Origin of the sequence: Bilifractor porci, assembly GCF_009696005.1 — a bacterium.
Classification (GTDB): Bacteria; Bacillota; Clostridia; order Lachnospirales; family Lachnospiraceae; genus Bilifractor; species Bilifractor porci.
Genome location: NZ_VUMV01000001.1, coordinates 1 through 57,671, shown reverse-complemented (window position 1 = coordinate 57,671; position 57,671 = coordinate 1). Strand labels below are relative to the sequence as shown.

General features: G+C 51.0%; 46 protein-coding genes, 2 other RNA genes and 1 other annotated feature (1 of these 49 running past the window's edge). Of the genes, 2 read left to right on the top strand and 46 right to left on the bottom strand.

The annotated features are described in order from the left end of the window. The 9 genes from FYJ60_RS00240 to dxs all read right to left on the bottom strand — a co-directional run. Positions 1-43 carry the beginning of a Maf family protein gene (locus FYJ60_RS00240; RefSeq protein ID WP_154456586.1) on the bottom strand. It extends 539 nt beyond the left edge of the window, so 43 of the gene's 582 nt are visible here — the first part of the coding sequence; it begins with the start codon at positions 41-43; its stop codon lies off the left edge, out of view. An 88-nt stretch (positions 44-131) separates the two neighbouring features. Beyond that, an RNA gene (gene rnpB, locus FYJ60_RS00235) (RNase P RNA component class A) lies at positions 132-481 on the bottom strand. A 23-nt stretch (positions 482-504) separates the two neighbouring features. Then, complete coding sequence (locus FYJ60_RS00230) at positions 505-2,169, bottom strand: nucleoside kinase (protein WP_154456585.1); 1,665 nt, start codon at positions 2,167-2,169, stop codon at positions 505-507. A gap of 49 nt (positions 2,170-2,218) precedes the next feature. Continuing rightward, entirely contained in the window at positions 2,219-3,052 is an 834-nt protein-coding gene (locus FYJ60_RS00225) for a Nif3-like dinuclear metal center hexameric protein (RefSeq protein WP_154456584.1), read from the bottom strand. Further along, on the bottom strand, positions 3,042-3,740 hold the full coding sequence (locus tag FYJ60_RS00220; RefSeq protein WP_330579084.1) for a tRNA (adenine(22)-N(1))-methyltransferase: 699 nt from the start codon (positions 3,738-3,740) through the stop codon (positions 3,042-3,044). The genes FYJ60_RS00225 and FYJ60_RS00220 overlap by 11 nt, the downstream gene beginning before the upstream one ends. Before the next feature lie 2 nt (positions 3,741-3,742). Further along, positions 3,743-4,876 (bottom strand): RNA polymerase sigma factor RpoD, encoded by a 1,134-nt coding sequence (gene rpoD, locus FYJ60_RS00215; protein ID WP_154456582.1) that lies wholly within the window; start codon positions 4,874-4,876, stop codon positions 3,743-3,745. Positions 4,877-4,886: 10 nt separating this feature from the next. After that, a complete protein-coding gene (dnaG, locus tag FYJ60_RS00210) occupies positions 4,887-6,686 on the bottom strand; it encodes a DNA primase (RefSeq protein ID WP_154456581.1) in 1,800 nt (599 codons plus the stop codon). 8 nt (positions 6,687-6,694) lie between these two features. Continuing rightward, positions 6,695-7,702, bottom strand: coding sequence for a deoxyguanosinetriphosphate triphosphohydrolase (locus tag FYJ60_RS00205; RefSeq protein ID WP_154456580.1), 1,008 nt, complete (start codon positions 7,700-7,702; stop codon positions 6,695-6,697). Positions 7,703-7,877: 175 nt separating this feature from the next. Then, complete coding sequence (gene dxs, locus FYJ60_RS00200) at positions 7,878-9,752, bottom strand: 1-deoxy-D-xylulose-5-phosphate synthase (protein WP_154456579.1); 1,875 nt, start codon at positions 9,750-9,752, stop codon at positions 7,878-7,880. 174 nt (positions 9,753-9,926) lie between these two features. Here dxs and FYJ60_RS00195 point away from each other — a divergent pair, with 174 nt between their 5' ends. Both FYJ60_RS00195 and aroA read left to right on the top strand, forming a co-directional pair. Then, complete coding sequence (locus FYJ60_RS00195; RefSeq protein WP_330579058.1) at positions 9,927-11,027, top strand: prephenate dehydrogenase; 1,101 nt, start codon at positions 9,927-9,929, stop codon at positions 11,025-11,027. 159 nt (positions 11,028-11,186) lie between these two features. Then, positions 11,187-12,509, top strand: coding sequence for a 3-phosphoshikimate 1-carboxyvinyltransferase (gene aroA, locus FYJ60_RS00190; protein WP_154456578.1), 1,323 nt, complete (start codon positions 11,187-11,189; stop codon positions 12,507-12,509). Between the two features lie 164 nt (positions 12,510-12,673). On the opposite strand, the gene FYJ60_RS00185 is transcribed toward aroA, so the two are convergent. From FYJ60_RS00185 to FYJ60_RS00005, 37 genes are all read right to left on the bottom strand, one after another. Next, positions 12,674-13,258: a GNAT family N-acetyltransferase gene (locus FYJ60_RS00185; protein ID WP_154456577.1), complete on the bottom strand. Its 585-nt coding sequence runs from the start codon at positions 13,256-13,258 to the stop codon at positions 12,674-12,676. A 125-nt stretch (positions 13,259-13,383) separates the two neighbouring features. Then, positions 13,384-14,427: an asparaginase gene (locus tag FYJ60_RS00180; protein WP_154456576.1), complete on the bottom strand. Its 1,044-nt coding sequence runs from the start codon at positions 14,425-14,427 to the stop codon at positions 13,384-13,386. 240 nt (positions 14,428-14,667) lie between these two features. Next, the gene (locus FYJ60_RS00175; RefSeq protein ID WP_154456575.1) at positions 14,668-15,717 is read right to left on the bottom strand and encodes an electron transfer flavoprotein subunit alpha/FixB family protein; all 1,050 of its coding nucleotides are present in this window, start codon (positions 15,715-15,717) and stop codon (positions 14,668-14,670) included. A gap of 15 nt (positions 15,718-15,732) precedes the next feature. Then, complete coding sequence (locus tag FYJ60_RS00170) at positions 15,733-16,518, bottom strand: electron transfer flavoprotein subunit beta/FixA family protein (RefSeq protein ID WP_330579057.1); 786 nt, start codon at positions 16,516-16,518, stop codon at positions 15,733-15,735. Between the two features lie 16 nt (positions 16,519-16,534). Next, entirely contained in the window at positions 16,535-17,686 is a 1,152-nt protein-coding gene (locus FYJ60_RS00165; RefSeq protein ID WP_154456574.1) for an acyl-CoA dehydrogenase, read from the bottom strand. A 15-nt stretch (positions 17,687-17,701) separates the two neighbouring features. Then, entirely contained in the window at positions 17,702-18,586 is an 885-nt protein-coding gene (locus tag FYJ60_RS00160) for a 3-hydroxyacyl-CoA dehydrogenase family protein (RefSeq protein ID WP_154456573.1), read from the bottom strand. A 55-nt stretch (positions 18,587-18,641) separates the two neighbouring features. Continuing rightward, on the bottom strand, positions 18,642-19,436 hold the full coding sequence (locus FYJ60_RS00155) for an enoyl-CoA hydratase-related protein (protein WP_154456572.1): 795 nt from the start codon (positions 19,434-19,436) through the stop codon (positions 18,642-18,644). A 75-nt stretch (positions 19,437-19,511) separates the two neighbouring features. Further along, a complete protein-coding gene (locus tag FYJ60_RS00150) occupies positions 19,512-20,693 on the bottom strand; it encodes an acetyl-CoA C-acetyltransferase (protein WP_154456571.1) in 1,182 nt (393 codons plus the stop codon). A gap of 361 nt (positions 20,694-21,054) precedes the next feature. Beyond that, the gene (locus FYJ60_RS00145; RefSeq protein WP_154456570.1) at positions 21,055-22,404 is read right to left on the bottom strand and encodes a butyryl-CoA:acetate CoA-transferase; all 1,350 of its coding nucleotides are present in this window, start codon (positions 22,402-22,404) and stop codon (positions 21,055-21,057) included. A 197-nt stretch (positions 22,405-22,601) separates the two neighbouring features. Next, positions 22,602-23,630, bottom strand: coding sequence for a tRNA preQ1(34) S-adenosylmethionine ribosyltransferase-isomerase QueA (gene queA, locus FYJ60_RS00140; RefSeq protein WP_154456569.1), 1,029 nt, complete (start codon positions 23,628-23,630; stop codon positions 22,602-22,604). Continuing rightward, positions 23,617-24,288, bottom strand: a complete 672-nt coding sequence (locus tag FYJ60_RS00135; protein WP_154456568.1) for a histidine phosphatase family protein — start codon at positions 24,286-24,288, stop codon at positions 23,617-23,619. Before FYJ60_RS00135 ends, queA begins: the two co-directional genes overlap by 14 nt. 15 nt (positions 24,289-24,303) lie before the next feature. Then, positions 24,304-26,727: a phenylalanine--tRNA ligase subunit beta gene (pheT, locus tag FYJ60_RS00130; protein ID WP_154456567.1), complete on the bottom strand. Its 2,424-nt coding sequence runs from the start codon at positions 26,725-26,727 to the stop codon at positions 24,304-24,306. A 52-nt stretch (positions 26,728-26,779) separates the two neighbouring features. After that, positions 26,780-27,799, bottom strand: a complete 1,020-nt coding sequence (gene pheS, locus FYJ60_RS00125; protein ID WP_154457047.1) for a phenylalanine--tRNA ligase subunit alpha — start codon at positions 27,797-27,799, stop codon at positions 26,780-26,782. A gap of 209 nt (positions 27,800-28,008) precedes the next feature. Then, positions 28,009-28,240, bottom strand: a binding site (T-box leader). A 62-nt stretch (positions 28,241-28,302) separates the two neighbouring features. Continuing rightward, a non-coding RNA gene (gene ssrS / locus FYJ60_RS00120) (6S RNA) lies at positions 28,303-28,483 on the bottom strand. A gap of 46 nt (positions 28,484-28,529) precedes the next feature. Next, positions 28,530-29,510 (bottom strand): bifunctional 5,10-methylenetetrahydrofolate dehydrogenase/5,10-methenyltetrahydrofolate cyclohydrolase, encoded by a 981-nt coding sequence (locus FYJ60_RS00115; RefSeq protein WP_154456566.1) that lies wholly within the window; start codon positions 29,508-29,510, stop codon positions 28,530-28,532. Between the two features lie 87 nt (positions 29,511-29,597). Continuing rightward, the gene (locus FYJ60_RS00110; protein ID WP_154456565.1) at positions 29,598-30,239 is read right to left on the bottom strand and encodes a cyclodeaminase/cyclohydrolase family protein; all 642 of its coding nucleotides are present in this window, start codon (positions 30,237-30,239) and stop codon (positions 29,598-29,600) included. Positions 30,240-30,551: 312 nt separating this feature from the next. Beyond that, positions 30,552-32,228: a formate--tetrahydrofolate ligase gene (locus FYJ60_RS00105; RefSeq protein ID WP_154456564.1), complete on the bottom strand. Its 1,677-nt coding sequence runs from the start codon at positions 32,226-32,228 to the stop codon at positions 30,552-30,554. Positions 32,229-32,537: 309 nt separating this feature from the next. Then, the gene (gene acsV, locus FYJ60_RS00100; protein WP_154456563.1) at positions 32,538-34,472 is read right to left on the bottom strand and encodes a corrinoid activation/regeneration protein AcsV; all 1,935 of its coding nucleotides are present in this window, start codon (positions 34,470-34,472) and stop codon (positions 32,538-32,540) included. Between the two features lie 215 nt (positions 34,473-34,687). Then, the gene (gene acsE / locus FYJ60_RS00095) at positions 34,688-35,473 is read right to left on the bottom strand and encodes a carbon monoxide dehydrogenase/acetyl-CoA synthase methytransferase subunit (protein WP_154456562.1); all 786 of its coding nucleotides are present in this window, start codon (positions 35,471-35,473) and stop codon (positions 34,688-34,690) included. Between the two features lie 42 nt (positions 35,474-35,515). Further along, a complete protein-coding gene (gene acsC / locus FYJ60_RS00090; protein ID WP_154456561.1) occupies positions 35,516-36,868 on the bottom strand; it encodes an acetyl-CoA decarbonylase/synthase complex subunit gamma in 1,353 nt (450 codons plus the stop codon). A gap of 24 nt (positions 36,869-36,892) precedes the next feature. Further along, positions 36,893-37,837 (bottom strand): acetyl-CoA decarbonylase/synthase complex subunit delta, encoded by a 945-nt coding sequence (gene acsD / locus FYJ60_RS00085; RefSeq protein ID WP_154456560.1) that lies wholly within the window; start codon positions 37,835-37,837, stop codon positions 36,893-36,895. A gap of 164 nt (positions 37,838-38,001) precedes the next feature. Next, on the bottom strand, positions 38,002-40,125 hold the full coding sequence (gene acsB, locus FYJ60_RS00080) for an acetyl-CoA decarbonylase/synthase complex subunit alpha/beta (protein WP_154456559.1): 2,124 nt from the start codon (positions 40,123-40,125) through the stop codon (positions 38,002-38,004). 4 nt (positions 40,126-40,129) lie between these two features. Next, positions 40,130-40,924, bottom strand: coding sequence for an ATP-binding protein (locus FYJ60_RS00075; RefSeq protein WP_154456558.1), 795 nt, complete (start codon positions 40,922-40,924; stop codon positions 40,130-40,132). 23 nt (positions 40,925-40,947) lie between these two features. Next, on the bottom strand, positions 40,948-42,840 hold the full coding sequence (gene cooS / locus FYJ60_RS00070; RefSeq protein WP_154456557.1) for an anaerobic carbon-monoxide dehydrogenase catalytic subunit: 1,893 nt from the start codon (positions 42,838-42,840) through the stop codon (positions 40,948-40,950). 199 nt (positions 42,841-43,039) lie between these two features. Further along, positions 43,040-43,807, bottom strand: coding sequence for an ATP-binding protein (locus FYJ60_RS00065; protein WP_154456556.1), 768 nt, complete (start codon positions 43,805-43,807; stop codon positions 43,040-43,042). 21 nt (positions 43,808-43,828) lie between these two features. Then, entirely contained in the window at positions 43,829-44,011 is a 183-nt protein-coding gene (locus tag FYJ60_RS00060) for a CooT family nickel-binding protein (protein ID WP_154456555.1), read from the bottom strand. Positions 44,012-44,015: 4 nt separating this feature from the next. Next, on the bottom strand, positions 44,016-44,342 hold the full coding sequence (locus tag FYJ60_RS00055; RefSeq protein WP_154456554.1) for a cobalt transporter: 327 nt from the start codon (positions 44,340-44,342) through the stop codon (positions 44,016-44,018). A gap of 295 nt (positions 44,343-44,637) precedes the next feature. Then, positions 44,638-45,408, bottom strand: coding sequence for a nitroreductase family protein (locus FYJ60_RS00050; protein ID WP_330579055.1), 771 nt, complete (start codon positions 45,406-45,408; stop codon positions 44,638-44,640). A 63-nt stretch (positions 45,409-45,471) separates the two neighbouring features. Further along, positions 45,472-46,914 (bottom strand): DHHW family protein, encoded by a 1,443-nt coding sequence (locus FYJ60_RS00045; protein ID WP_154456552.1) that lies wholly within the window; start codon positions 46,912-46,914, stop codon positions 45,472-45,474. Positions 46,915-46,935: 21 nt separating this feature from the next. After that, a complete protein-coding gene (locus FYJ60_RS00040) occupies positions 46,936-48,369 on the bottom strand; it encodes an MBOAT family O-acyltransferase (protein WP_154456551.1) in 1,434 nt (477 codons plus the stop codon). A 98-nt stretch (positions 48,370-48,467) separates the two neighbouring features. Beyond that, entirely contained in the window at positions 48,468-50,072 is a 1,605-nt protein-coding gene (locus tag FYJ60_RS00035; protein ID WP_154456550.1) for a xylulokinase, read from the bottom strand. 1 nt (position 50,073) lies between these two features. Beyond that, positions 50,074-50,580: a diguanylate cyclase domain-containing protein gene (locus FYJ60_RS00030; RefSeq protein ID WP_154456549.1), complete on the bottom strand. Its 507-nt coding sequence runs from the start codon at positions 50,578-50,580 to the stop codon at positions 50,074-50,076. A 425-nt stretch (positions 50,581-51,005) separates the two neighbouring features. Next, complete coding sequence (locus tag FYJ60_RS00025; protein ID WP_154456548.1) at positions 51,006-52,625, bottom strand: DHHW family protein; 1,620 nt, start codon at positions 52,623-52,625, stop codon at positions 51,006-51,008. A gap of 14 nt (positions 52,626-52,639) precedes the next feature. Further along, positions 52,640-54,004: an MBOAT family O-acyltransferase gene (locus tag FYJ60_RS00020; RefSeq protein WP_154456547.1), complete on the bottom strand. Its 1,365-nt coding sequence runs from the start codon at positions 54,002-54,004 to the stop codon at positions 52,640-52,642. 15 nt (positions 54,005-54,019) lie between these two features. Continuing rightward, positions 54,020-54,511, bottom strand: coding sequence for a DUF4358 domain-containing protein (locus FYJ60_RS00015; RefSeq protein WP_154456546.1), 492 nt, complete (start codon positions 54,509-54,511; stop codon positions 54,020-54,022). Positions 54,512-54,546: 35 nt separating this feature from the next. Next, on the bottom strand, positions 54,547-55,482 hold the full coding sequence (locus tag FYJ60_RS00010) for an SGNH/GDSL hydrolase family protein (RefSeq protein WP_154456545.1): 936 nt from the start codon (positions 55,480-55,482) through the stop codon (positions 54,547-54,549). Between the two features lie 405 nt (positions 55,483-55,887). After that, on the bottom strand, positions 55,888-57,210 hold the full coding sequence (locus tag FYJ60_RS00005; protein ID WP_154456544.1) for an MATE family efflux transporter: 1,323 nt from the start codon (positions 57,208-57,210) through the stop codon (positions 55,888-55,890). Positions 57,211-57,671: the final 461 nt, after the last annotated feature.

The following is a 57,671-nucleotide window of genomic DNA, read 5'->3' as shown; positions in this document are numbered from 1 at the left end:
CCTTCCTTCTGGGAGAAGCCGATGCCAGTGTAATTTTCTGCATGATACATACTCCTCTGCCCGCCGTTCCGGAGCCGTCCACGCCCTGATGACGGGCATTGCTTTTACGGACTCCTGTATGCGGGCGCAAAAAAATCAGCAGAGCGATAAGCCGGGTTATGTCTTGTACGATCATCTGTCTGTGTCCTGCCGTTGCCGGCAGGCTCAAGCGACCCACCTGAAGACGTGACGGGCAGCCACATAGTCTTCGTTTCGGTCTTGCTTCGGATGGGGTTTACATGGCGCATCCTGTTACCAGAATGCCGGTAGTCTCTTACACTGCCTTTTCACCCTTACTGTGATGGCACAGCGGTATATTTCTGCTGCACTTTCCCTGGAGTCACCTCCGCCGGACGTTATCCGGCATCCTGCCCTGCGAAGCCCGGACTTTCCTCAGCCGGCCTCTTTCGGTCCTGCCGGCCGCGATCGTATACTCTGCTGATAAGAAAAAGGTTTCTTTATTTCTCAGACATCAAAACAGGAACCGCCGATAAACTCCCTGAGAATGGAGTTTTCCGGAACATCCCCGGAAGGATAGCCGAGGAAATAATCCAGGAATTTCAGAAGGCGGTTTGCCTCCGGATATTCCGGCGCATTCTCCGGAATATGGAACAGCAGCGGTTCTGCGTATAATTTTAATATAGAAAATTCATAAATCAAGGCTGAATTAAAAATTGCGTCCGCATTTTCCTGGTGCGGGAAAATATAGTTATTCTCCCCTCTGCGCACCGAGGGCCACATGCGGATGGATTCCTGCGCGGAGGTTCCCCTGGTCCGGTAATCTCTCACAATCCTCCGCAGCAGCCGCCCGTCCGTGGTGGAGATATGGTTGTGCTCATCCACATTCAGCTGTGTCAGCGCGCTGATATAAATCAGGAATTTTGCCTCATCCGGCAGGAAATCACTCAGCTTTGCGTTCAGCCCGTGAATCCCCTCCAGAACCAGGATATCCCCGTCCTGCAGCTTCAGCTTATCTCCGGGGTATTTTCTCTCGCCGGTGATAAAGTCAAATCTGGGAAGAGGAACCTCCTGTCCCTCGATCAGCCTCTCCAGCGTCTGCCGGATCAGCGGAAGATCCAGGGCTTCCAGACACTCGAAATCATAATTTCCCTCCTCATCCCTGGGGCATTCCGAGCGGTTTCTGTAAAAATTGTCCAGGCTGAGCGGGTGCGGCCTCTTTCCGTGCGCAGTCAGCTGGATGGAAAGCCTTCGGGAGAAGGTAGTCTTTCCGGATGAGGACGGTCCGGCAATCAGGACAAATTTTACCTTGTCCCTGGCACAGATCTGCTCTGCAATCCTGGCAATGGAGCTCTCCTGCAGTGCTTCGGCCACCAGCATTTTATGTCCCATCTCGCCGCGGCAGATCGTTTCGTTCAGATCCGCAACGCCGCGGATTCCCATCTGCCTTCCCCAGTCCTCCGCCTGCTTCTGCACCTGGAACAGCTTGGGAGAAGGCGTAAACGGACAGAGGGCCTGCGGCCGCGAAAACTCCGGCAGGACAAGCACCAGGCCGTTTTCATAGGTCGTGACGTCAAAAACGCTCAGGTATCCGGTGTTCCACACCATATAGCCGTAAAAATAATTCTTGTAATCCTCCAGCAAGTACAGGTTTACATTGGAGGAGCGGCGGTAGCGGAACAGCCGGTCCTTCTCCCGCATGTCTGAATCACGGAAGAATTTTCTGGCTTTGCCCAGGGAAACGGTTTCCTTCCGGATGGGAAGCTTTAAATCCGCAAGCTCCCGCATTCTTTTCTTTACCGCATCCGCAAGCTCCGGCGTCACCTCCGTTCCCGGAAGCCGGTAATAGTAGCCGTTGCCGTTGGAAAACAGCAGGACCGCGTGGCGGTGGATGTCCTTCCCCGTTACATCGTAGACAGCCTTCAGGAAAAGAAGGTTCAGACTCCTCCGGTAGGTGTCCTGCCCGATTCTGTCCGCAACGGTAACCGGCGAAAGCGTACAGTCCTCCTTCAGCCTTTTATGCAGCTCCCGCAGCTGCCCATTTGCCATAACCAGCAGGACCGGCAGCCCGTTTTCCGTCGGAATCTCCCTGACGATCTCTCCATATGGGGTTCCCGCGGGATATTCTTTTGTCACGGTTCCCGCCTGGACCCGGTACATTTTTTCGCTCATATCCAGTCACCATCCGATCTCTTTGAACAATCAGCTCTGCCCGTCCGCCTTAATCCTCGTCCGGATAGACATCTCCCACCAGCCGGAACGGCTGAATGAGTTTGGCGCCTTTTACCTCGCAGTCCGGAAACAGAGCTTTCAGCTTTCTTGTCATAAAATCAATGAAACAGTATTCCGTCCCGTAGTGACCGGCGTCAATGATAAACAGTCCCTGCGCCATGGCGTCAATCCCCGTATGATAATCAATATCTCCGGTAACAAGCACCTGGGCTCCCTCCTGGATCGCTTTTTCCACCACACTTTTGCCGGAACCGCCGCAGACGGCCACCTTCGTCACAAGAATTCTCTCCTCGCTGCCTCTGCCCTCATCCTGTTCCAGCCCGTAGCACCGGACTGCCTCCAGTCCGAACTGCTGACGCACAAAATTTGCTGTCTCGCGCAGCGTCATGGGCTTCGGCAGATCCCCGATCCTGCCGATTCCTTCCAGAACGCCGTCATTTTCACGGGTGACATCCAGCACACGGGTATTCTGCAGCTGCAGAATTTTCCGGTTCAGGCGGGCCATGCCCAGTACATCAAAGTTTGTGTGCAGAGCGTAGCAGCTGATGTCATTTTCGACAAGGGCCAGTATTCTTCTGCCGTTCACCGTATCATCTGTCACCCGGTTGATGCTGCGGAACAGCAGCGGGTGATGGGTGACCAGCATATCCGCTCCCCACTCCACGGCCTGGCGTATGGATGACTCGTCTGCGTCCAGGGAGACAAAAATCTTTTTTACCACGCGGTTTCTCCGTCCCACCTGAAGCCCCGGATTATCCCATTCCTCCGCGCACTCCAGTGGATAATCCTCTTCCAGCCTGTCAACAATTTCTTCACATCTCATAACGGTTCAGCGCGGCCTCCAGCAGCCGCTTCTCCTTTCCCAGTTCCTCCGCCCTGCGGCGGGAGGATTCTGTACTGTGTTTTTTCAGCCCTTCCAGAATCTGTCCGGTCGTCCGCATCCGCCGGAGCAGATACTCCTTCAGCACCGGATTTCTGTCCCGGAGCAGGCAGGGTCCGAAGAATAGCTCTTCTTCTGCGTATGCAGCTTCTTCTTCCCCCGGTATCAGGTGAATCAGCGGGTAATACTTGCCGTCTTCCCTGATAAAATCCTCTCTGTCTATCCGGAAATGCAGGTTCTGTGCCTGTCTGCGCACCTGGTCCGGATCGGACTGGGGGCCCAGGATCAGCTCCTTTGCGGAAGCAGCTCTGTCCGGACACTTCTGCAGAATGGTCCGGATCAGAATTCCGCCCATCCCCGCAATGACAATACTGTCCGCTTCCCCTGCCCGCAGCTGTTCCAGCCCGTCCGAGAGGCGGAGCTGGATCCTGTCCTCCAGACCCGCCAGACGGACACTCGTTTCCGCCCGCAGAAGCGGTCCCTTCCGGACATCCATGGCGATGGCGCTTTTTATTTTTCCTGTTTCACAGAGCCAGACAGGCAGATGCGCGTGGTCGGTGCCGACATCCGCCAGAACCGCGCGGCACGTGACCAGATCCGCAATCGCCTGAAGACGGCCGGATAACTGCACCGTCAATCCAGGTAATCCTTCAGTTTTCTGCTGCGGCTCGGATGGCGGAGTTTCCGCAGGGCTTTCGCCTCAATCTGGCGGATACGCTCCCTGGTTACATTGAATTCCTTGCCGACCTCTTCCAGCGTTCTGGCTCTTCCGTCATCCAGACCGAAGCGGAGCCGCAGGACCTTCTGCTCCCTCTCTGTCAGTGTCCCCAGCACCTCCTCCAGCTGCTCCTTCAGCATGGTGTTGGCCGCGGCGTCCGCAGGCGCGGGCACGTTGTCATCCTGGATGAAGTCGCCCAGATGACTGTCTTCTTCCTCGCCGATCGGAGTTTCCAGAGAAACCGGTTCCTGGGAAATCTTCAGGATTTCACGCACCCTGTCTACGGAAATATTCATCTCCTCCGCAATTTCCTCCGGTGTGGGCTCGCGTCCGAGCTCCTGAAGGAGCTGTCTGGATACCCGGATCTCCTTGTTGATGGTTTCCACCATATGGACCGGAATACGGATGGTTCTTGCCTGGTCCGCGATAGCCCTGGTAATCGCCTGGCGGATCCACCAGGTGGCGTAGGTGGAAAACTTATACCCCTTCCGGTAATCAAACTTTTCCACCGCTTTGATCAAGCCGAGATTGCCCTCCTGGATCAGATCCAGAAACAGCATGCCTCTTCCCACATAACGCTTGGCGATGGATACAACCAGACGGAGGTTTGCCTCCGCCAGACGCTTTTTCGCCTCCTCGTCTCCCTGCTCCATCCGCTTGGCAAGCTCAATTTCTTCCTCCGCGGTAAGCAGGGGAACTTTTCCGATTTCCTTCAGGTACATCCGGACCGGATCCTCGATGCTGATTCCTTCGGGGACGGAGAGGTCGATATTTTCCATATCCACCTCTTCCTCGTCGTCTAAATCCGGTTCATCATTCATCAGGAGGGCGTCGTCCTCATCCTCGTCCGCGGCGGACTCGGTAATGCGGAGAACGTCAATGTCATGCTCCTCCAGATACTGAACCACGGCATCCAGCTGTTTCTCTGACAGATTCATGTCACGGAAATAATCCTGGATTTCCTGATATTCCAGGGCGTTCTTCTTCTTCTTCGCCACTTCAATCAGGCTTTTGGTTTTTTCCAGTAGCTTTTTGTTGTCTGCTTCCATTTTGTTCTCCTTATCCATCTTTTTTCGGGGTAATCAGGCTGTCCGGCAGCCCTTCTGTCCGAAGCCGCTCCAGGCTCCGCCGTTCTTCAATAATTTTCTGCAGACCGGAGAGATCCGTCTGGTCCAGTGCTTTTTCTTTTGCCTCCAGGCTGGCCGTCTTCATACGGAAAAACAAATCGGCAAACGCCTGCCGTATGTTTCCGTCCTTGTCCAGCTGCAGATTGGTGTGAAACAGCGAAGCCGCCCTGGACTGGGTGTCCCCGTCCTGAAAATGATTGATCACACTGGCCGGGCTGATCTGCCCGTGTTCTGCCTGCTGCCAGATCATCTCCGCCACCTCCCGGTAGAGCGGATCGGTAAAATCTTCGGGACCGAGATACCCCTTCAGTCCCGGAATCAGCTCCGGCCGGGAAGTCAGCCAGGTAAGCATCAGCTTCTGGGTCTGGTCCTCCGCGCTGTCCCTGGAAACGGTCTTTCTTCCGGGCGGCGCCTTGGGAACCCGGATCATCTGCCTGCCGGTTCCCCGCAGGGACGCTCTTCCTACCTCCCTGCGCAGAAGCTCCGGTTCTGTGCCGTATTTTCCGGCCACCGTCTCCAGATACGACGTCCGTTCCAGCTCATCCTCGATCTCCGCGAGCATGGAGGCTGTATGATGAAGAAAATCCGTTCTTCCCTGCGGATCGTCCATGTCATAATCCCGCTCACTCATGCGCACCGTAAACAAAAAGCTGTTTTCCGCTTCCTCCAGACGCTTCTCGAAGGCCTCTCCGCCCTCCGCCTTGATAAATTCGTCCGGATCCTTATGGGGCCGGAGATTCACCACCTTCGTCCGCAGCCCCGCGTTACGCAGCATGGGAATGGCACGGAGAGCCGCCTTTACGCCGGCCTCGTCCATATCATAGATCACCAGGACATCCCCGGTGTAGCGGTGAAGCAGTGCGCACTGCTGGGAGGTAAGGGCGGTTCCCAGCGAGGCCACCGAATTGGTATACCCCGCCTGATGCATGGAAATGACATCCATATAGCCCTCGCAGATAATCATATTTTTTTTACCGGCTCTCTTTGCCGCATAGAGCCCGTATAAATTCCTGCTCTTGTCAAAAATGACGGTTTCCGGGGAGTTCAGGTACTTGGGTTTTCCCTCTCCCATGACCCTGCCGCCGAAGCCGATCACCCTCCGGTTCACATCCATGATGGGAAACATCACCCGATTCCAGAACTTGTCTCCGAACCCGTGCCGCTCGTCAAAATGAAAAAGCCCGGAATCCTTCAGAAGCTCATCCGCGTAACCCCGTTTTTTCATGAAACGGTACAGATCGTCACTGTAACGGTCGGAGTAGCCCAGCCCGAAGGAACGGATAATCTCGTCGGAAAGACCGCGCTTTTTCAGGTAATCCATGGCATTCTTCCCGGCAGGTGTACGCAGCTTCCGGTAGAAATATTCCGCGGCAAGCTTGTTGATTTCCAGTAGCTTTCCCTTCCGGTCCGACTCCGCCCTTGCCTCCCCGGACAGCTCCGGTTCCGGAAGGCGGATGCCTGCCCGGTCGGCCAGCTTTTTTAAGGCCTCCTGAAAAGTCTCATTCTCGTATTTCATCAGAAAAGTGATGACGTTTCCGCCCTCTCCGCATCCGAAGCAGTAGTACATCTGTTTGGAAGGGCTGACGGAGAAGGAGGGGGATTTTTCATTATGGAAAGGACAGAGACCGAAATAGTTCGCGCCGCGGCGCTGCAGCCTGACATATTGGGATATGACGTCCACAATATCATTTGCGGAACGTATTTCTTCAATCAGATCATCCGAATACCGCATCAGCTACCTCAGAAAACATCCCATGAACGGGGAACAAAAAACTCTTCAAATTTCCGGATGCAGAACTGATCTGTCATGCCGGAAATATAATCGCATACAACTCTCTCCTGCGGCTCACCCTTCTGCAGCATGATCCGGTATTCCTCCGAAAGAGCCTCCGGGTGATCCGTAAGATACCCGTACAGGGCGGAAATAATGCGCTCCACCTTGACCTCCTCGGATTTGGCCACCGGATTCGTGTAGACGTCTGCGTACATCAGCCGCCGGAAGGTCATCATAGCCTGAAAAACCCGGTCGGACATCCGGATGTCGTTCCTGTCCATGCTGTTGTGAATCAGATCCAGCACCAGGGTATTCAGCCGTTCCTTGGAAGTATAGCCCAACGTGGTGCGGAGTGTAATCGGAATGTCATCCTCTGTGAGAATACCGGCGCGCTGCGCGTCATCTGTATCGTGATGAATATAGGCGATCTTGTCGCACAGACGGACAACCTTTCCCTCCAGTGTCGCAGGGCTGGTACTCATCTGATGATTCAGGATACCGTTTCTTGTCTCCCAGGTCAGGTTCATCCCCCGGCCGTCATTTTCCAGGCAGTCCACAACCCGGAGGCTCTGCCGGTTGTGCTGGAATCCGCCGGGCGAGAGCTTGTTCAGCGCACGCTCCCCCGCATGCCCGAACGGGGTATGCCCCAGGTCATGTCCGAGGGCGATCGCCTCCACCAGATCCTCGTTCAGACGCAGGGCCTTGGCCACGGTCCTGGCAATCTGGGAAACCTCAAGCGTGTGCATCATGCGGGTGCGGTAGTGATCTCCCCTGGGAAGAAGAAAGACCTGGGTTTTTTCCTTCAGCCTGCGAAAAGCCTTGGAGTGCAGAATTCTGTCCCTGTCCCGCATGTAATCCGTGCGGACAGCATGAGGCTCCACCGGCTGCAGACGCCCCTTCGTATCCGCGCTGTGAGCGGCGTAAGGACTCAGGTGCTTTCTCTCTTCCAGCTCAATACTCTCCCGAATGGTCAAGCGGCAGCCTCCTTTCCGTCAGGTCGCAAGGTCATAAGACATCTTCTAATTATACTCTTACTGCGCCCAAAGGAGCGTTTCCTTTTTTCAGGGCAAAAAAATTTGCTGCGTCCGACGGCATTTCTGCTTCCCGGACACAGCACCTCCCGAAATATCCTCACTGTTTTTTTCTTTCTCAGCCTTCCGGCACATGATCCGGTTTCATCCACCGCAGAATCCTGTCCGTAAGGGTCTCCACATCCAGTCCTGCCATCCTCCGCTGGCTCTCCACCGTTGCATGCGGAATAAAGCGGTCCGGAACCGCGGCGATCTCCACATGGACGGGAAGCTTCTCTTTTTCCGTGAAATCCAGAATCTGTTCCCCGATGCCGCCCTTTCTGCAGTTCTCCTCCACCGTCAGGAAAAGAGAGTGACCATCTGCCAGCTCACGGATCAGGTCATAGTCCAGCGGGCTGGCAAACCGCAGATTTACTACCGTGGCATCAATCCCGTACCCAATCAGCCTCTCTGAAACATCGGCGGCAAATTCCACCATGGAGCCGATCGCCAGAATGGCGGCTCCCTTTCCTCTGTGGATCAGTTCCGCTTTTCCGTACCGGATGGGTTCCCGCTCTTCCTTCAGCCCGATGTAGGCCTGTCCTCTGGGATAGCGGATCGCAACGGGGCCGTGGAAGCGGACGGCGAAATCGAACATATCCTCCAGCTCCCAGGCATTTTTGGGCGCAAGCACCGTCATGCCCGGAATCATGGTCAGGTAGGAAAGATCATATACGCCGTTATGCGTCCTTCCGTCCGCGCCGACAAAGCCGGCCCGGTCTATGGCAAAAATCACGTGCAGCCTTTGCATGCAGACATCGTCCATAATCTGGTCATAAGCCCTCTGAAGAAAGGCCGAGTAGACGGCAAAGACCGGAATCATGCCTCCCAGCGCCAGACCGGCCGCAAACGTCACCGCGTGTTCCTCCGCAATTCCCACATCAAAGAAGCGCTCCGGAAAAGCCTGTTCAAAGGACTCCAGCCCGGTTCCCTCTCCCATGGCAGCGGTAATTCCCACCAGATTGTGATGAAGGGTGCCAAGCTTTCTGACACTCGCGGCAAAAACGTCGGTATAAGTCGTCCTGCTGTGCTTCAGCGCCATTCCGCTTCCGACATCAAAAGCACCAGTTCCGTGATACTTGTCCGGATGACTGACAGCAGGCTGATATCCCTTTCCCTTCTCGGTAATGACATGGACCAGCACCGTTCCCTTGTAGCGCTTGGCCTCGGAGAGCACCCGTATCAGGTTACGGATATTGTGGCCGTCAACCGGACCAAGGTACATAACCCCCATATCCTCAAAAAACATGCCGGGAATCACCAGATGCTTCAGGCTGCTCTTCGTCCTCCGGATTCTCTCGACCATGTGGTCTCCCAGCTCCGGAATTTTTTCCAGCTGATCCAGAACCGAATCCTTCAGTCCCGTATATTTGGGAGAAGTCCGGATGGTGCTGAGATACTCGGAAATCCCTCCGACATTTTTGGAAATGGACATGGCATTGTCGTTCAGGACAATGGTAAAATTGGATTTCAGATTGGCCGCGTTATTGATCGCCTCATAAGCCATCCCGCCGGTAAGCGCCCCGTCCCCGATCACGGAAACCACGTGGTATTTCCTGCCCAGCAGATCCCTGGCCTTTACATAGCCCAGTCCCGCGGAGAGAGACGTAGAGCTGTGTCCCCCGTCAAAGGTATCGCAGGGACTTTCCGCTCTTCTGGGGAAGCCGCTGATTCCCCCCTCTTCCCGCAGGGTGGCAAAATCATCCTTCCTTCCGGTCAGGATTTTATGGGTATAGCACTGATGCCCTACATCCCAGATAATCTTATCCTCCGGAAGATCGTAGACATAATGCAACGCCATGGTAAGTTCCACTGCGCCCAGGTTCGATGCCAGGTGTCCTCCGGTCTTGCTGATGCTGTCGATCAGGAAACGGCGGATATCCTCCGCCAGCAGGGGAAGCTGGTCAACAGGTATTTTTTTTATATCATTTGGCTGATTAATTCGTTCGAGCATACACATACTCCTCTTTAAGCTGATTCCGATTGTAGCACAAAAGCAAAATCTTGAGAATCTTTGTTTTTCAGACTTGCTTTTCTTCTACTTTTCTGCTGGACAGAGGTTGAAATAACGTCCTTTTTCCTATAAAGTAAGGAATTGAGTTTAGGAAACAAAGCAGGAAAGGATGATATGAGTATGGAGTGCATAGGCTTTATCGGGCTGGGGCTGATCGGCGGATCTCTGGCCAGGGCAATCCGAAAATTCCACCCGGAAATCCGCCTGACGGCATACTCGCACACAAGGGCTACACTGGATGAAGCTCTCTCCGAAGGAGTAATTGACGAGGCATGGGAACAGAATGATCCCCGCTTTTCCGAATGTGACCTGGTTTTTCTTTGTGCCCCGGTGCAGACAAATATCTCGTATCTTCCTTTTTTGAAAAAAACGGTAAAATCTTCCTGCCTGATTTCCGATGTGGGAAGCGTCAAGGGCGAGATGCAGGAAGCCGCGGAAAAAGCGGGACTTTCCAGGCAGTTTATCGGCGGGCATCCCATGGCCGGCTCGGAAAAAACCGGATTTTCCAGCTCACGTGCCTATATTCTGGAAAATGCCTGGTATTTTCTGACTACGACAGAAAAAAATGCTCCGGAAGATATCCAAAAACTCCGGCATCTGGTGACAGACATTCATGCCCTGCCGCTGGTTCTGAAACCGGAAGAGCATGATTTCCTTGTGGCAGGTGTCAGCCATCTTCCCCATCTGGTTGCGTCCGGCCTGGTAAACACCATTAAAAATCTGGACGACCCGGAAGAGCGGATGAAGCTGGTGGCAGCAGGCGGTTTTCGGGATATTACCCGCATTGCCTCCTCCTCTCCCGTCATGTGGGAACAGATCTGTCTGTCTAACCGGAACTGTATCCTGAAAGTGCTGGATTCCTATCTGGACTTTATGAAGCATGCCAGAGAGCTTGTCGCGGCCGGAGACGGAAAGGCTCTGAATGAGATGTTTACCTCCTCACGGGATTACAGGGATTCCATGGACGATACCAGAAAGGGGTCTGTCACCCGTCAGTTCCTGCTGTATGTGGATATTCTGGACGAGCCGGGCGGTATTGCCACCATCACCACGCTCCTTGCCATGAATCAGATCAGCATTAAAAACATCGGCGTGATCCATAACCGGGAATTTGAAGAAGGGGTTCTGCGGATTGAATATTATGACGAGGACTCCAGAAACCGCTCGGCGGAGATACTGCGGAAAAGAAATTATATTATCCGAAAGACTATGTAGATATCTCTTCTTCTGGTACTTTCGTGATAAAACTATCCAGAAGATCACAGGATTGGGCTGTTAAAATATAAGTACGGATTGTTCCGCGCTTTTCGCTCCCACAATCCGTTTTGTACCCATTTTGCAACAATTCATAAAACAGAAAGCTGGAATACTGTCATGATTTTTACGCCTGCATCAAAGCCGCTGCACGGTACCATAAACGTGCCCGGCGATAAATCCATTTCCCACCGTGCGGTTATGATCGGATCCTTGGCGGAAGGCGATACGGAAATCTCCCATTTTCTTCCGGGAGCGGACTGTCTTTCCACAATCGAGTGCTTCCGCAAAATGGGAATCCAAATTGAATTAACAGAAAATAATACCCATGTGCTGGTACACGGCCGGGGACTGCACGGTCTTTCTGCTCCGGATTCCGTTCTCGACTGCGGAAACAGCGGCACCACAACGCGTCTGATTTCCGGAATACTGGCCGGCCAGAAGTTTTCTTCCTCGCTGACCGGAGATGAATCCATCCAAAAGCGGCCTATGAACCGCATTATTCTTCCTCTTTCGGAAATGGGGGCGGAAATCCGCAGTGAAAACGAGAACGGCTGTGTCCCCCTGCAGATATCCCCCTCGCATCTGAAAGGCATCTGCTACCAGTCTCCGGTTGCCTCGGCACAGGTAAAATCCTGCGTTCTTCTGGCAGGCATGTATGCAGAGGGAAAGACCAGTGTGACCGAACCCGCCCTCTCCCGGAACCACACCGAACTGATGCTCCGCGGATTTGGCGCAGAGGTAACTTCGGAAGGCACGACTGCCACAATTACACCGGAGCCGGTTCTTCACGGAAGAAAACTTACGGTACCCGGTGATATTTCCTCCGCCGCCTATTTTCTCTGCGCGGGTCTGATGGTGCCGGATTCCGAGGTCCTTCTGAAGCATGTCGGAACCAATCCAACCAGGGATGGCATCCTGCGTGTCATACAGGACATGGGGGGCAGCGTGACCTACCGCCGACTGCTCTCAGACGCGGGAGAACCCACCGCCGATCTGGAAGTGCGTTACAGCAGGCTGCACGGAACCGTGATCGAAGGGAGTTTGATTCCCATACTGATTGATGAACTTCCGATTATCGCTGTCCTGGCGGCCACGGCTGAAGGAGACACCGTCATACGGGACGCGCAGGAACTTCGTTACAAGGAATCTGACCGGCTTGCCCTGATCGCGGAAAATCTGGAGGCCATGGGAATCAGCGTAGATCCCACGGAGGACGGTATGGTTATCCACGGAAGAAGAAACCTTTACGGCGGCACCCCCGCCGCAGAAGGAAAACCTCTTCACGGCGCCGTGATTGACAGCCACAAGGATCACCGGCTGGCCATGTCTTTCGCCATAGCCGCTCTTGCCGCGGATGGAGAGACTGAAATCCGGGACGCGGAGTGCGTCAACATCTCCTACCCTGATTTCTACAGAGATCTGCAGTCTCTGTCTGAGTAAACAGATATATGAGTACTCCTACTATTATCACTCATATCAACAGTTCCAAAAAATAGAACAGCAGCAAAACGGCACAGCCTTCTTCTCCGAGAGCTGTGCCGTAATTCGTTGTGCCGGTTTTCCCGGCTGCACAAATTAAATTTTTCTGCGCTGATTTCGCTGCTCTAGCAGCCGGAGCCGTCCAGCCTGCATGCGGCGCCCAGAGCCGGTTCCGGTTTCTCCGCCGCCAGCCCGACGTCCTCCGGGTTCAGCGTAATCATGCCATCCTCCAGTACAAAGCAGGGAATCCCCACAAAACTGTTCTTTTTGGCATCATCAAAAACCGGACTCATATCGCGGATTTTCATAAATGCCTTCAGAAAGCGGATATGTTCTCCGATGTTCACGAACTGAAAGGACGGATTTCCTTCAATCTGCCTCTCCACAGAGGAACAGTCCGGACAGGATGGCATGCCGAACACGGTAATGACACTGTTGTCCTCCGCGGAACGGTACTCCGGTTTTTTATCAAACATCCTTCTGGCATAGGAACAGAAGGGCTTGATCTTTTTATTCATGGTAGCAGCCGCCTGCACGACACAGTCCACCAGCCTTCCGGCGATTCCCTGACCGCCGTAGGACGGATCTACCACCGTGTGTGTGATAATCCAAAAGGACGGAAGAACCAGAAATTCACAGGTTCCCGCCATTTTCTCTCCGTCCCATGCAGAAGCCCGCTTTTTTTCCATTTCAAATTTCACTTCAATCATAACCGTACCCCCATACCGCAGTCTGAATCCTGCTTTTTTGTCTGTACCTGCAATATTTACCTGTACCTACACTATAAGGGTGCTGCCGGAAAGATGCAAGACCCGGCACGATAACTGCCTGTTGCTTAATATTTTGAGAATACTCCGGCAATGGTTTCCGGATCCTTTGTCACCGTCAGGCAGAGTTGCAGAAGAATGCGTGCCTTTTGCGGGTTCAGGAATCCGGATGAGATCATCCCGGATCGTGATTTGGTGCGCACATGAGCCGTTACCGGGCCGCTTCCGGTCCTGGTGCTGATGACGACGGGAATCCCGCTTTCTGCCGCACGTACCAGTTCCTTCTCATCTTCCTGATGAACAGAACCGTTGCCGGTTCCGGCATAAACAATTCCCTCTGCCCCTGCCCGGATGGCTGCCCGCACCATAGCCCCGTCCGCGCAGGTATTTCCATACAGAATATACACCGTCGGGAGCCTTTTTATTCCCTCAAGAGAAAACATCCCAGGATCTCTTTTTTGTTTTTTTCCTTCACATTCAGTTCCCATCCGCATCATCTGCCGGTCATCTGGAATCCCTGAAGAGCTCTCTGCAAAGAAAACAGGGATTCCGTCGCGGATCATTCCAAGAGAACCTCTGTTCGGCGAGCAGAACGCACCAAGAGAAGTGGTGTTTTTCTTGGTGGCATCCACGGCTCCCTCGATGCTGCCATTCATCGTGATAAGAACACCCCTTCCTTCCGCATCCGGAGAGGCGGCTGTCCGCACCGCGTTGAGCAGATTCATGGGGCCATCCGCGCTGAGGGCGGTTGCCGGCCGCATTGAGCCGGTAAGAACCACCGGTTTTCCGGCAGGTACGGTAAGATGCAGAAAGAAAGCGGTTTCCTCCATTGTATCCGTTCCGTGAGTAATAACAATTCCGTCCGTATCGTCCTGTCCGACAAGTGTATGCACCCTTTTAGCAAGACGTAAAAGAATATCCTCTGTCATATCCCTGCTGTCGATATTGCAGAATTGCTCGGCGGAAAGCTCCGCACAGGAACAGAGGCCGGGGACAGAGCGGATAATCTCCTTAATTCCAAGACTTCCTGCCTGGTAATCTGATGTTTCCGAGGCAGTATCTGCTGATCCGGCTATGGTTCCGCCTGTGGCGATAATCCGTATTTTCTTCATCCTGAAATACCTCCGTTACCCTTACTATATCATTCTCTGACACAGGAACGAATCAATTTTCTCCGATATCCCGAAAATATTTCTTACTTTCCAGCAAACGAAAAAAGACAGTCCCGGAACAAAACCACGGACTGTCTTTTTCTGTTGTTATATTGATATGATTACACCACGCAGATTCCTCTGTCTGCGACAATATCAGTGCTTCTGTTTCTGCTCCTGCATGCCCCGGAAATTACCGGTTTACAGGGCTTTCTTTCTGGCCTTGACCATCTCTGTGAGCCTGGGAACAATTTTGTTCAGGTCGCCCACAATGCCGTAATCCGCCACGCTGAAGATCGGCGCGGTCTCATCCTTGTTAATGGCAATGATGAGGTCGGATTCCTCCATGCCGGCAACATGCTGAATGGCACCGGAAATTCCGATGGCAAAATATACCTGGGGACGAACGGTTTTTCCGGTCTGTCCTACCTGCATATCCTTCGGCATCCAGCCGTTGTCCACTGCCGCACGGGAGCTGGAAACTTCTCCGCCCAGGGCATCCGCCAGATCCTGAAGAATCTTGAAATTCTCCTTGGAACCGACTCCGCGGCCGCCCGAAACCAGAATTTTAGCTTTCTGAATATCTACGGTCTCGCTTACTACCTTTACGACATCCTCAATTTCTACATATTTATTATTCGGGGTAAAGCCCGGATTGAAATCAATAATTTCCGCCTTTGCCCCCTTGATCGGCTGAATGGCCTGCATAACGCCGGGACGAACCGTGGACATCTGCGGACGGTTATCCGGGCAGGCAATCGTTGCGATCGTATTTCCTCCAAACGCGGGACGTGTCATCAGCAGCTGGTTGTGTTTCTGCTCATCCTCATGTCCCGGCCTTGCCACCAGCGGAAAATCACCGATATCCAGACTGGTGCAGTCCGCGGTAAGTCCGGTTCCCACACGCGCGGAAACCGTCGGACCCAGATCCCGGCCGATGGCGGTTGCGCCGACCAGCATGATTTCCGGTTTGAATTTATTGATTACCTCCGACAGTGCGTGTGCGTAAGGCTCGGTCCTGTAGTCTTTCAGCTCCGGGTCATCAACGACAATGACACGGTCCGCTCCGTATTCCGCCAGCTGATCGGCAAGATTCCGGATTCCGCTTCCTACTAGGACAGCAGTCACCTGCGTGTCGAGTGTCTTTGCGAGATCTCTTGCCTTTCCGAGAAGTTCAAAGGCAATGTTGTTGATCTGGTTATCAACCTGCTGCGCATAAATAAATACGCCCTTATATTCTTCCAAATTCATTTTTCATCGCCTCCGTCAAATAATATGTTTCTCTGACAGGACATCTGCAATAGATGCCGCCGCCGCGTCCGGATCCAGATCCTTAAACATGGTTCCCTCACCCTTGCGGACCTTATCAGAAGCCTTTGCGATCTTTGTCGGCGATCCCTTCAGACCGATGTTCGCGTCATCCAGATCCTTCAGATCATTCCGGCCCCAGACGGTGATCTGCGCGTCCACGGCATCCCAGATTCCGCCCGGTGTCATGTAGCGGGGCTCGTTCAGCTCTGAAAGAGCTGTGATCAGGCAGGGCATTTTTGCCTTCAGTACATGGTAGCGATCCTCAAACTGACGCTGTACCACGACGCTGTCACCTTCAATTTTAATATCCTGCGCATAGGAAATAACCGGAATTCCCAGATGCTCCGCGATCTGCGGGCCTACCTGGGCGGTATCTCCGTCGATCGCCTGACGTCCGGTAATAATCAGGTCGTAGTCCAGATTGCGGATTCCTGCCGCGATCGTCTGAGATGTAGCCCAGGTGTCTGCGCCTCCCAGAACACGGTCTGTTATCAGTATTCCCTTGTCCGCGCCCATTGCCAGCGCTTCCCGGAGGACTGCGTCTGCCTTTGGCAGACCCATAGTAATAACCGTAACCTCCGCGCCATTCTGATCCTTAATTCTTAAAGCGGCTTCCAGTCCGGCCTTGTCGTCCGGATTCATGATAGCCAGCATTGCTCCTCTGTCCAGCGTACCGTCCGGTTTGAACTTAACACCACCGGCAGTATCCGGAACCTGTTTAATACATACAACAATTTTCACGGTCTCGACCTCCTGCTTATCTCAGTAATGCACCGGAGATAACCATACGCTGAACCTCAGAGGTTCCCTCGTAGATCTCGGTAATCTTCGCATCACGCATCATACGCTCTACATCGTACTCCCTGATATAACCGTAACCGCCATGGAGCTGGACAGCCTTAGAAGTTACCCAGGAAGCAGTTTCCGCAGCAAACAACTTCGCCTTTGCCGCTTCCACCGTATAGACCGGACCGTTGTCCTTTGCCCGTGCAGCCTTATAGACCAGAAGCTGGGCAGCCTCTGTGCGAGTTGCCATATCCGCCAGCTGGAACTGTGTATTCTGGAACTGGGAGATGGAACGGCCAAACTGTTTTCTTTCCTTCGTATAGGCAATCGTCAGATCCAGAGCTCCTTCTGCCAGGCCGAGTGCCTGGGCCGCAATTCCGATACGTCCGCCGTCCAGACTGTGCATGGCGATATTAAAGCCCTTGCCCTTCTGTCCGAGCAGATTCTCCTTCGGAATTCTGCAGTCCTCGAAAATCAGCTCATAGGTAGAGGAACCGCGGATTCCCATTTTCTTTTCCTTCGTTCCGAAGGAGAAGCCCGGTGTTCCTTTTTCCACGATAAAAGCGGAAATTTCCTTCATCTTCTTGCCGCGCTTTTCTACAATGCCGGTTACGGCGATGATGATATACACATCTGCCACCTTGCCGTTTGTGATAAAGCACTTGGAACCGTTCAGAACCCACTCATCCCCGTCAAGAACAGCCTTCGTCTGCTGTCCCTGGGCATCTGTGCCTGCGCCCGGCTCGGTAAGGCCGAAAGCGCCGATCTTTCTTCCGGAAGCCAGATCCGGCAGATATTTCTGCTTCTGCTCCTCGGTGCCGAAGGTAAGAATCGGATCCATGCACAGAGAGGTATGGGCGGAAAGAGCAACCGCTGTGGTACCGCAGACCTTTGCGATCTCCTCTACACACATCACGTAGGTCAGGACATCACAGCCCTGTCCGCCGTACTCGCGCGGAATCGGGATTCCCATAAATCCGTATCTGGCCATTTTTTCGATTGTCTCTGCGGGGAATCTCTCTTCTTCATCGATCTCCTGCGCAAGAGGCTTTACTTCATTCTGCGCAAACTCACGGAAGAGGCTGCGCGCCATCTCATGCTTTTTATCCAATGTAAAATCCATGTCATCCTCCCGACATTAAATGACTGCTTCCTCGTCTACCGGAACCTTCTGGCCGTCCGCGTAATCATAGAAACCGACGCCGGACTTAACGCCAAGCTTGTTGCCGCGGACCATCTTGCGAAGGAGAGGAGCCGGACGGTATTTGGAATCTCCGGTATCATGGTAAATGGTTTCCAGAATGGCCAGGACAATATCCAGTCCGATATAATCGCCCAGCTCCAGCGGTCCCATCGGGTGATTGCAGCCAAGCTTCATAGCAATATCAATGTCGCGGATTTTTGCGATACCCTCGGAGTAAACGAAAATAGCTTCGTTGATCATCGGGATTAGAATTCTGTTGACAACAAAGCCGGGAGCCTCGTCAACCTGTACCGGTGTTTTTCCGAGCATCTCGGAAATTTTCTTAATGCGGTCAACGGTTTTCTGATAGGTGTTGATTCCCGCGATAACCTCTACCAGCTTCATGGCCGGAGCCGGATTGAAGAAATGCATGCCGATGCAGGGGCTGGGAAGGCCTGCGCCGATCTCTGTGATGGAAAGAGAGGAAGAGTTCGTCGCGTAAATGCATTTCGGATTGCGGACAATCTGATACTGCAGCTCGCGGAAAACATTCTTCTTGGACTCCATATCCTCTATGGAAGCCTCAACGATCAGGTCCGGGTCGATGCAGATGGTGTTCAGACCTGTCGTAATTTTTCCGAGGATCTGATCTACCTCTTCCTGTGTCATTTTTCCTCTGGCAACTCTCTTGTCCAGAGCTTTTTTAATTTTGCCTTTTCCTCTCTCGGCAAATTCCTCCTTGATGTCGCAGAGATAAACCTTCTCTACGTCCGGGCACTGTGCGAAAGTCTGCGCAATACCGGATCCCATGGTACCGGCACCGATAACTCCTACCTTCATGTGTTTTTCCTCCTGTTTCACATAACTTCTGTTATTTTTTCAAAACGCCTTCTGATTATTTATTCTGAAAAGCGACGTGCTTTACCTTTTTCGGGTCATCCTTTTTGCGAAGGAAATTAGCCATTCCCTCTCTCTGGTCTTCCGTCTCAAAGCAGGAGCCGAACAGCTTCTCCTCTGTTACAACGGCCTGATCCATATCCTGCTGAAGTCCGTCGTTAATCGCCTTTTTGCATGCTCTTACGGCAATCGGCGCATTGCCTGCAATGACAGAGGCAAGCTTTTTCGCTGTGGGAAGCAGTTCTTCCTGCGTTGTTACCTGATTGACCAGGCCAATCCGCAGCGCTTCATCCGCCTTGATGTTTCTTGCCGTATAAACCAGCTGTTTGGCCATTCCCGGGCCTATCAGTCTGGCAAGTCTCTGCGTTCCGCCGAAGCCTGGCGTGATGCCCAGTCCGACCTCCGGCTGTCCGAATACCGCATTATCCGAGCAGATGCGGAAATCACAGCTCATGGCGATCTCGTTTCCGCCGCCCAAGGCAAAACCATTGACAGCAGCGATCACCGGAATCGGGAAGGTCTCGATTCTGCGGAACAGGTCATTGCCCTTCTTGCCGAAAGCCGTTCCCTCTTCCTTGGAAAGCGTGCTCATCTCTCCGATATCAGCACCGGCGACAAAGGACTTGTCTCCGCTTCCGGTAAGAATCAGAACACGAATCGTTTCCAGATCCACCCCGTCCAGAGCCGCGCTCAGATCATCCAGCACCTCGCTGTTCAGCGCATTCAGTGCCTTCGGGCGGTCAATGGTAAGGATTCCTATTGCTCCTTCTGTTTCATATCTGACATATGCCATTGATAAAATCCTCCTGCTTTCATCCTCCCTCCGCCCGCTTCCGTTTCAGAAAACAGGCGGAGCGGAAATAACGGATCAGTCTCTCTCTACAACTGTCGCACAGCCCATGCCGCCGCCGATGCAAAGGGTAGCGAGGCCTTTCTTCGCGTCTCTCTTCTCCATCTCATGAAGCAGCGTAACCAGAATTCTGCAGCCGGATGCTCCTACCGGATGTCCGAGGGCGATGGCGCCGCCGTTTACATTCAGTTTTGTCGGATCAAATCCCAGCTCCTTGCCTACGGCAACGGACTGGGCAGCGAATGCTTCGTTCGCTTCTACCAGATCCATATCCTTAACCTCAAGTCCTACCTTTGCCATAACGTTCTTGGTAGCAACAACCGGGCCGACACCCATGATGGCCGGATCCACACCGCCAAGCGCTCCGCCAAGCCAGGTGGCCATCGGTTTTACCCCAAGCTCCTTCGCTGCCTTCTCACTCATAACGACGACTGCCGCGGCACCGTCATTGATACCGGAGGCATTTCCTGCGGTAACAACTCCTCCTGCCTTGAACGCGGGTTTCAGTCTTGCAAGGCTTTCCGCTGTTGTTCCCGGTCTCGGGCCTTCATCCGTGTCAACAAGAACCGTCTGCTTTTTCTGCTTTACTTCAACCGGAACGATCTCATCCTTAAATCTTCCGGATTCCATTGCCGCGCATGCCTTCTGCTGGCTGTTTGCGGAAAACTCATCCAGCTCCTCGCGGGTCAGATTCCATTTTTCCGCGACATTCTCCGCGGTAATTCCCATATGATAGTTGTTGAAGGCATCCCACAGGGCATCGTTAACCATGGTATCAACCAGCGTATTGTTTCCCATACGGTAGCCGAAACGTCCCTTCATCAGTGCGTAGGGTGCCATGGACATACTTTCCATACCGCCCGCAACCACGATCTCCGCCTCTCCGGCGCGGATCATAGCCGCCGCTGTGTTGACAGCATTCAGACCGGAACCGCAGACAATATTCATGGTTACCGCCGGACACTCTACCGGAAGTCCGGCCTTAATGGATGCCTGACGTGCTACATTCTGTCCAAGTCCGGCCTGGATAACACATCCCATATAAACCATATCTACCTTTTCTGCGGGAACACCGGCTCTTTTCAGAGCTTCTTTGATCACGATAGAGCCCATATCAACTGCCGGTGTTGTAGATAAGCCGCCGCCCATTTTTCCGATTGCGGTTCTGCATGCACCTGCAAGAACAATTTTCTCTGCCATAATATTTCCTCCTTTTTTATCCTCTCCGGATTGCTTCACGAAATTGTATTTTCATTGATACAATCAATATACTGGACGCCCCGGATTTTGTCAATGAATTAACAATCGTTTCGGCAAGATTCCTCCATAATGTCTGTTTAATATTTAACAATCACTACAAAGTGTAGATTTTTTCAAATTTGAAAACGACAAGGTTTACAAATATTTCTCGGCTTTTTTGTGCAAAAAGCGGAGGGTCTGAGACCACTCCGCTTCTTCTTGCTTTGTTCCGCCGCTGTTCTTCGGCGCTTCTGTTTTTTATAAATCTCTGCCCTGCCTTTTGGCAGAACCGGGCGTTTCAGGAAAACGTTCCGGAGTATTTTCACTTCTTGTTAGATCTTCTCCAGATATGCATCTTCTCCGCGTCCCGGATCAGGCTGTCCCTGAAATCCGGATGCGCAATCCCGATCAGCGCCTCCGCCCTCTGCCATGTAGAAAGCCCCTTGAGACAGACCATCCCGTATTCTGTCACCACATACATACCGTTGGCCCTGGTATCTGTGACAATACTTCCGTCCGCCAGTGTAGGACGGATACGGCTTTTGAGTTCTCCCGTTTTCTTATCCGTAAAGGTGGAGGACATGCAGATAAAGCTCTTTCCGCCCTCCGACGCATAGGCGCCCAGAACAAAATCCAGCTGCCCGCCGGCACCGGAAATATTGCGGATGCCGGAGCTCTCCGCGTTAATCTGACCAAAGAGGTCAATATCCACCGCATTATTGATAGAGATAAAATTGCTGAGCGCGGCAATCTTCCGGTAATCATTCACATAATCGACTGGGGCGCTCAGGCACTCCGGATTCTCATTCAGATAATCGTACATTTTCTGCGAACCGCCGGCAAACGCGTAGGCCTGACGCCCACGGTCAATTTCCTTCCGCATGCCGGTAATTTTTCCGGCCTCCGCCATATCCACAAACGCATCCACATACATCTCTGAATGAATGCCGAGATCCTTGAGATCACTCTGCGCGATCATCGCTCCGATGGCATTCGGCATGCCTCCGATTCCCAGCTGCAGGCAGGCGCCGTCCGGTATCTCCGCCGTAACCAGCTCCGCCACTTTCTTATCTACCTCAGAAGGTTCCGGGGCTTTCCCCGTCACGTCCATAGGCGGATTATCGCCCTCTACAATCTTATCCACCTGGTCAATGTGTATGCAGTTCTCATACCCGCCCAGGCAGACAGGCATATTGGCGTTGACCTCTACGATAACCGTGTCGGCGACTTCGCAGGCCGCCATCATATGGCTGGCACTGGGACCGAAGTTAAAATAACCGTGGCTGTCCATCGGGGCCACCTGAATCATTACGACATTCAGATGAAATGCCCGGCGGTCCCTGTAATAGCGCGGCAGCTCGGAATACTTGATCGGGGCATAAAAACTGAATCCCCTGGAAACAGCCTTCCGCTCGATTCCGTTCATGTGCCAGCTGTTCCATGTAAAATGCTCCTCCGGATGCTCGATCCGGAAGATAGCCGGTTCATGCATCAGCACGCCGCCGTGAATGTTCACATCGTGAAGCTCCGGCATTCTTTCCGCCAGAGCGGCGTCTGTGGCAACCGGCGTATTGGTACACCAGCCGTAATCCACCCAGTCCCCGCTCTTGATCACAGATACTGCCTCTTCCGCCGTGGTCAGTTTGCTTTTATATTCTTCTGCGTAATTCATCCTATCCTCCGTCCTTAAAAAACACCTCTACAATTCGTGAAGCAGTTCCGTGTGTTTCAAGGCTGCATCATGCCGACGCGGGCATGTGCCGGATTTCCCTGCCCGGTTATCGTTCCGGACGAGTCTGTGAAATACCAAAATCGTAGTTACAATTATGACACAGAGAGACGCACAAATGCAAGTACCTGGCGAACGGACTACTCAATCAGCATGGCATCCCCGAACGAGAAAAAGCGGTATTTTTCTCTGACAGCCTCCTGGTAGGCATGCATGATATGATCTTTTCCCGCAAAGGCGGAAACCAGCATAATCAGTGTGGATTCCGGAAGATGGAAATTGGTAATAAGACCGTCCATAATTTTGAACCGATAACCCGGATAAATAAAAATGCTGGTCCAGGCGCTACCGGGATGCAGAATTCCGTTTTCGTCGGATGCTGACTCAAGCGTTCTGCAGCTGGTCGTCCCGACGCAGATAATTCTCCCTCCTGCAGCCTTCGTGTCATTGATCAGCTTTGCCTGATCCTCCTCCACAATATACAGCTCGGAGTGCATCTTATGTTCGGTAACATCCTCTACCTTTACGGGGCGGAATGTTCCCAGCCCGACATGCAGCGTGACATGCGCAATTTTTACGCCCTTTTGCTGAATCTCCTGCAAGAGTTCTTTGGTAAAATGAAGTCCAGCCGTAGGAGCAGCCGCGGATCCGTCATTTTTCGCGTAAACGGTATTGTACCTTGTCTTATCCTTCAGCTTATGCTTGATATAGGGCGGCAGGGGCATCTCCCCCAGCTGGTCCAGTATCTCCTCAAAAATGCCGTTGTAGTGGAACTGGATAAAACGGTTTCCGTCCTCTGTCACATCCAGCACAGTTCCGGTAAGCAGTCCTTCATGTCCAAACACAAGCTCCGTGCCGATACGGCATTTTTTTCCCGGCCTTACCAGCGTCTCCCAGACATTGTCCTTTCTCCTCACAAGAAGAAGAACCTCGATCAGTGCTCCGGTATCCTTTTTGGTCCCGTACAGTCTGGCCGGTATGACCTTTGTATCATTGAGCACCAGACAGTCTCTGTCGGTCAGGTGATCGATCACCTGCGTAAAATGCTCGTGCCGGATCTCGCCCGTCCCTCTGTTCAGAACCATCAGCCGGGAGGCGCTTCTGTCCTCCAGCGGGTCCTGAGCGATCAGCTCCTCCGGCAAATCATAGTAAAAATCACTTGTTTTCATTTAACTCCGCATCCCTCTGTGCCTGGTAGAAATTATGGTAATATTCCTTCCCGTAATAAACGCGGTCGGATTCCTCCAGCCGTCCCCTGCCGTTTTCCACAACCACCTTGCTCACCGCACAGTTCATGGGCACTCCTCCGTGCCAGAAATCTGATTTGTCCTCGTAGACATTATTCAGAAACGCCCGGCTGGCGCATCCGTGGGTGGAAATCAGAATGCTCTTGTCCTGCAGGTCGGGATTGTGTATCAGTTCCTCATAAAAATCACGGCACCTGTCCACCACATCCCGGACGCTTTCTCCGCCTTCCGGCGGCTGATAATTCCAGGGATCCTCATGAAAGGCCAGATAGCGCTCCCTGGGGATCTCCAGCCTGTTCAGATCACAGCATTTTCCCTCCCAGATTCCGAAGGCGATTTCCATCACTCTCTTTTCTTCCAGAATAGGAATTTGTCTTCCCTGGCAGACAATTTCCGCCGTATGCTTTGCCCGGATCAGCGGGCTGGTGTAACAGAGATCCAGGGGAATATCTTTCATTCCGTCCCTTGTTTTTTCCGCCAGGAGTACACCTTCGCTGTCCAGATCCGCCCCGTGCTGCCCCTGCAGTCTGCGCTGTTTATTCCATGATGTCTCCCCATGTCTGATTACATATAAGATCAAAGCAATTTCCCCTTCTTACTGCCGCAGCTCAATCCCCATATCCGAAAGTCCCTTCAGGATTCTGTTCATGGCTGTGTTGATGTCAGCTTCCTCCAGCGTTCTTTCCCTGGATCGGAACACCAGAGAATATGCCATAGACTTATAACCGTCCTTTACCTGCTCGCCTTCATAAATATCAAACAGGGATAATTCCTCCAAAATGGCGCCTCCGCCCTGACGGATCACCTTTTCCAGATCCGCCGCCTGGATATTCTTCGGAACAACCATGGAAAGATCTCTGGAGACTGCCGGGAATCTGGCAATTCCATGGTATTTGCGGTCAAAGGTCGCAAAAGGTAAGATTTCCGGAAAATCCAGGACGGCCAGATAGGTTCTTTCTCCGATCCCGTAGCTTCTTGTCACCAGGGGATGAACCTCTCCCAGAAAGCCGATAATCTTTCCGTCATAAATAATATTTGCCTGTCTGCCGGGATGAAGGAAAGGCTTTCCCGCTTCCGCGTCATACTCCAGACGGTCATGCATGCCGATCTGTCCAAGGAATTCCTCCGCGACGCCCTTCATATCATAAAAATCTCCCTCTCCGTACATGCCGAGGGTGAACTGCATTCTTTCATCCGGCAGCTCGGTAAGCGGAAGAGACTTTGGGATGTAAATATTGCCCAGCTCATACAGACGAACATTTTTGTTTCTCCGGTTGTAATTGGTCGAGAGGGAGACCAGCATTCCGTTTACCGAAGTTGTCCGCATAACGGAAAAATCCTCTCCCAGCGGATTGGAGATTTGTATGGCTCTGCGGTGTACATCATCCTGCGGAAGAAGCAGTCTGTCAAACACCTTCGGGCTCTCGAAGGAATAGCACATTCCCTGGGAGAATCCGCAGTATTCTGCCACATCTCTTGCCTTTGCCTCCACCCTGTTCTTAAAGGAAAGCTTTCCTGTGGTGGCTTCTCCTCTGGGCAGCGTCGTAGGAATATTGTTGTAGCCGAAGAATCTGGCTACCTCTTCCGCAATATCACAGCATCTGTGAATATCCTGCCGGAAGGTAGGCGCAACAATTTCATTTGTCTTTTCATCGTAACGAAGCTCTACCTTGGCCAGATAATCCAGCATCTGTTTCGCGGAAAGAGCGGTTCCCAGCAGGCTGTTGATTTTATCCGGCTCGAAAAGGACTCTGGACTCCTCCCGTTTCACCGGGTAGATATCAATGGCTCCTCCGACTACTTCTCCGGCACTGAATTCTTCGATCAGCTGGCAGGCGCGGTTCATCGCTTCCATGGCATTGTTCGGATCCAGTCCCTTGTCAAATTTCCGGGAAGCATCTGTCTGGTGTCCGATTTTTCTGGATGAGAGACGGATGTTCGTTCCGTCGAAGCACGCTGCCTCAAACAGCATGGTATGAACCTGATCGGTAATCATGGAATTTTCTCCCCCCATGATACCGGCCAGTCCTACTGCCTTCTCCGCGTCGTTAATCGTCAGAATGGTATGATCCAGCGTATACTCGTTACCGTCCAGAGTTGTGAACTTCTCCCCGTCCTGTGCGCGTTTTACAATAATTTTATGTCCGGAAATGGTGTCCAGATCATAGGCATGCATGGGCTGCCCGTATTCCTCCATCACATAATTGGTAATATCCACTACATTATTGATGGGACGGATTCCGTTTGCCGCCAGGCGCCTCTGCATCCAGACTGGAGAAGGGGCAAGTTTAATATTTTTGACCACACGGGCAGTATAACGCGGGCAGAGTTCTGGTGCTTCCACCTCTACCTGAATATAGTCATTTACATCTTCGCTGTTTCCGGTAGGCGTAACTTCCGGGAGAACAAATTTCTTATCAAAGGTCGCCGCAGCTTCTCTGGCAATGCCGATCACACTGTAGCAGTCCACCCGGTTAGAGGTAATTTCATATTCGATATTCACATCGTCCAGTCCGAGAGCATGAACGGCATCATCTCCGGGCTTCACACCAGAGTTCTCAGCAAATGCGTAGATTCCGTTTTCCGGAGCTTCCGGATAGAATTCACGGCTGCTTCCAAGTTCTTCTATGGAACACATCATGCCGTCGGAATCTACCCCGCGCAGCTTTCCTGCGTGAATTTTGATTCCGCCCTCTGTAAGCGTCCCGTCATGTCCGCCGGCTACCCTTCCTCCGGGCAGGACAACAGGAGTCAGCATTCCGACCACTGCGTTCGGAGCTCCTGTGACAATCTGGACGTTTTTTTCTCCTATATCCACCTGACAAATGACTAAATGATCAGAATCCGGATGCTTCTCCAGAGAAATAATTTTTCCGACCACGATTTTTTCCAGATCGCGGTCCAGCCTGGTAAATCCTTCCACCTTGGTTCCGGAAAGCGTCATCGCGTCACAGTATTCCTGCGCACTGCAGTCCAGATCCGGCACATACATCTTTATCCATGAAAGTGAAGTGTTCATACTCTTGTCTCCGTTTCTGTTTATGTTTTAACCTTCCATGCTCCAAAACCTTTTAGAACTGTTTCAGGAACCGGATATCATTTTCATATAACAGTCTCATGTCATCAATCTCATATTTCAAAAGCGCGATTCTTTCCAGTCCGACTCCGAAGGCAAAGCCTGTATACTCCTCCGGGTCTATACCGCACATCTCCAGCACATGCGGATGCACCATGCCGCAGCCGAGAATCTCAATCCATCCCTCGCCCTTGCAGAAGCGGCATCCCTTCCCTCCGCACTTAAAACAGCTGACATCCATCTCCGCGCTGGGCTCCGTAAACGGAAAATGATGCGGACGGAATTTTGTCTTTGTATCTGGTCCGAAGATTTCTCTGGCAAACTGTTCCAGCGTTCCCTTCAGATCCGCAAATGTGATGTTTTTATCTACCACAAGTCCCTCTACCTGATGGAAGGAAGGAGAATGCGTCGCGTCCACCTCGTCCGCGCGGAACACACGTCCGGGCGAGATCATACGGATCGGCAGTTTACCTTGCTCCATTCTTCTTGCCTGAACAGGAGAGGTCTGCGTACGCAGAACAATGTCCTTATTAATATAAAAAGTGTCCTGTTCATCTTTCGCGGGATGGTTCGGCGGAATATTGAGCTTGGTGAAATTGTATTCATCCCACTCTATTTCCGGACCCTCTACAACCTCATAACCCATGCCGATAAAAATACGCTCCATCTCCTCCAGAGCTATGGTATTGGGGTGACGGTGTCCGATATCCGCTTTCCTGGCTGGAAGTGTCACATCAATTTTCTCCCCTTCCATCTGCCGTTCCATCTTCTCCTGATCCAGACGCTGCCGCATCTCTGCAAGTTTGGACTCTATCCGATCCCTCGCCTCATTGACCATCTGGCCGACCTTCGGCCTGTCCTCCGGCGCAACATCCTTCATCCCCTTCATGACTTCCTTCAGCTCGCCTTTTTTACCCAGAACACTGACACGGATCTCATTCAATGCCTCCGTTGTCTTTACGTTCTGCATTTTTTCCAGTGTTTTGAAGACAATTGAATCCAATTTTTCCTTCATGCCGTCGCTCATATTTTTCCTCCTGCCGCCGCTTACGCGGCTCTGCTTGTCCACCACCGCTTGACCGTGCTTTGCACGGCTTCATGCTCATTCCTGTTGTCGTCGCTGCCCGCGCCCTGCTCCTTCGCTTTTTGTGACGTGTATAAGTCTACGCGTCACTCCGCTGCTTCGCAGCTCTCGTGCCGCTAACACTAAAAAAGCCCCGCCCTGACAGGGACGAGGTTTAAAATCGCGGTACCACCCTTATTCCCGGAATGTTTAATCCCGGACACTCTTTACTGCTGTAACGTGCAGGCACGTCCGCACCTATCTGGAAATTCTTTCAGCGCGGAAGCTCCGGCGCGAACCTCTGACTGTACAGGAACCAGAGAGAACTTTCAGCCCTGGGTTCTCTCTCTCTATTGGAAAATACAGTCATACTGACGCCTTCACAGCTTTTAACCACTGCTATGATAGACGTTTTACAGAACACTGTCAAGAAAAAAGGCGGGAAGCTGCGCTTCCCGCCACCCGGAATGCCGTTCCCGCCTTTTGACTCCTAGACGAATCTAGGTGGGCGACCGCATATACGCTTCTGCCTTCCACTGCAAACGGAGGCCTGACATCCGCGTATAAATATGGGAATCCCTTTTTAAAGCAAATGTAGGTTCAAAAACAGCAGGTGATCGAACACCCCAGGAAAAAATGTCTCTTGTCAAAGACTCACTCTCGCTTACAAACCGAATACCTCTTACTGGATATTATTCTGAAGCTTGCATGCCTTGATCAGATTTCTCGCAAGGATTGCAGAGGTAATCGCTCCGACTCCGGGAACCGGTGTCTTCATGGCAACTTTCTCCTCTACCGCATCCTCGCAGCAGCCATAGGTTTTAATCTTCTGCCTTCCGGTCTTTTCATTGATAACCGGCTGGCCATTCTCATCAAATACCTTTGTGCGAACCACGGCGGCATCAATGACGATCTGATCCTCCGTGAGCATATCCGCGGTGATGGAGTCCTTAAACGGAGTAGCGGCAATAACAACATCTGCCCGCTTAATATAATCATTCTTCACCTCTGCGTGTGTCAAATGATGAACAATGGAAACGGTTGCAAAACGATTGGTCAGCATCATAGAAACCGGTTTTCCGATTACATTGGAGTTGTTGATGATGCAGACATCCAGCCCGCAGGCGACATCATCCTCCTGCCCCGGCTTAGCCAGCGGAAGCTTCTCGTATTTTTTACGTACATGAGCCTTGATCTCCTCTGCGTAATAATCAATCACAGCGACAATTGCCTGCGCCGTGCAGGGATACAGGCCAGTCGGATCGTTGATAACCAGCTTTCCCATATTAGCGGATGTGCAGGCATCCACATCCTTCAGCGGACTCAGATTTTCGCCGATGGCGACGTTCTCGTCGATGTTGTCCAGCGGACGGAACGCCAGAATTCCGTGAATTGACGGATCAGCATTTATCTCACGGAATTTTTTGATATAGTCTTCCTGAGAAACATCTGCCGGCATAGCAAAAACCTCAACTTCAATTCCTGCCTCTGCCATTGTCTTGGTCGCACCTTTCTCGTAGGAAAGATCCGGTCCTTTTTCTCCTACACGGACAATTCCCAGCTTCGGGGTAATTCCTCTTTCCTTCAGCTTATCTGCCTCTGCCTTGCACTCGTCTTTAATGGACTGTGCAACCAGTTTACAATCTAAAACCTTTGCGCTCATTGGAAACGCCCTCCTGTTCTCTGTCTGGCTTTATTTTATAGCCAGAAGGTCTGATTGACAAGTTTTTTCTCATGCAATCGGGAAATCCTATTCACCGAGTATACCAAGAACCTTCCGGTATACATCTTCACAGATTGTGATATCGCTCTCCATCATAGGAATCAGCTCTTTACGAAGCTCTTCTGTAAATATCTGGTCGGTGATGCAGTTCAGATTTACCACAACATTCAGCCAGGCACTCTGCATGGCTGCCTTCAGAAGCAAAACCCCGCAGCCCACATCCGAAACAGCCAGACGAGAGCCCTTATCTGCCAGTTCTTCTTCCAGAGCGACTGCCTCGTGGCAGATTCTCATAATTTCCACGGGACCCTGAACAGCGACCTTGAAACACTTCTGCAGGGTCTCTTCCTTTGTCTTTTTTTCTTCCTCCGTATCTTTGGGAAGCCCGTATGCCCTGGAGAGCGGATAAAAGTTCTCCGCATCCTCATCAATCAGCTGAAGAAGCTTCTGCTGCAGCTCATCTGTTTTTTGCAGAATCCTCTGAATGTCATCTTCATATTGGGCATATTTTTTCTTCCCGGCGGTCAGACTGCAGACCATTCCGCCAAGCGCTGTTCCCAAGGCACCCGTCAGAGCAGCCACTCCGCCCCCTCCGGGTACCGGAGCTTTAGAGGAAAGCTGAAGGACAAAATCCGTACAGCTTACACCTCTCAAATTACTTTTTTCCATGTTCCTCCTGTCCGGACAGTCTTGTGCCCCTGCCCGCCGATAGATTATAACTTAAAATCATGGTATCTATTCAGCACCCCAGACTCAGAAAACTTCTGAAACCGTTCGGCGAGTAAGCTCTCCGTCCGGATTTCATCAGTTTTCTGGCGATGCTGAATAATTACAAATCATAAACCTGCGGACGAATCTGCCGGACGAAGCAAAAGGCGGATGCTCTGTACCGCAGATGACCGGAGAACAGCCGGCTCTGAAAATTTCTTTACAGACCGGCTGAAGCTCGGAAGCCGTCTCGCGAGGCTTACTTTTTATATTTTAGAACAGACCAGTGATCTTTCCGTCCTCATCGACGTCAATCTTCTCCGCTGCCGGTACCGGCGGCAGACCTGGCATTGTCATGACGTCTCCGGTCAGGGCTACAATAAAGCCTGCGCCGGCAGAAACCTTCAGGTTCCGCACCGTAATACGGAATCCTTTCGGAGCGCCCAGAAGCGCGGGATTGTCAGAAAAGCTGTACTGCGTCTTTGCCACACAGATCGGCAGATTGCCGAATCCGAGCTTCTCCAGTTCCTCCGCCTGCTTCGGTGCCTTTCCCACCAGATCCACACCGTCCGCATGGTAAATTTTCTTTGCAATGTCTTCCAGCTTTGCCTTGATTGGCTGATTCAGATCGTAGCTGTAGGAGAAATCGTTCGGCTGCTCGCAGAGACGGACAACCTCTTCTGCAAGGGCTACTCCGCCCTCGCCGCCTTTTGCCCATACCTCGGACAGAGCGACATTTACTCCCAGCTCTCTGCATTTTTTCTCTACCAGATCAAGTTCAGCCTTCGTATCTGTCGGGAACGCGTTAATCGCAACCACGGCCGGAAGCTTATAAACCCTGGTAATATTTTCTACATGCTGCAGAAGGTTCGGAAGTCCCTTTTCCAGAGCTTCCAGGTTCTCATGATTCAGATCCTTTTTATTCATGCCGCCGTGCATCTTCAGAGCGCGGACGGTAGCTACAATAACGACTGCATCCGGTTTCAGTCCGGCCAGACGGCATTTGATATCCAGGAATTTCTCTGCGCCCAGATCTGCGCCGAAACCGGCCTCTGTCACAACATAATCACCCAGCTTCAGAGCAACCTTGGTAGCGGTTACGCTGTTGCATCCGTGAGCGATATTAGCGAAAGGTCCGCCGTGTACAAATGCGGGCGTTCCCTCCAGCGTCTGAACCAGATTCGGTTTCAGAGCGTCCTTCAGAAGAGCTGCCATAGCTCCCTGTGCCTTCAGATCGCCGCAGGTGACAGGCTCTCCATCCACATTGTAAGCAACAATAATGCGAGCCAGGCGTTCCTTCAGATCACGGATATCGGAAGCAAGGCACAGAACTGCCATGATTTCAGAAGCAACAGTGATATCATATCCGTCCTCTCTGGGGCGTCCGTTTGTTCTTCCACCCAGACCATCTACCACAAAACGGAGCTGACGGTCGTTCATATCCACACAGCGCCTCCAGGTAATTCTGGTAGGATCAATGCGAAGCTTATTTCCCTGGTAAATATGATTGTCCAGCATGGCAGCAAGCAGGTTATTGGCAGCACCGATCGCATGGAAATCGCCTGTAAAATGAAGGTTGATATCTTCCATGGGAACAACCTGCGCGTAACCGCCGCCTGCAGCTCCTCCCTTAACACCGAATACCGGTCCAAGGGAAGGCTCACGAAGAGCGAGGACGGAATTTTTTCCGATCTTGCGAAGACCGTCTCCCAGTCCGACCGTCGTTGTTGTTTTTCCCTCTCCGGCCGGTGTCGGCGTAATGGCAGTGACAAGAATCAGTTTTCCGTTCGGCTCGTCCTTTTTATCCTTAAGAATACGGTAATCTACCTTTGCCTTGTAGTTTCCGTAAAGTTCAATATACTTGTCGTCTACACCGGCACGCTTCGCGATTTCGGTAATAGGCTCCATGACATTTTCCTGTGCAATCTGGATATCCGATTTAATCTCCATACTTTTAACCCTCCACATACTTTGCTGTGAATTTTGTTTCGTCCGGATACATATGTTCCGGCACGTTTTCATGGTTCTGGCAAATATTCAGTTGTATTGCAGTTTAATATGTCAGCAGCTTCACTTTCCCCCATTACAGCTCCTTTCCGTCCGATATTTCTGCTGATGCCCGTTCTGCGGGCTTCCTGCGTAGCTGACAAAGCTTATATGCACGATAACTTTGTCACAGAGTAGATTTTACCGTATTTCTGTTAAAAAGTAAACGATAATGTCAAATTTTTAACGTTATCGCAGGGCACCAGAGTCTGCTTATTCATTTTTCACTGTGACGGACGGAAACAGCCTGGTATCTGTATGCGGCAGAAAGCAGCTTGCAACAAATTCATCCATATAGGTCGGCACGGTTGAAAGCTCCAGGTAAGTCATATTGGACGCCACCTCATAGACCTTCTTTTCCGCGCTGGTGGAAAGCAGCTCCATATAGGCACCTGTAAGGGAAGAATTTCCAATATAGTGAAACTTATCCTGCGGAATATCCGGAAGCATCCCGATATTCACCGCATTGCGCATATTGATGCCGCTTCCGATTCCGCCGGCTACATAGACATCATCAATCATATCCACTGTGTAATCCAGATAGTTGAGCATGGTGCGCACGGCAGAGAAAATAGCTCCCTTTGCACGGATGAAGTTATCAATATCCACCTCTGTGATTTCCACATCCCGGACACTTCCCGCATCCTCTTCAAAAGCCAGGACATAACTTCCCATCCCGTATTTGTCGTGTTTGATCCGCCTGCCATCCCGGATAAACTTTCCCTTGGAATTAATAATTCCGTTAATATAAAGTTCCGCGATGACATCAATCAAACCGGAACCGCAAAGTCCTACGGGTTTTGTTCCCGGATCTCCGATGATGGAGAAGGACGGTTCCATAGTTTCAAAATCAATGGTGCATGCCTCAATAGCTCCGTCTGTTGCGCGCATGCCGCAACTGATATCTCCGCCTTCAAAAGCAGGACCCGCCGAGCAGGCGCAGCTGATCAGAAAATCCGAATTTCCCAGAACCAGCTCCCCATTGGTGCCAAGATCAATAAAAAGCGAGGTCTCCGGACGGTTCCAGATCATGCTGATAAAGGCACCGGCCGTAATATCGCCGCCTACGTAGCTGCCGATATTCGGCGATACAATGATGTGAGCATCCGGATGAATACAGATGCCAATGTCCGAAGCAAAAAGTGAGTTTGTCTTATAGAATGTCGGAATATAGGGCTCCATCCGGATCGGATCGGCGTAAACTCCCATCAAAAGATGATTCATGGTTGTATTAGACGCCACGGACATCCGGTAAATGTGATTTGCCTTAAACCCGGAAGCCTTGCACATCTCCGCTACCAGCGGATTGATCGTTTCCTTTACAACAGCGTCCTGAAGCCGTTTTCTGCCGCCCGGCCTGGACGCCTCGATGATCCGGTTGATAACATCGGCGCCATAGCGGATCTGCCCGTTACCGGAAGAAGCCTTTCCGATAATTTCTCCTGTCACCATGTTTACAAGAATGGCAGAAACCGTCGTAGTTCCGATATCTACCGCCAGACCACCGATCACCACTTGTTCCGTGGACGGAAAAATATCATAAATAAAAACATCCGAAGATATTTTTCTTACCACACACTTAACATGAAACTGCGAATCTCTCAGAACTCTGGCCAGCTTTACCATAACCGAATAAGGAATAGTAACATGTGCGATTCCCGTCTCACGGGAGACTGCCCGCATCAGCCTCTCGTTGTCCGGCATAGTATCCTCCAGGGATGGAACATTCATAACAACATCCAGAACCTCCATGTTGTTTTTCTGCTCAATCCCGGCATCAATGACCTGTTTTCTGGAGTTTTCAAAAATTTGCACTTCTTCACCCGAACTAAGATCTGCCACCTTCATTCTGCTTCGATAGGCAGATGCAATATCCGGAACCTCCAGCGTCACATCGCCGACAACCGTACTGCAGCAGGCAAGCCTCCAGCCCTCTGCATATTCCTCGTCAGTAATGTGCCTTGTCTGCTTGGAATCCAGCTCTCCGCTTAAAAGCTTGACCCGGCACTTTCCGCAGGACCCGTTTCCGGAACAGGGTGCATCAATCGCCACATTACTCCGCTGGGCAATCTGCAGTATTTTTTCCCCCTCGTTGGCAAAAGCCTCTACCGTATTCCCGCCCTGTACTTGAAATGTAACCTTGAACATAATAAAGAAACCTTTCTGATTTTATTTTCTGTTTAATGCTGGCTTCCATGCCTTTTTTACAGATAATTGCAAATAAAAAAAACAGGGCTGACTCTCCGATGACCGACAGGATAAAGCGCACAATACCCTAGACCGGTCTGTAAGAAACAGACCGGCGGGATCTGCACGCTTTTACCCATTACTATCTGAGAAAATCAGCCCTCTTTATGCCTGAATTAAAGATCCAGGTAAGAATCTGCGTATAACGTATTTCCCTTCAGAACATCACAGGATTTGATGGTTTCCATCAGCCTCTGGTCGCAGGGATTGACAATTGCAGAGGTAAGACCCTGCATCATAGCCATCGCAACCATTGCGGAATCCATAATCGGACGAATGTTCTTCGGCATTCCGTTGGAGTTATTGGAAAGTCCGCCGGTAGAGTTCAGCCCCATATCGGAGAACATCTTGATAGCCTCAAGAACCTCCATCTGTTTATCCTGCATTCCCTTTACAACGACAAACAGCGGATCAAACCAGAGGTCAGTAGCCTCCATGCCGAGCTCCATACCATGCTCCAGCATGTTCTGGCAGTGCATCATACGCTCGTCATTGTCTGCAGCAATCGGTCCATTGGAGCAAAGGGCAATAACAATGGCATCATTTGCAGCCGCAAGGTCAATGTTGCTCATTCTGTCACCTGCATCTGCAGAGTTTACAATCGGTTTTCCTTTAGAACGATTATAAACAGAAATTCCAGCCTCGATGGCAGCCTTGTTTGCTGTATCAAGTGCCAGCGGAACATTATCAAAATTACCCTGAATGAGTTCTACCGCCCATTTCATCAGCTCCGGCCCGTTGTTCTCTGCGGGTCCTATGTTGACATCCAGGTAAGTAGCGCCTGCATCCAGCTGCTCCTTGGCACGCTTCAGGATAGCTTCCGGCTGCTTATTATCAAATGCAGCACGGATCGCAGGTGAAATGCAGTGAATTCTTTCACCGATAGTCACAAATTTTGCCATTTTTCAATCTCCTTATTATCATTATAAGCTTTTGCTTGTTTCTCAGATTTCTCCGTTCGCCTTCAGATCCTTCAGGAATTTAACAAGCTGAACAGCCTCAAGCGGAGCGACAATCACCTTCCAGCCGGGCAGCTTTGCCTCAATGTCTCCCTTAAGAACAGCAACCTTTCCTGGAATGATAAGAGTACGGTTTTTAATCTTAGACTCTACATTCTCCTGGAAGAATGTCGCAACAGAGGTAGCGGAAAGTTTTCCTGCGGCCCATGCAGTCAGAACGGAAAGACCGCCTGCGTCCGAAATAACCAGATTGCAGGGAACGCCGGATCTCTCCAGCTCTCCGGAAACCAGGAAGTATGTCAGAGCGAAATCTACGGTTGTCAGGCAGACAGAATTCTCATCTGCGCCGTTCATCGGATAGATTCCCGGAGCCACCTTCATAGGCTTCTGCGGATCTGTGAACAGATTCTGTCTCAGGCCATACAGCGGAAGAGCCATAGCATAATCCATCTCATCTACAATTACAATGGAGCCGTACTTCATAGTGAAGGTGGCAACCAGTGCTTCCTGCATAGTCTTGTCGTCTGTCAGTCTGTTGACATTTACGATGGAAGGATAGCCGAAAGTACGGTCTCCATCTTTCAGGGCAGCACGACGAACCTGTACGGCAGCTTCGAAGGTAGCCTTTGCAGTATCCATGGTAACGTCCAGGATCAGGTTCTTATTGCCCAGTTTCTCCAGTGCGGCAGTTGTATCATACAGCTCATCCAGGTCTTTTCCGGATACGCCGAGCACAACACCTGCGTCCGCAGCCAGTTTGCAGAATGCCTCATAATTGGAAGCGTCGGCTCCGTTCAAAACCGGCTTCGTGTCTTTTACAGCATCCAGAGCCGCCTTTGCAACAGCTTCATCCTTAACGCTCAGAATAACCGGGCGCACGGCAGCTGCTTTCTTGGCTATTTCCACATATTTTGCAGCATCGGTTCCCTCTTTATAGTTCACATTCAGGAACTCGGTGTACATACGCTCTCCGATACGCTCATAATCCACCTGGGGAAGTCTCTCCAGTCTGGCGTCAATTTCTGCGTCATCCATGCAGGAGCAGAGATTTGTCGCGTAAAGGGTCTTATTTACAAATGTCTTTTCATGTCTGTAAAGAACAGTCTCTCCGCCAAGAGAATGCTCGTTGTCCCCGGCGCCAACCTTAATAGTCTTCATTGGCGGAGCAGTAGCCTCTGCCAGCTGTGCCAGAGCATCCTCAGACATATACGGGCAGTCGGAAAGCTGCTTAGCGCCCTGCGCAACCTTCATAGAGAAGGCCATACAAGTCGGGCATCCGCACTCTTTGCAGTTTTTCTTTGGTGTTAACTTAAAAATCTGAATACCACTTAATGCCATGATTCTTTATCCTCCTCTAACCGATCACATTAAAGATTTAATAAACTCAGAAATGGTTGCGACAGACTTCGGATGTTTCAGAATAACGGCATCAGAAGCGGAAACCAGACATGCTACAGCGGTCTCCACTTCCATGGCGATTCCTCTTTCCTCAACAGGACCCCAGAATTCCGGTGCATCGCTTTCCTCTGCAGTGGATTCCTTCACAGACCATGTCTCGGATGCTACCGGTGTGATAATCGGCATCTGGAGCATCTTATCATCCTGTCCCAGTGCAGCGGCACGTACACGGTCAAAGGTAGAGATCGTGTAATCAAAGCCGTAGCCTGCAGCTGCGGAACCGGTATTCATAACGATGCTCTGCGCGGACACACCGAGCTGAGTCATAACAACATTCAGCTGCTTGGCAAGGTTGATATCAACAGCAGACTCAGCGCCAACCTTCTGGTTGTAAGCAAGTGCGGCTGCGGCACCGATTGCCTTGTAGTTTTCTTCCTTGGCGGACATCAGCAGAACATTCTTTCCTTCCAGAGCCTGAGCGACCTTCGGCAGAAGCTCTGCATCTTTTTCTACGTTCTTGCTGCCTTCCACTACCAGCGGGCAGGAAATTGCGTCACTTACTTCCTTTGCAATAGCTACCAGCTCTTCAGTGGACTTATTTGCCCCGTTCGGGTCTCCACCGGCAAGCCGCAGAACTACAAAATCTCCGCCGGGCATAGCCTCAGCCTTCTTTGCGATATCCGCAAAGGAAGTGCATCCTGCATAGTAATCCTTTACACCCTGCGGTTCTGCGTCCAGACCAAGATCTGTGATTTCCACACCGACCTTCGGCCCGTCACCCATACTGCCATCGAAGGTGTAGAACGGCATTACATTCTCACCACCAAGTTTAATGGCTTTATCACCGGTACCGATTTCAACGGTACCAATGGAAGCGCTGAATTTGTGTGCTTTACGATTAAACGGCATTTCTTGTTCCTCCTGAAAAATATAGTACTATGAAGCACATGAAAAGAAAGGTATACGCCTGATACCATATCCTTTGCAATTTTACACGAAAACACATTTCGGTGCAAGATGAAATCAAAGGATATGGCCAGGCATACCAGTCATTTTTAATCTGTAAGATATATTTACATCATCGGATCCATGCTAAGTGCAGGATGTCCCTTTTCAGTAAGGAATGCTACCAGCTCCTCCGGGTCGGTGGTAACGGTCTCATCCGCAATCATATCGGTGAAGTTGTCAATTCCGTACAACTCCTTCGCTGTCTTGTTCAGGGCGTCCGCCACCTGATCCTTCAGCTCCTTCGGCATCCATACAATACGTCCGATTCCGCCTTCGGCCTTCATGAATTTCTTGGATGCGATAAAGTGCTTGCCGTGTCCCATAAATCCAGGTGTCTGAACACCGCCGCCTGTCATGGAAGCCAGCTCGGAGAAGGTCATTCCCAGAGGAGTGGTTCCCGCATACTCACGGTTGGCAATGCAGACGCCATTGGAGAATGGCTCAATACCGCAGATACATTCAAAACATCCGCAGGATGTCATCGGCTTCTCCATGATGGAGTACAGGGAAACCTCTTCCAGAGCACCCTGAGAGAGTTTCTTAACAACTTCGTTTACATCCTCGTACTCACCGATTCTCTCATCAATCGGTTTCTCCTTGGTAACAACCTGGCAGGGTCCGCTGGGATCCAGCTCATGAGTAGCTTTTGCGTCGAACCAGGAAACAGCTCCGCAGAGTCCGAGTCTCTCAGGCGTAACAACACATACGTGGCTGGGCGAGAATGCCTGGCACATGATGCAGCTGTAGTAAACGTCAACCTTCTCGTCGGTCATGGTTGCCAGCCTCTCATCACGTTTATCGAATGTCGGTACGGCAATCTCATGACGGATCTTTGTGCAGTCCTCCGGAATGGTGTAAATCTTCACCTGGCACTTATCCACAACAGCGTCGAACTCATTCTTGATCTGCGCATAGAGAACCTCTCCGATATGTTTCAGACGGAAGCCGGCGTTATAAGCCTCCTTGCTGATACGCAGGCGGATCATATCACGCTGTCCGGTGTGCATGATTCCCTCGATGCAGTTCAGATAGCTGTGGAATTTACGCTCAAATACAGGCTCGAAGTCAGCCTGCATGCTCTTTCCGGCAACTTCTACAACATAAGCAATCTGCTGTTTGCTTCCCACTTCCATCTCGTCAATGTCGGGTCCGATCAGCTCGATCTTATGATCCTCGATCTCGGAAAGATCCTTCATCTGTACAAGCTCTACACAGTCCACGCGAGAGCCGTCAAACTCAACCTGCATATCACCGCGGCGAATGATCTCGCCCTCGAATGCGGAACCGAAGGATACCGGAATATCGATCTTTGTGATCTTAATCTTAATGCCACGTGCCTCGTTGGAAGTTGCGACAAATTTGGAAACATCCTTCTGGACAATCAGGCTCTTTGGAACACTGAATGTCTCTTCATTTGTAATAACCGGGAATCCAAGAGCAATCGCGCCGGCACCGCATGCAACAATGACCTCATTCAGCGGTGCGAAAGCATCAACAAAGGCCGGAACACGCTGCTTGGTGTATTCCATCAGTCCTGCCGCGTCACCCGGTTTAATATTTCCGAAGATCAGGGCCGCACGAATGGCAACAGAAACAACATGGATCACAGCGGTGATGTCCTTTCCAAGTGGAATGACACGGACATTGGCTCCCATCTTAACGCCCTGCTCAGCACACTGATCAATAATATCTCCGACCAGAGTTACCAGCTGACCCTGAGCCTGATACTCTTTGACGATCGCTGCGCCTTCTTCTGCCGTCGGAGCCTTTCCGATAATAACCGGAACACCGGGGATATCGCCGGTAACAAGCGGAACACCCAGCTCACGAATCGCAGCATCCGGAAGATGTCCGGCACAGGGAGCTTCGTACGGAGTCGGGTTGTCAATATATTTCAGAACCTCGATGAACTCCGCGCAGAGTGCGGTAGCAATACCGGACATAAATCCGTCATGCAGCCTGGGCTCCCTGGTCATCAGAGTTTTTACAACACCAAGAGCCTCCTTGAGCTCCTTCAGGTTTGTAACCTTGGTTCCAGTTACCGCATAATAACAGGGAAGGCTGTATGCGGTGCTTGGGAACGAAACTGCCTTGTCCTCGCCGTATTTTGCGATTGCGTCATCAATCGCTTTTTCGGTCAGGCCGTAAACAGCGTCATTACCTGCGAAAATCACATCAAGTAAAGTCATTTTGTTACACCTCCGTTTTGTTTTCTTTTCTTTTTTTAATAGAATCTATTCTATTTTTAATGATTGCTACTTCGTCAATCAGCTTTTTGCTGTAGTCGTACGGAGAACAGCCCTGCCGGTCGGCATCCATGATCTCCGGATTGTAATGAATAAATCCGAGAAGATTCTCCTCCGGAATCTTCGAGCGGATAAAATCCTCATCCTTCTGATCACGGACTTTGTTGGCAACAACATTAACATCAGTAATCCCCAGCTGGTTGGCCAGACGTTTTACATTCTTATACGTCTGGACGCTCCTCGCTCCCGGTTCGATCACGACAATGAACTGATCCATGCCGCTTGTCGTCCCTCTCGCAAGATGCTCCAGCCCGGCCTCCATGTCCAGAATGACCACATCATCGCTACGGAGTACCAGATGGCTGATAATCCTCTTCAACATGACGTGCTCCGGGCATACGCAGCCGCGTCCCGCAGTATCTACAGTTCCGAGGAGAAGCAGCTTTACGCCGTTTTTCTCCTTGGCAAAACGGTCGGGGATATCATCTACCTTCGGATTCAGCTTATAGATCCTGTTAAAATCGTCCGCGCCGGTTCTTTCCTGAATCAGCTCCCTCATCTGTGTGATAGGAACAATATCTTCCAGCTCATCATCAGAGAAACCGAGCGCCAGACCCAGATTCGCGTCCGGATCCACATCCGCCGCAAGTACATGAGCCCCTTCATCTGCATACATGCGCGCCAGGGTGGCAGCGAGGGTCGTCTTTCCGACGCCCCCCTTGCCGGTAACAGCAATTTTCATAAAACAAACTCCTGAGTTTTCCTTTAAATACCAAGAGCGGTTCTCTTCTCTTCAATACGCTCGATCATCTCATCACCAAGCTTGTCGATGTCGGGCTCGAAGGTATACGCAGCCTCTACCCAGTCGCGGATTCCGCCAGTAAGAAGATTTGTCACCTGATCGGAACCGCTGACCTGAGGAACAACGCCCAGGAACGTATCAATACCGGTAGCTACTACGTAGTTTCCGATGGAAACGGCTTTCTCGGACATCCACTCCGGTGCACAGCCCACAACAGGAAGCTGGGAGACATGGCATCCGGCGTCCTTCGCAAGATCGGAAACCAGAACCATCATACGGCTGATATCAACGCAGGATCCCATGTGCAGAACGGGCGGAATATCTGCAAGCTCGCAGACTCTCTTCAATCCGTCGCCGCAAAGATCCTTTGCCGCTTTGTCCATCAGGCCGACACGGGCAGCTGCCTGTGCGGAACATCCGGAAGCAACGATAAGAATGTCATTGGCAATCAGCTTCTTCATCAGTCCGATATGAGCGCTGTCCGGTCTTACCTTCGGATTGTTGCAGCCGACCATGGCAACCGCACCGCGGATAACGCCGGAGGTAATGCAGTCTACCAGAGGCTTCAGTGTGCCGGTCTCATCTACCTGGGAATTGGTTACGGTATCCAGCTGTTTCTTGATGGCCTCAAGAGAATAGCCGACCGTAGCTTTGGATTTCAGCTGCGGGATATGAACCAGTTCCGGTTTTCTGTTCTTAAAGTTAAGAACAGCAGTCTTTACAATCTGTTTTGCCTTCTCTGCTGCTGTTCCGACGCTGAACTCGATGTAATCGGAATCAGGCATGCGGCAGATCGGAGAAGTTGTGATGAACTTAGTGTGGAAGCACTTGGACAGAGGTCCGAGAGCCGGGAAGATACACTGAACATCTACGACAATAGCTTCGCATGCGCCGGTCAGAACAACGTTCTCCTGCTGCAGGAAGTTCCCTGCCATCGGAATGCCGCGGCGCATAGCAACCTCGTTAGAAGTACAGCAGACACCGGAAACAGTAATGCCCTTCGCGCCCTGCTCCTTTGCAAGAGCAATCATCTCCGGATCCTCGGCGTAATCGCAGACCAGCTCGGAGAGTGACGGATCATGTCCGTGTACTACAATGTTTACATTCTCGGCATTCATAACGCCGAGATTGGCAGTGGTATCAATCGGCTTCGGGGTTCCGAACATAACATCGGAGAACTCGGTGCCAGCCATGGAACCGCCCCAGCCGTCAGCCAGACCAGTACGAAGGGACTGACGGATCAGTGCCTCCGGAAGAGAGGAGTTGCCCATGTGTGTCATGTGCAGAGAACAGGAAACCTCACGGTCAATCGCTCTCGGCTCGATGTCTGCTTTTTTCCAGAGCTCCTGAGTGTGAGCCTCTGCACGGGAGAGCCAATTCTGAACGCCGAATACTTTTCCGTATTCGCCCAACGCAAGATAGGCAATCTCATGAGCCAGGTCATATATATCCTTGCCTTCGGTCTCTACCCCCCACTCCTTGGCAATGCGGATCAGCTTGTCAGGATCCTTTACATGATAAGCGCCGTCCGGGGAAGCATGGTAAAGAGTCTCGCAGATTGCGCGGCCGTGATCGGAATGCGTCGCGGCGCCGCCGGCTACAAAGCGAAGGAAGTTACGTCCTACAATGCCGTGGGCATCACAGCCGCAGATGCCTCTCGGAGCCTTCGGCGTAATCCTGCAGGGTCCCATGGAGCAGATCCGGCAGCAGATACCCTGCTCACCGAACTTGCAGTGCGGGGTCTGGTTTTTTACACGGAACTGATACGCGTCCGCGCCGACCTTCGCGCCTGTCTCAAGAAGTCTGGCGGTTGCCGCCTCGTTCTCTTCATTTGGGATCAATTTGAATTCACTCATCTTTTTCCTCCTTAAGATTTATTTTCATTATTGAAAATGAAGTGAATTGAATGTCCATGTACCGGTTTCCCATCTCTGCCGGTACCAGTGCCTCTATATTCTTAGCAGACCGGCCCTCCGCATTGGTCCGGCCGTGCCTGTAAGATATCTGTATGATAAAAACGAAAAACAATAAAAGCTTTTACAGTCTCTGAAGCTTTCAAATCTCCAGCTTTGTAATAATATCCTTCAGAGCCTTTCTTACCGGGGAGTCTTCCGGAAGCCGGATTGTGGGCTTCCCGTCGCAGTCGAATTCATAAACTGTTTCATCGTGAGGAACAACTCCCAGAAGCTCCAGTCCTTCCTTTTCGATCTCGTCTTTCGTTCCCTGGTTCAGCTTTCCGTCCGGAGCCCTGTTGACAATCAGCCCGATCTTCTGCGGATGCATGTTGCACTCCGCAATCAGGTCACGGATTCTTCCGGCCGCCTGCACGCCCCTGCGGGAGCAGTCACTCACCAGAATAGCCGTCTCCATGCTGGGCAGAATTCCCCGGCTGATGTGCTCCATCCCAGCCTCATTATCGACTACGATATATTTGTAGCCTCCCTGCAGCTTCTGCAGTTCCGTCTGGAGAAGACCATTTACAAAACAGTAGCAGCCCTTTCCCTGGGAGCGTCCCATGACAAGAAGGTCATAATCATCCCCTTCTTCAAGTGCTCCCTGCAGCTTGAACTCTGCGTAGTCGGCCTTGCTCATACCGGACGGGAAATTACTTCCCGGATCCTGCGCGTGATTGATTTCCTCACGGATCTCACCCAGCGTCGGAGGAGCCTCCACACCCAATACCTCATTGAGATTTGAGTTTGCGTCCGCATCCACCGCAAGAATCGGTCCCTTTCCAGTTTCCGCCAGATATTGGATAAGCAGTCCCGTCAGGGTTGTCTTTCCGACTCCGCCCTTTCCGGCAACCGCAATTACATGTGCCATAAATCAAATACCTCCTGTCTGTCAGTCACAGACCAACTTGACCACACTGTTGGCCAGATCGACCATAAGAATTCTGCCCTGGATTTTTGTCTCGTCGCCGATGATATCGGTAATGGTGACCGTATCTCCGTCCACGTCGATCCTGGCAGCATTCTGCATAATGACGGTGTTGTCGCTTTCCTTATATACAGTTGCAAGACACATTGTCTTACGCCTCCTTCTGGTGTTCCTTATAGAGCGTGAGTGCAAGATTAAGCAGCATATTGCCCTTCTGGAATTCTGTTACGCCCTCGCGCATCTGCCTTGCCACATCCTCCATGCCCTTTTTCTCCAGATCCGCGGCCATCTGGTCAATTTCCGCCGCGTGGTGCTCATTGTGCTGGATCATGTAGGTAAGAAGAGCCAGAGTCTCGTCCTTTTTGCCATCCGCCCCGGCATGCTGCTGTGCGTCGCAGTGATCATGGTGATGGCAGTGCGGATGCTCCTCTGCTCCATGGGGGATAGGATTTCCGTTTTCATCCTTAATCATATGCATATCGCTGTACTCCTTTGTCTGTTTTTTAACAGAGCCTGATTACACTACAAATTATACATGCTAATTATAAACGATGCCCCCTTTTTTTACAAGAGAACGACTGTCAGTTCCGCCAAGGGGGTTGTTTTTTTTCCTGTACTTTCCGGCATTTTCCACAACAGATGCCAACAGTTTGTAGGATACCCGCAAGTGTCAATCATACAAACTGCTAACCGGAGTAAAACGGTAGAATTAAGAAAACCCGAAACGCTTTGTGCTGCATTCCGGGTCAAATAATCTTTTATCTGAAAAGCTGTTAAAGTTTAAGAACCGCGCTTAAAACATACTGGCTTCTGGGATAGTTCTTCTGGGAAATATCCTCCAGACGAATCAGGTCCAGATCCAGCCACAGCTCCTCTGCGGCCACCATCATATTGGCAAACATGATGCCAAAATTCAGTTCATCCAGACGGTAGCGGCTCATGTCCTCCGCCGGATGTTTCTTCGTGTAAATATGAATTTTGCTGTCATATACAACAAAACGCCACGGCTGGATATTCATGGAAGAAGGAGAAAGCCTTGCGGCTTCCAGGAGCTGGCGCATCCATTCCCTGGGTGTCTCCCGGTAGACGCAGAGCTGTTCCAGCGGCAGTCTCTTCGCCTCCGCCTTTTTCCGGCAGCAGCTTCCTTTCGCGATGCCGAAAGCGATCAGCCCGGCCAGCACCATATTTCCCTTTGTCTGCAGGCTGTGGCTGATGCGGGTACTTGCCAGGAAGCAGGTTCCATAGCCTTTGGAGCAGAGATAAAGCACCATCTGTTCCATCCTGCACCCCATATTCATCATGTAGCGTGGACCCTCCTCGGAATAGAACGCCATATAATACGGTGCCCTTACGCTGAACAGGCTCAGCAGTTTGTACTGCCCCTTCCGGTTATCCAGAATGGTAAAATCCGTCTCCATCCCGCCGAACAAATCCGGTATCTCCTGATAGTGTCTTCGAAAATCATCAAAAACCTCCGGAGAAATCTCATCGTTTGTATAGGTTCTTACCGACTTTCTGCAGAAAATAGCTTCGTATAGATTCACAGGAGGTCCTCCTTTCTGCCAAATCCCGACCCGCTCCGGGATGTCCTGCAGCCGGAATCCGGCTTATGGAAACAGGCCGAGCATCATGTTTGCCCTGTCCGCGGTAACAGCCTCCACATTATTCAGGAAGATCACATCCGAAACATGAGTATCCCTGATGAACGATGTCAGATCACCGGTGTAGTAGCGGTAATCGATCACATATACATTCTGATAATGGTCAACCAGATACGGAACAAAGCAGTTTCCATAGGACTCTTTCAGGATAACACAGGATGAACCGTCTGTAACAGACGGATTGCTGATTACGGAATAAGGATTGTCTCCCCCGATAAAGCACATGTATTTGGATTCTGTCCCGTATCCTGAGGCATCCGCGACAATATTCCAGTTAATAACATTTCCGTCCCGCTGTGTAATCGTAATGTCATTGGTTCCCTTCGGCACATAGGCGTAAACCGTATCCGGATTATCCGCCAGAGACTGTGCTCTGTTACTGTATGTATAAAAGGTGCCGAGGAAGCCGGGGAACTGTTCTTCCGTAAAATAGTCCAGGCCATGAGGCTCTATTCCTTTTTTGCTGCAGAACTCCTGGTACGCGTACCAGGCTCCTGTCGCCGTCCAGTGGTGATCCGTCCGGAAATAAAGATACTCTCCGTTGTGACTCCGCAGCGTATCAAAAACCGGAACCGACTTTATTCCCGAATCCAGTCTGCTGTAAACATAATTGATCGCATCCTTCTGGTTAGATGCACCCAGTGCCGCCTGGGCATCGTCATCCAGATTGACTCCGAAGCTGTTTGGAACAATCATATCATAAATGTTCACGCTGCTGTCCAGCTTTGTGCTGACCGTATTCAGCATGGAAGCATAGGTATCCGCGTTCTCCTGGCTGAAATAGTAGAGCTCAAACCCCATGCCGTCCGCCACATAAACGGTTCCCATGGATTCTGGAACATCATGAATGGTCCCCGCCCCTTCTCCGTTTTGATCTCCGGTATTTTCTGAGCCGGAGGAAGAAGAAACGGCATTTCCGTCATCCTGGGAAGAAGCTTTTACTGTTTCTGTTCCCGAAGAAGAATCCGACGCCGACGCAGCGGCAGTGGGAGCCGGGGTGATGGTAGGAGCCGCGCCGGACTCATCCTTCGGAATTTCATCCGCCGTGCCGGCTGCAGTCCCGTAAATAGCAGAGCGCTGGATTCCATATGAATTTTCCAGTGAATTCTGCGCCTTTATCATCCCCTCCCGGACCGGATAGGTATCTCCGTACCAGGAAACCACGCCGGAGAAGAAGGAACCGTCCATCAGCCCGGACAGTGAAAGCGCAGGAAATTTGTCCAGCTCTCTTTTTTCCGCCTCGGATGTTTTCGGCCGTGCCCAGAAGCAGAGTCCGATCACAAAGAGAATACCAAGAGCCACAAGAAAAGCGGCGGTCCGCAGTCTGCTCCATTTGGCTCTCTTATCCTTGGACTCATCCATATATTCTGTAATAGATTCTTTTTTCAATTTTCCGCGCCTCACCAAAGATTAAAACTGATTGTACAAAAACGGACGGAAGGAGCTTCCGGTCAGTGCGATGACTGAAAGCGCCAACAGCAGAATCGCGAGAACCGTTTTTGTTCCGAAAATAATCCCTTTATTCCAACGTCTTTCCTGAAACAGCCAGCGAAGCCTTCTCCCCAGCATCCGGAAAACCGGCGTGCATGCCAGAATACTGAAAATCAGGAAAAAGATATTATTCTCAAAACTGATTGCTACCGCGGAAGAGGAAAACCCGGCAGAAGTAATTCCGAAAAAGCCCTTCAGCGCCGCGCCCAGCTGCCCGAAATCCGAAAAACGGAAAAAGATCCAACCCAGATTAAAAACAAAAATAGCATACACATGCTTCAGAACCGGGTTCCATTGAAACATGCCCTTTCTGGTCAGATACCTCTCTAAAAGCAGAAACGCAAAATAAAAGAGACCCCAGAGGACAAAATTCCAGCTGGCCCCATGCCACAGTCCCGTAAGAGCCCAAACAGCGAGCAGATTCAGAACGGTCCGCTTCTCTCCCTTTCTGTTCCCGCCGAGAGGAATATAAACATAGTCCCGGAAAAAGGTGCTCAGCGAAATATGCCATCTTCTCCAGAAATCCTTGACCGAATCAGCAAGATAAGGGTAATTAAAGTTTTCCATGTAGCGGAACCCCGCCATCTGTCCGAGGCCGATTGCCATATCTGTATAGGCGGAAAAATCCAGGTACATCTGCAGCGTAAAGCAGACAGATCCTAGCCAGATTCCCGTTACAGGCATAGCCGAAACCGATCCGCCAAGAGGCAGAAGGTTATCTGCAAGCTCTCCGCAGTGATCCGCCAAAAGTGTTTTTTTAGACAGCCCGATGCAGAATCGCCAGATTCCCGCGGACAGAGACTGCCAGCTGCAGTTTCTCTCCGTAATCTGTGGAAGCAGATCTCCATACCGGATAATCGGTCCCTGCAGGACATGATGGAAGCAGGCCGTGTACAGCAGCAGATTCGCGTATTTATTCTCCGCGCCGATCTTTCCTGTGTAAACATCGGCAATATAGGAAATCAGCTTGAAGGTATAGAAAGAGATCCCAAGCGGCATTGCCACCTTAAGTACTTTTATATTTGTATGAAAAAGCTGATTCAGGCTTGTCCCGAAAAAGCCGGAATATTTGAAAATTCCGAGGACAGAAAGAAAGACAGCAACGGACAGGATTAAGTCCAGCTTCTTTCTCATAGGAAACCTCTCATTCTGCGTCATGCGGATTCCCATGATCCATCCGACTGCAGTCATGATAAGAAGCAAGAACAGATACTGAATGCCCCCGAATGCATAAAAAATCAGCGAGGCAAGCAGAAGCGCCCGGTTTTTTTTCTGAATTTCGGGCGCACAAATATAGACTGTCAGATAAACCGGCAGAAATACCGCGATAAAAAACAAACTGGAAAATTGCATGACTCTCCCCTTATCAATCTTCCCCTGAACTCTCCCTGCAGAAGATATGCTACTGTTTTCCGCAGGGAGTGTCAAGATTGATCACCGCATTATTTATGTTACTTCCAATCCATCGCGCGGATTGCGGCCTTCTCCACGGCAAGCCCCTTTTTGTAGCGCTCTGTGAAAATTTCGTAGCCCTGCACTTCCTCCGGAGCCGCCATGACAGTGGTCCCGTGCACTCCGGAAAATATCCTCTTGTCCAGATATTCTTCCAGCGTCATTCCTTTTCCGTCCGCCAGGAACGCGGCAAGGAGAGCAATTCCCCAGGCTCCTCCCTCATTTGCCGTATCCATAACGGTAACAGGAGCATTGACCGAAGCGGACAGGTATCTCTGCGCAACCCCCTTCGTCTTAAAAAGTCCGCCGTGCCCGGTAAGTCTGTCTATTTTCACTTCCTCATCTTTCATCAGAATATCCATGCCTAGCTTCACCGCACCCAGAGAGGTATAAAGGTTCACTCTCATGAAATTTGCCAGATTAAACCTGCTGGAAGGTGTCCGCAAAAAGGCAAGCCTGCCCTCATTGATCATTGTCACATTTTCACCGGAATAATACCCGTATGCCATCAGGCCTCCACAGTCCGGGTCTCCTTCCAGGGAATGGGCGTAAAGCTTCTGAAAAAGTTCTCCGGTGTCCGCCTGGATCCCCATCAGCTCACAGAACTCTCTGAAAATACCAATCCAGGCATTCAGGTCAGACGTCCCGTTGTTTGCGTGAGACATGGCGCAGGGATAGCCTGTCGGCGTCGTTACCATATCAATCTCCCTGTGCAGCTTCCGCAGCGGCTTTTCCAGAACAATCATGGCAAATGTACTGGTACCGGCAGATACATTTCCCGTACGGACAGCAACAGAATTGGTGGCAACCATTCCGGTTCCGGCATCACCCTCCGGAGGACAGAGCGGAATTCCCGCTTCCAGCTGTCCGCTCTCATCCAGAAAAGCGGCACCTTCCTCCGTCAGAAAGCCTGCCTGCTCTCCCGCGGACAGTACTTTCGGGAAAATATCACGAAGCTTCCAGGAAAAATGGTATTTCTCAATCAGCCGGTCAAACTGCTCGACCATCCGCTGGTCATAATCCCGCTTCTCAGAGTCAATAGGGAACATTCCCGCCGCATCACCGATTCCAAGCACCCGTTCTCCCGTCAGGAGCCTGTGAATATAACCGGAAAGTGTCACGACATAATCCAGCTTTTTCACAAGTTCTTCACCGTCCAGAATTCTCTGGTACAGATGCGCGATACTCCAGCGGAGCGGTATATTAAACCGGAACAACTCTGTCAGTTCATCCGCCGCCTGCTGTGTATTAGTATTCCGCCATGTCTGGAAAGGCGCAAGCTGTCTGCCATCCTTATCCAGAGCCATATATCCGTGCATCATGGCACTGATGCCGATCGCTCCCGTCCTTTTCAGCGCAACACCGTACTTTTTGTTCACTTCTTCCCGCAGAGATGAATAGCTTCCCCGCAGGCCTGCGTGAATATCCTCCAGGCTGTACGTCCAGACCCCGTTTATCAGGGAGTTTTCCCAATCATAAAATCCGACCGCCAGAACCCTTCCCGAATAATCTGTGAGCACAGACTTAATTCTGGTAGAGCCAAGCTCAATGCCAAGAGCCGTCTGTCCCTGCGCAATGACTTCCGCACCGTTTCCTCTGTTCATATTATTTCCCTGCCTTTCTGTCCGATTCCTGTTCCGGATCATTTTCCTCTTTTTCGTTCAGTTCCATCATCACCTTATGTATCATCTCGGAATACATCTTCTCGCTGATGGTGTCCGCAGTCGCGTAAGCAAACATAACCTGCGCCGTGCAGGATGGCCGCCACTCTCCTACCTCGTGAATTTCCTGAATCTTACGGTTGATCTGATCGGCGGCTTCCTCAGCCGCGCCCTTTTTCTGATACTGCATCAAAATGAAAAACTGGCTTTCCGTGATTCTTCCGATGACCGCGTTATTTCCGAAAATTTCTTCCAGCACCCGGCCGATTCTTCGCAGCAGCTCATCTCCCGCTTCTTCTCCGCAGGTTTTGCGGAAAAATTCATACTCGCGGACAAAAACCTGCATGATAACAAAATTGATGTTTCTTCTCCAGAGTTCCTCCAGATAGCTGGTCATGCTTTCCATGATTCCGCGGGAATTAGCCAGTCCGGTAATCGGATCTGTCACCATCTGCTGTTTCTGCGCGCTCTCATCAAGCTGCTCCCGTTTTATTCAGGAAATTCAGAACCAGAAAAACCAGAAGTCCCGCGCCCAGTAAGAATAAAATCAGTTTCTGGCTGCATTTCAGCTTCATTCTCTTTTATCCGCAAAGCTCCCCCGGAGCGCTCTGCACAATAACTCCTCCTAACATTCAAATTTCATTCAGTCAGCCGATGCCGGAACCCTTCCGTCTCCGGTTCCGGATATCGACTCTTATTGTAGCAGAATCTAAGAAATCGCAAAAGATCATCTGCAGATAAAAGCTGCCCAAAAGGATGGCGCACCGACCTGTAAACGGTCTGATACGTCAGCCGATGCTCTCGATTTGTGAAGAATCGGTTTGGGACACGCAAGTGCATATAGAAGTATTCACCACGTTATCGTCGATGAGTCGCTCATGTCTCTAGAGAAGAAGACGCAGCGGAGGAACCGTTTACGCTCTCCGTTCCACCCGTCCCGTTATCTCCGCTGCCCGTTCCATTGTCCGCTGCCTGTTCGGAAACAGAAGCTGCATTCAGGGTATCCGCCAGATTCGTATCTGCAAGCAGAGTATCTGCACTGTACAAAAACAGTACATCGGTGATCCCGTAGGATGTAATGGATGTCTCGATATCATCATAGTAATATCTGGGATCCACCATGATGATGTTCTGAAAATACGGGTAAAGAAACTGTATGAAGCTGTTTGCGTAAGAGTCCTTGAATACCAGAAGATTTCTGCCGTTATTCGCGGTCGTCCGGATCTCCACCAGAGGGTGATTCCCGCCAAAGAACACCTGGTACTGATCCTTCTCCGTCAGCTTTTCACTCATGAACATGGATGTGCTCTTCTTTCCCGTATCGGGATAAGTCACAATATAATCTACGTCCGTTCCGTCCGGGTGGTAAATTTCAACCGAATCCCGGCTGGTATGTCTGCCGCTTCTCGATGCCAACGTACCCTGAAAGGAATCCGAAACGGTGTAGACCGTATTGTCGGTAATCGGAGCTTCAATCCCCAGCTGATTTGCGGCTCCGAGAAAGACCTCATACGCGCCCATACTGGTCCAGTGATGATCCGTCTTGTAGTAAATTTTCTGCCCTTTGTTTTTCTGCATCATGCTGATAGCATCTATCCTCTGGATATTGCTGTCCAAGCTGTTTTCAAAGTCACGTATATCCGAGATTTGATCCTCAACCGGTGCATTCCGAGGAAGCTTGTCCGTGAGTATGCTTGCCGCGTCCGGCACCATCAGAAGATTCATGTTCAGATCGCTGTGTCTGTCGGCAAACCCATTGATGGCCGTCTCCGTTGCAGAAACCGTCTTCTCATCCGGAACCACCGGTTTGGAAAGAAGATAACTATCCTTTCCGAAATACACATTCTCCGATTCCCGATTTCCAAGGATCGTCGTACCCAGAGAACGTATATTCATCCACATATCCCGCCCCGCAAACTGATCCGACACATAGCTGTTAAAATCTCTGAAAAAATCTCCGTTTGTAAGGGACGTAGCGGAGATTTTCGGCCGCTGTGCAAGGTTTCTGTTCTCATCCGGCGAAAATTCTCTGCTCGGCACAATCAGATTCAGGATAAAAATGACCGTCACAGCCCCAAGGAAGATCCGGGTAAGCAGATCATAGAAATACTCTTTTTTCTTGCCTTTCCTGAATTTTCGTTTCTTTGGCACGAGGCTCGATATTCTCCTGAACGCCTCAGACTTTTCTCTGTCCGCGATGCCCTCACGCCTCTCCGCCGCTCCGGCTGTCGTTCTACGTTTTCCGCTTTCCGATGTACCCCGTCTGCCGGCCGCTGTACTCCCACGGCTGCCCGCCGCTCCGTCCGCCGTTCTCCGTCGTCCGTTTTCCGATGTACTCCGTCTGCCGGCTGCCGTATTCCGATCACTTCCCGCTGCCGCCTTCCCGGTATTGCTGCCGGTTCCGTCCGGCCTGGTCTTCATACGGGAGGGCAGATCATCCGGATAGACGAATGCCCTGCTTCTTCTTTTGCTATTATTCTCGCTGTTATCCGTCATTTGTCTCCCACCTCTCAGAATCTGAAATACAGGAATGTTGAGTATGTGGCTCCGACCATATTGGCTACACAGAATATCAGCAGCACCACATGAAGAACCACCGAAGCGTATATCATGTTCTTTCCGCCTCTGTATACCAGAGCATCATGAAGCTTTGTCAGAAGCGGCCCGCAGCAGATCACCGCAAGAATCAGAAGAACCAGATTGTTCGTCAGGTAATACACACTCGCGCTATTCGCAAAACCAAGCCCGTCCGCCCCGAACATCTGTCCAATATACCGGAACGCCGCTCCGATGGAAGGTGTGAAGAAAAAGATCCATCCGACAAATGCGATCAAATCCGTCAGGAGAATCCGGGCCCATTTCGGAATCGACAGCCGCTTCTGCCCGATCGCAAATTTTTCCAGAATAACAAAAAAGCCGTGGTAGATTCCCCAGAACAAAAAGTTCAGGGTATTGCCGTGCCAGAGTCCCGTCAGAATCCAGACAACCGCGAGATTCCGGAACTGTTTTTCACGGGAACAGCGGTTGCCGCCCATCGGGATATATACATAATCCCGAAACCAGGCGCCCAGTGATATGTGCCATCTTCTCCAAAAGTCCGTGACGCCGTCGGACAGGTAGGGGTAATGAAAGTTCTTCTCTATCCGGAAGCCGAACATTCCGGCGAGGCCTATCGCCATATCAGAATACCCGCTGAAATCAAAATATAGCTCCAGTGAGTAAAAAATCATCCCCAGCCACGCCGTCAGTCCGGCCATCTGGCTGAGACTGCTGATCTGATGAAAGGCTGTGCTCAGATTATCGGCAATCAGCACCTTTTTGAACAATCCGATGATAAACAGATGCATACCCGAGGCAAAATATCTGTTTTTTGCCGTATTCTGCACAAGCTGCTCGTGAAAATCCTTATATTGCATGATCGGTCCGGAGATCAGCTTCGGGAAAAACAGAATATACAGCATCTCATTCAGGATATTTCCATCATCCTCTACCCTGCCATAATAAATATCAAAGATATAAGAAAGGGCTGAGAATGTGTAGAAAGAGATTCCCACCGGAAGATCAAGACGGCTGTATTTGAAGATACCGAGCACCGCGACGTCCACGGCCGCTGTTGTGATGACAGCAGCCTTTCGGCGCATTCCCTCCTGTCCTTCTGTGGAGAGCATCCGAATCTGCTGTCCCGAGACGTAATGAAACAACACCGATATCAGGAGAACCACAAAGCTCGGCGCATCCCCCCACACATAGAACAAAACGCTGAAGATCAGGAGCGCCGCCTTGCGCCAGACGCTCTTCCGCGCCGGTATCAGATGATATACAAGAAGTGAAATCGGAAGAAATATAAAAATAAAGCCCAGTGTGCTGAAAGTCATACCACGGTCTCCCTCTTACAGAGCGTTTTCAAACGCCTGATCAATCGCTGCCGCGTTGTCCGCAGAAACAAACAGCGCGTAATTTCCCCGGATGGAAATGACGCTTTTCTCAAGCATGGCGTACTGATACGTTCCGTAACCGTTAAAATTGTTCATCTGTGTCTTTTTTCTCGACTCCATGGCACTCTGCACCGTTTCCTGATCCTTCGTGTCTTTCATCTTGACCAGAAGGATTTCCTCGGCGCCCATGTTTGTCTTCGGATAATAAAGCCGGATTCCGTCAAACTGTGCCGGATCCAGTCCGTACAGCCGCCGGATCATCTGGTTTGATCCCTCCTGCATCTTGGACATGTCCGCGTCCGCCGACACAGCGTCCCACACCGTATCAAAATCTGCCTTACTGATCCGGTTTCCCGTGAAAGAATGAACCAGGAACAACGCGATCAATGCCACGAGGATCCATTTGACGATCTCCAGAGCTGTCAGTCTCATACTCTTTGTCTTCATATCTGTACCGAATTCCTTTTATTTTTAGTAACTGTTCAGGAAGCAGTGCCGTTCTCCCCGGAAGAAGAAAAGACATTCTCCGACGATGTGCCGGTTGCGCTCTCCGAAGAAGCCTCCGGATTGCTCCCGGAGGAGGATGCTGATTCTTCCCCCTCTCCTCCCGCTTGCTGTTCATCATAGACGCTCAGCATCATCTGCGTCGCCCACAGAGGATAGAACTCCTTTTTAACATGAATGGAATCCGGCTCATAGAGATCCTGATGTTCACTGACAAGATCGTCGACACTGACCCATCCAAAGCCTTTTTCCTCAACAATTTTGTGGACTGCCTCGCTCCATTCCGGAATATTGCCCCACGCCGGTGTGGTGTCAATCGCCGGCTGCTGCGCCGGGATGATGGAATTAACAAAAATGGATGTATTCGGAAGCTTCTGATGCAGCTCGTCCAGGATCGACGCGTAATCATTTACATAATCTTCCTTTGTGTTCCAAAACCCGCTAGAGGTATCATTCAGACCATAGCAAAGGAAGAGTGATGTCGGATTCAGCTGTATCAGCTCATCTTCATGATCCAGAATATTGGCGATCGTATTTCCGCCCTCTGCCAGAACACGGGACTGTGGAAGAAATTCATAGGTGTAGAATCCAACCGCTCTGGAATCCCCCATAATCACAGAATCTCCAAACAGGCTCCACACGTTAATCGTTCCATCCTCCAGCTTCTTCTGCATCTCCGCACGTTCTGCCTGCATTTTTTCCTTCTTCTGCTCGGTCAGAACCTGCTCGACCGCTATCGGATCTTTACTCTCCTGTGCTTTCAGGAATTCCACTCCCTTCGTGATCTCTGCGGTTTTTTCGCTCCGGCAAGCGCCAACCGCGGCTGAAATAACCGCAGCCGCAATGCAAACAGCGATAATCGCCGCGATAGAACCTCTTCTGTAACGGAGTCTCCTACTTCCGCGTAAATTCATAGCTTCTTCTTACCCCATTCCCGTCTTGTTTATTATTATTTAAGTCCAGGTGCAATGTTCTTGTCTCACACGGAGCCTGCTCACCCATGGACAAGAACATTTTTCATTGTACCATATCCCCGACCGACTTACTCGTCCTTAGGCTGTTTCATAAGGAGTTTCGTAAACTATGCTGCGGTATACTCTGCGGATGATTTGTAATGCATCTCGTTTTCTCTTTGTGCCCTTGCGTTTTTCTTTCTTCAACCTCTTCCGGTATGATCCTGTCGATATAAGTATCATATGGCACTGGATTTTTTCTTCACCCTTTCAGAAGAATAAAAGACAAAACCGGCATTTTGAACTTTATGAATACAAGTTCAGAATGCCGGTCAAACAACGTTTTTACTTAATTGTATCATCTATTCATGAAACAGCCCTATATTTTTTCTTTCTTCGCTGCCAGGAAGCGGCGCATAGGAAAAGCAGGATCTCTGATGCCGGCACTGCCGCATATACACCCGTAAGTTTCATAAAATACGGCAGTATCAGAAGAAAGGCCGCAGGGAAAACAAAGGCCCGGCAGACCGCTATTACAGATGATGCCGTCCGCTGCAGCACAGACTGCAGATAATAAATAGAAACCACAAGATAACCGAGAAACAGGAAACTGATAAAATAAATTCTGATAAACGCGGGCGCCACCGCTTCCGCCTCCGGAGTCGCTTTCATAAAAAGGCGCACAATCTGTACCGGGAACAGTTCTCCCAGAAGAGTAAACGCAGCTCCCATGAAAAAGACCGTCCTGACCGCATATTTCCGGAACTCCAGAACCCGTCCGTGATTTCCTGCTCCGTAATTGATGGAAACTCCCGGCTGTATGGTCTGCCCGACACCTGAAAACAGAGCCTGGAACAGAATAGCAATGGTATTAATCACGCCATAGACACCGAGAACAGCAGTCCCCCCATACTTCACAATTTGATTGTTCATCAGAAATGACAGAAAAACATTGCCCAGATCCAGTACAGACGCCGAAATGCCTGTGGAGACAATCTTTCCCATCATTTTTACCGGATTGGAAAATTTCACAAGATGCAGGTGATTCTTCTCTGTCCGGAAATGAGAAAGCATAATCACGCACTGGACAGAAGTTCCGATTACTGTGGCAACAGCGGCTCCCTTAACCCCCATACCGACTGGAAAAACAAGCAGCCAGTCCAGAAACATATTGACACCTCCGCCCGCAACTACCGCGACAAGAGCCCTGTGCGGATCTCCGTCCATGCGGAGAAAAGAAGCCAGAAAATCCGGCGCTACAATAACAGGGAAAAACCGGATAATCCAGATGCCGTATTCCGACGCCGCGGGAAGAACTTCCTCGTTTGCTCCGAAGAAAGCAAATATTTCTCTGTACCAGATTCGGAAGACAACCCAGGCTGCCAGCGTCATGACACAGCATAAAGTCAGGGCAGCTGAAAAATATTCATTCGCCTTTTTCCCGTCTCCGGTACCTATCGTATTTCCAAACCTTACACTTCCCCCCGTTGCGCACAGAAAGGCAATCACAATCATAATCACGTACACCGGATTTACAACGGCAATGGCCGCCGTACCGACAGGTCCCGCATACTGTCCGACCGCCATGGTATCGACAATGCTGTAGATAGACATTGCAAGCGCCGAGCCAAGCGTCGGCAATAAATATCGCTTATAAATTTTTTTTACATCAGATTTCAGAAAGTCCATGTAACACCCCTTCTGCCTCTCCCATTCTGCAAGTTTTCAGCATTCTTCCTGCATCTGCCTGAAACAAAAATAAAGGTATTTCAGAAGCTGCCGTTTTTCCGCATAGCGGGGTCAGCCCTGAAACGCCTCTATCAGAGATACAATTATGATATTTTTTTCTTCTTATCAGATGATAACTTAAATGATAACACTGGTGAATGTGCTATTATCATAGCATCTTTCCGACAGAAAGGCCAGCCTGCTTTCTGGTTTTCCGACACCTCATATGGTTTGCCCTATCATTTACAGATTTTCGCCTCCGCCGGGTCCCTCCGGATCATGCGCGGCATAGATCCGGGTTTTCAACAGTTGTAACTGAATAATACGTAACACCAAATGCCTTCCAAGCCGCAGAAATGCGACTTTTTTTGTGCTTAAAACTTGTCAAGCATTGAAAAAAAATGTTGTATATGTTGTGTCGT

Coding starts and splice junctions, on each gene's coding strand:
- FYJ60_RS00230 (WP_154456585.1), bottom strand. CDS start 2,169: ATGAGCGAAAAAATGTACCGGGTCCAGGCGGGAACCGTGACAAAAGAA.
- FYJ60_RS00225 (WP_154456584.1), bottom strand. CDS start 3,052: ATGAGATGTGAAGAAATTGTTGACAGGCTGGAAGAGGATTATCCACTG.
- rpoD (WP_154456582.1), bottom strand. CDS start 4,876: ATGGAAGCAGACAACAAAAAGCTACTGGAAAAAACCAAAAGCCTGATT.
- dnaG (WP_154456581.1), bottom strand. CDS start 6,686: ATGCGGTATTCGGATGATCTGATTGAAGAAATACGTTCCGCAAATGAT.
- dxs (WP_154456579.1), bottom strand. CDS start 9,752: ATGCTCGAACGAATTAATCAGCCAAATGATATAAAAAAAATACCTGTT.
- FYJ60_RS00195 (WP_330579058.1), top strand. CDS start 9,927: ATGAGTATGGAGTGCATAGGCTTTATCGGGCTGGGGCTGATCGGCGGA.
- aroA (WP_154456578.1), top strand. CDS start 11,187: ATGATTTTTACGCCTGCATCAAAGCCGCTGCACGGTACCATAAACGTG.
- FYJ60_RS00185 (WP_154456577.1), bottom strand. CDS start 13,258: ATGATTGAAGTGAAATTTGAAATGGAAAAAAAGCGGGCTTCTGCATGG.
- FYJ60_RS00180 (WP_154456576.1), bottom strand. CDS start 14,427: ATGAAGAAAATACGGATTATCGCCACAGGCGGAACCATAGCCGGATCA.
- FYJ60_RS00175 (WP_154456575.1), bottom strand. CDS start 15,717: ATGAATTTGGAAGAATATAAGGGCGTATTTATTTATGCGCAGCAGGTT.
- FYJ60_RS00165 (WP_154456574.1), bottom strand. CDS start 17,686: ATGGATTTTACATTGGATAAAAAGCATGAGATGGCGCGCAGCCTCTTC.
- FYJ60_RS00160 (WP_154456573.1), bottom strand. CDS start 18,586: ATGAAGGTAGGAGTTATCGGTGCCGGTACCATGGGATCCGGTATTGCG.
- FYJ60_RS00155 (WP_154456572.1), bottom strand. CDS start 19,436: ATGGCATATGTCAGATATGAAACAGAAGGAGCAATAGGAATCCTTACC.
- FYJ60_RS00150 (WP_154456571.1), bottom strand. CDS start 20,693: ATGGCAGAGAAAATTGTTCTTGCAGGTGCATGCAGAACCGCAATCGGA.
- FYJ60_RS00145 (WP_154456570.1), bottom strand. CDS start 22,404: ATGAATTACGCAGAAGAATATAAAAGCAAACTGACCACGGCGGAAGAG.
- queA (WP_154456569.1), bottom strand. CDS start 23,630: ATGAAAACAAGTGATTTTTACTATGATTTGCCGGAGGAGCTGATCGCT.
- pheT (WP_154456567.1), bottom strand. CDS start 26,727: ATGAACACTTCACTTTCATGGATAAAGATGTATGTGCCGGATCTGGAC.
- pheS (WP_154457047.1), bottom strand. CDS start 27,799: ATGAAGGAAAAATTGGATTCAATTGTCTTCAAAACACTGGAAAAAATG.
- FYJ60_RS00115 (WP_154456566.1), bottom strand. CDS start 29,510: ATGAGCGCAAAGGTTTTAGATTGTAAACTGGTTGCACAGTCCATTAAA.
- FYJ60_RS00110 (WP_154456565.1), bottom strand. CDS start 30,239: ATGGAAAAAAGTAATTTGAGAGGTGTAAGCTGTACGGATTTTGTCCTT.
- FYJ60_RS00105 (WP_154456564.1), bottom strand. CDS start 32,228: ATGGAGATTAAATCGGATATCCAGATTGCACAGGAAAATGTCATGGAG.
- acsV (WP_154456563.1), bottom strand. CDS start 34,472: ATGTTCAAGGTTACATTTCAAGTACAGGGCGGGAATACGGTAGAGGCT.
- acsE (WP_154456562.1), bottom strand. CDS start 35,473: ATGGCAAAATTTGTGACTATCGGTGAAAGAATTCACTGCATTTCACCT.
- acsC (WP_154456561.1), bottom strand. CDS start 36,868: ATGGCATTAAGTGGTATTCAGATTTTTAAGTTAACACCAAAGAAAAAC.
- acsD (WP_154456560.1), bottom strand. CDS start 37,837: ATGCCGTTTAATCGTAAAGCACACAAATTCAGCGCTTCCATTGGTACC.
- acsB (WP_154456559.1), bottom strand. CDS start 40,125: ATGACTTTACTTGATGTGATTTTCGCAGGTAATGACGCTGTTTACGGC.
- FYJ60_RS00075 (WP_154456558.1), bottom strand. CDS start 40,924: ATGAAAATTGCTGTTACCGGCAAGGGGGGCGTCGGAAAGACGACCCTC.
- cooS (WP_154456557.1), bottom strand. CDS start 42,840: ATGAGTGAATTCAAATTGATCCCAAATGAAGAGAACGAGGCGGCAACC.
- FYJ60_RS00065 (WP_154456556.1), bottom strand. CDS start 43,807: ATGGCACATGTAATTGCGGTTGCCGGAAAGGGCGGAGTCGGAAAGACA.
- FYJ60_RS00060 (WP_154456555.1), bottom strand. CDS start 44,011: ATGTGTCTTGCAACTGTATATAAGGAAAGCGACAACACCGTCATTATG.
- FYJ60_RS00055 (WP_154456554.1), bottom strand. CDS start 44,342: ATGCATATGATTAAGGATGAAAACGGAAATCCTATCCCCCATGGAGCA.
- FYJ60_RS00040 (WP_154456551.1), bottom strand. CDS start 48,369: ATGCAATTTTCCAGTTTGTTTTTTATCGCGGTATTTCTGCCGGTTTAT.
- FYJ60_RS00035 (WP_154456550.1), bottom strand. CDS start 50,072: ATGAACAGAGGAAACGGTGCGGAAGTCATTGCGCAGGGACAGACGGCT.
- FYJ60_RS00030 (WP_154456549.1), bottom strand. CDS start 50,580: ATGGTGACAGATCCGATTACCGGACTGGCTAATTCCCGCGGAATCATG.
- FYJ60_RS00025 (WP_154456548.1), bottom strand. CDS start 52,625: ATGACGGATAACAGCGAGAATAATAGCAAAAGAAGAAGCAGGGCATTC.
- FYJ60_RS00020 (WP_154456547.1), bottom strand. CDS start 54,004: ATGACTTTCAGCACACTGGGCTTTATTTTTATATTTCTTCCGATTTCA.
- FYJ60_RS00015 (WP_154456546.1), bottom strand. CDS start 54,511: ATGAAGACAAAGAGTATGAGACTGACAGCTCTGGAGATCGTCAAATGG.
- FYJ60_RS00010 (WP_154456545.1), bottom strand. CDS start 55,482: ATGAATTTACGCGGAAGTAGGAGACTCCGTTACAGAAGAGGTTCTATC.
- FYJ60_RS00005 (WP_154456544.1), bottom strand. CDS start 57,210: ATGGACTTTCTGAAATCTGATGTAAAAAAAATTTATAAGCGATATTTA.